Genomic DNA, 57,671 nt, shown 5'->3' with positions numbered 1-57,671 from the left:
GGGCGCAAGCTCCTCGAACGCAAGGAGCGCGCGCCCCGCGGAAAGTCCGGAGTCCAGCAGGTCGCCAAGCATTCGAAGCCCGAGCGCGAGGTCGCGCGGTGACAGCGGGGCCCGCCGTTGGGCGTGAATGCCGCGCGATTCGATCGACAACACGAGCAGGCCGCGCGACGCGATCACATCGCGGGCGTCCCGCAACGACTCGGCGGCGATCGTGCCGTGGTCGAGCGACCCGTCGCGCGCGACGGCGTCGAAAGCGAAGAACTGCTGCATGGGTGCCGAGGAGGTGCTGGCGGCTACTGATGAACCGGGCCGTTCCACGACGTGATGTCCGCGTCCTCGCCCTCGCCGCCCGGCTTTCCGTCCTTGCCGAGCGTGTAGAGATCGTACGAGTTCGGATTCGCGACTCCGGGCGCGGAGTAGGCGTACGGCCGCCCCCACGGATCCGTCGGTACGAGCTGGCGGAGATACGGTCCCTTCCAGTTCGCGGGCGGTGTTCCGGACGCGGGCAACGTTCGAAGCGCCTCGAGTCCCTGATCGGTCGTCGGAAACGCGTCGTTGTCGAGGCGGTAGGCGTCGAGCGCGAGCGAGAGGATCTGGATCTGGCTTCGCGCGCTGTTGCGACGAGCCTCGCCGACATTGCCGAAGAGCGCCGGCGCGACGATCGCGGCAAGCGTGGCGATGATCGCGATCGTGACGAGCAGCTCGATCAGGGTGAATCCGGCGCGCGCGCGCGTGCCGAGCGGCGTCGATCTATGCGTGAATGACACGGGCGACCTCTTCGACGGTGGTCACGCCGGCCAGGATCTTTTGCCAGGCGTCGGAGCGCAGTGACGTGAGGCCGGCGCGCGATGCGTGAGCGTGCAGCGACGAACGCGGTTCGCTCGCCGCGATTGCGTCGCGCAGCGCGGTGTCCACGCGCACCAGCTCGAAAACGCCGATACGCCCACGAAAGCCGGTGCCGCGACAACCGCGGCACCCCGCGCCGCGAGCGAACGCGGGCGGCGTGGTAGACGCGACGTCGCAGACGAGCGCCAAATGCTCCGCCGAGGGACGGTACGACACCCGGCAGTCGGGGCAGACGCGCCTCACGAGGCGCTGCGCGAGAACTCCCTCGAGCGTGGCGGCGATGAGATACTCGGGGATTCCGAGGTCGACGAGACGCGGGACGGCGCTGATCGCGTCGTTCGTATGGAGGGTGCTGAACACGAGATGGCCCGTCATGGCCGCCTGAACGGCGATCTCCGCCGTCTCTCGGTCCCGCATCTCTCCGATCATCACGACGTCGGGGTCCTGACGCAGGATTGCACGCAGCGCCGCGGCAAAACTGACGCCCGCCTGACGGTGTACCGGCATCTGTGTGACCCCCGAAACCTGATACTCGATGGGGTCTTCGACGGTGATGATCTTCTCGATGGAGGCGTCGCGCCGAGCGAGCGCCGCGTATAGGGTCGTGGTTTTGCCGCTGCCGGTTGGCCCGGTGACGAGCACCAGACCGTGCGGGGCCTCGGACAGTTCGGTCATGACGCGCCAGACATCCGGTGGCATGCCCAGCGAGTCCAGTCCGGCCGGTCGTCCGCCATGGTCGAGCAGGCGCAAGACGAGACTTTCGCCGTACATGGTGGGCACGGTCGACACGCGGAGGTCCAGCTCGCGCGACTCGAGGCGGACGCGAATCCGCCCGTCTTGCGGGCGCCGGCGCTCCGCGATGTCCAACTCGGCGAGCAGCTTGATGCGCGAGATGACGGCATGATGGAGGTGACTCGGCGGTTCCGGAGCGGGTGCCAGGACTCCGTCGACGCGGAAACGCGCCGAGAGTCCGCTGCGCGTCGCTTCGAGATGGATGTCGCTCGCGGCGGCGTCGTAGGCGTCGCGAACGAGGAGGTTCACGTAGCGGATGACGGGCGGCTGGTTCGCCAGATCGCGTACGTCGGTAGCCAGCGCGTCTCCCGACGCATCGCCCCCGGCGTCGACTCGAGCCAGTTCGACGTTGCGATCGGAGCGCGTCACCAAGCGCTCGATGAGAGCTTCGAGCTGCGGCCGCTGGGTCGTCTCGATGACGAAGCGCCGTCCGTACGCGAAGGCGATGTCGTGAGCCCCGTCGAGGAGCGAGCCGTCGGTCGCGGCAACGATCAGCGCTCCGTCGTCGGTCACGGCCTTGGGGCAGAGAGCGTGGTGCGCGAGAAAGTCGCGCGAGAGCTCAGGAGGCAGCTCGAGCAATCCCAGCAACGGGGCGTCGGCCGAGGAAACGTGGGCGGCGACGTTGCTCACGAGCACGTCCTCCCGTCTGTAGGCCGGGAACCGGGGTGTAACGTTTTGTTAGAGCGGATTGCCAGGCTCGGTCGCGGATTGCCGCGGTCCGGCACAGGGCCAAGATGGCCAACTCCTTCGCGCACCGTCATTCGAGAAGTGGTATGAGACTGGCCCTAGGATGGGGCCGTCTCCGCGCTCGCGCGTCATCCGAGCATTGCTTACGGTGTAGTAAAACCGCTATGTGGATAACGTCACATTTCGGCAGTGTCCATGACACAAAGGGACGATTGATCGAAGTCCCGGCCCCGCCGATATATGGCTAAGTGGGATGGGGGGACGGGCTTTCATCTCCGTTTGGACGAGGAAAGGGACATGAATTCGCTTGCTGCGCTTCGGCATCTCGCGTTCTTCGACGAGTTGTCGCGTCGGGACGAGTCGGACGACGCCTGGAAGGAGATCTCCGCCGGGCTCGTCGTTTTGCGCCTGGTGGACCGCTGGCTCGAGGAAGGCGCCAGCGTGGTCGCCGCCGACGCATGGGGGTACGCGTCGGTGATCGAAGCGGTGGACGCTATCCCGGTCGGACGCCCTGTGCGCGGGATGCTGCGCAGCGTCGTCGACGCGATGGCCATGACAGCCACGCCTAGCTTCCGCACCGTCGCGCCGCGGCTCATGGCCTACGCGCGCGCGCTCGACTTCGACGCCCGATGGACGCTCGCCGTGGACGTGTATCACACCGTGATCGCGTCCAGCGAGCCGCTGGAAAACGCGGACACCGTGATCGCGGCCCATCTGCGATTGGGCTATTGCCTGCGTCAGATCGGCGAGGTGGATCAGTCGGCGGCGGCATACGCCATGGCGGGCCGCATCGCCGAGCAGACGGGGGACATGGTCGGCGTGCTGCGGGCACGGATCGGTGACGCGAAAATCGCCATGCTCCGGGGGAATCTTCCCCGCGCTGAGCTGATTCTCGACGGAACCATCGACGACGCGGGCAAACAGGGTTTGCCCGGGCTCGAATCAATGGCGCTGCAAGACCGCGCCAGCGTCGCGGGTATGCGCGGAGACTACGAGCTCGCGGTGCGTCTGGCCTATCGCGCGCTTCCAGGCACCGAGAGCGAGCGAAACCGAGATCGTCTGCTCCACGACATTGCCATGGCGTTCGGCCGGCTTGGCGTGCGCACCGCGGCGCGCGACGCGTTCCTCGTCCTCGTGGCGACGAGCGCGGATCAATACGTCCGCTGGTCGGCGTCGATTCAGCTGATGGCGATCGCCGCCGGCGACGGTGTCGGCCCGATGTTCGAGAAATACCGTCAGGAGCTCGCCGGCCAAACGTTGCCGTCGGCGCTTCGCGCCGAATTCGAGATCGAGACGGGCCGCGGCTACTTGACGCTGCGACACTTCGAGGAAGCGACGACCTGGCTTACCGCGGCCGTGTCGACGGCAAACGCAAACGGGCTGTATCAGCTGGTGTTCGAAGCGGAGAGCGAGCTCGTTCAGGCAAAACAGGCACGCACGCTCGAAGAACGGAGCGCGCCGTTCCAGGAAATCGCGCCCGACGTCACCGAGGTCGCCGAGGCGATTCGAACGCTGCGCGAGACGACGCTAGCCGGCGATCGTTCGGGCGGCGGGGGCGGTTCTTACTAGAAAGAAAAGAGGCGAGGCCCGGGCGGGGTGCTCGGGCCTCGCAGAATGCGACGCTAGCTCGAATCAGTTCACGCAGCGACCGTCAGTACCGATCCATCCTGTGATACACGCATCGTTCTTAGACGTCGGTGCCGTAAGGCTGGTGCAGGCGCCGAGAACGAGGGAGGCAATGGCGAGAACAAGGAGGGCAATCGGGCGGCGGCGATGCATGGGCTTTCTCCGTCGAAGGCCAGCGAGGGGACTTTCTTGGCAGGGAGGACCTTCTGGCTGGCATTTTAGGGTCGCGGCGATGCGCGTAAACGCGCATTTTGTGTCACGAAGTTGCGGTTTCATGACACCGAGCCAGCTTCCCTCTCGTGGACGTCGCTGCGTTTCTTCCACGCCCGTTGCTCCCGCAGCTCAGAATCGCTCTCGGCTCGGAGCACACACTCATCTCGGTTTCGAGTTGGGGCGAGCTCCAATCGACCGTGCAACAGCGGATGATCGACGTCGTCGTCGCCGATCCGTGTGCGACGGGCGTCGCCGACGTCGAATCGCTCGAGCTGATTCGCCAGCACTACCCTTCGCTTCCCGTCGTTCTCTACACAGCGCTCAGCGCGAGCGGCTTCGCCGCGACGGTACGGCTGGCCAGATCGGGCATCGAGCACGTCGTGTTGAGCCGGTTCGACGACGAGCCGCGAAGATTTCTGGAGTTGCTCGAAAGCATCCCCGCCCACGAGCTGGGCGAGCGGATGTTGCGGGAGCTGGCGGAGCCGCTGTCGTGTCTGCCAGTGGTCGTGGTTCGGGGAATCGATCAGTTGTTCCGGTCTCCCGCGCGGTTTACTAGTGCAGGAGACCTCGCAGCGGCGGCGGGGATGAACCTCCGCACGTTGTATCGAAACCTCGAGCCGGCGGGGTTCTACTCAGCGAGGACGCTGGTGGTGTCGGCAAGGCTGGTGCGGGCATACGCGTATCTGCGGGATCCAGGACGGTCCATCAAGGACGTGGCCGCGAAAACGGGGTACACCTCGCCCTGGCAGCTCTCTCAGCACATGCGGGAGATGACGGGACGAACAGCCGAGCAAGTACGACGCGAAATGACACCGGATGAACTGATCGCGTGCATGGTTGAACAAGTGCAGCAGCGGAGGCAGGGCGAATGACGTGGCCAGTGGTCGCCGGCTCGCCAGGGGCGCCGCCCGTGGGAATGGGTGGAGGGCGGAATGCGAGCGCGCCAAAGGACACCAAGCGGGGGGACGTGCCGCGCGGCAGATCGGTGAAGGTGCTCATCGTCGACGACGAGCCTTCCATCTGCAAGGCGCTCGGCATGGCCCTAAGCCACGCGGGCTATGAGGTCATCACCGCGCGCAGCGGGGACGCGGCGTGTACGGTGGCCGACACGCAGCGCGTGGACATCATGCTCGTCGACCTGCGCATCCCGGACATGCGCGGCGACGCGATCTTCGAGTACGCCGCCGGCGTACAGCCGCATCTCCGCGACCACACGCTGTTCGTCACGGGCGACATCAGCGACCAGGCGGTCGAGTTGATCGGTCTCTGTCGATGCAACTACGTGCGCAAGCCGTTCGACCTGACCGTGATGCTCGACGCAGTCGCGGCGCTGTCACCATTGGACAAGGCGCGGAAGTCGACGGCGTAGAAAACGGTGGCCGGGTGGACCGGTGACCGGTCACCGGTCCACCCGGCCGCCGCCTCACAACTTCCACGTCCTCAGAGTCTTGAGCGTTTCCTCCAAGGCCAGTCGTTGCGCGGTGTGCGTCGACTCGGCGAGCAGTCCTTCGTAGGTATCGATCGCGAGCCTGAGGGCGACGGGATCTTCTTCGTCGTTGGCGAGGCTCGTGGCGTTGTCGGCGAGCGCGGCGCGCGCGAGCTGGTCGGCGGGAAAGCGGCGGCTCACCTCGTGCCAGCGGTCCACTCGCTTGCGGAGCGATGGCTCGGCGATTGCCCAGAGGTGCCACGCGCCGCGATTGGCGGGATCGATTTCCTTGGCACGCATCGCGAGCTTCGACACGACGTCGGGCCCGCGGCCGGCGAGCCAGTACGAGTTGGCCAGGACCACCAACGCTTGGGCGTCGTTCGGAGCAACCGTGGTCACGTGCTCGTAGAGCGGGATCACGACTTCGGGCATGTCGCGAAACGGCTCGGCCGCCGCCTTCGCGTCCGCGGGCGACAGACGGCTCGCGAACGATTTGAGATCATCGAGAAGCTGGCCGATGTCGCCCGAACGACGGTAGGCATCGACATGGGTCGCGATTTTTTGTTGGACGGACATGGCGAAAAGCTACTGGTGGGCGGGTGGACGGGCGCCGTCCCCCTGTCCACCCGCCCACCTTTGGCTCAATTGATGCCGACTACGGTCTTCGGGAACCTCGTGAGGCGAGGAGCCGGCCCCGTCTGCAATTTTTCGAGGGTTGCGCCGGGCCGGGTAAGTGGCGATACTCTTGGCGTCCGCCGGCACGACCGCGACGAACCCCGGAGTGAAGGTCGAGGGGTTGGGGTCGGAAGTTGCAGGGCCCGGGCCGCGCCGTTGCGCCAGCATCGCCGGGATCGCGTGAGGTTCCCCGCGCCCCGTCGGTACAGACAGACAGTACAGCCGCGTCGCGGCAAGTGTTTTCCCGTCACGCAATTCGCGTTTTTTTCGCTTGCCTGTAGCTCGGCGAGCAGTTTCGGCGAACGCCGAATCGGCATCACCTTTTTTATCGAACCATCAGCATGAGCGAAAGTCGACGCCCACCTCGTCGTGGCCGTGGCCGCCGTCCATCCAGCGCGGCCAACACCGAGACATCATCAGAGAATCCGTACCGCGACGAAGTCGAAGCGGGCAGCGCGACGCTGCCAGTTCCTGACGTCGAACCACCAGCGCGCGAGCGCGTGGAGTCGCCGCCGAAACCCGAACGCCCATCGCGACGACATGAGCGGCCGGCGGCCGAGTCGGAAGCGGCATCGCCGCCGGCTCCATCTACTCCTCCCACTCCTTCGGCGCCGACGCCGAGTGTGGAGCGTGAGCAGCCCGCCAACGACAATCCGCCGAGCTACTCGAACGGCGAGTCTTCTCCACCGAGCCTCTCAGCGCCGAACACCGGCGGCTATCAATCGGGTGGCGGTGGCGGTGGTGGCGGTGGCGGCGGCGGTTGGTCCGGGAGCTCGGACAACGCGCAGCGTGGAGGCGGCGGACAATACGACCAGCACGTGCGCCGCGACCGCAACGATCAAGGCGGCGGTGGAGGCGGCGGCGGCGGATTCCACGATCGCCGCAACGGAGGCGGAAGACGTCACCGGCGTGGCAGGGGCCGCGGTCAGCGCGGCGGCGGAAGTGGCGGCGGCAGAGAGCACCAACCGCAGCAACAGCAACACCAGCAGCAGCCGATTCAAGTCGTCGCGACTGGTGAGATGCGCGGGTGGTTCGAACCCGCGCGCGACGCAGGATTCGTCCGGCGCGCCGCCAACAGTTACCTCGCCGAAGCTGGCGACGCGTACGTTCCGCCCCACGTCGTTCGCCAATTCGCGCTTCGCAAAGCGGATCTCGTCGACGCGACGATCGGCCTCGATCAGCGCGGACGTCCGACGGTCGTCGAAGTCCGCACGATCAACGACATCGATCCCGCGCTCGCGTCCAAGCGCCCCGAGTTCAACTCGCTCACGGCGTCATACCCCGAGCGAAAGCTGTTCATGGAGACCGGACGTCCGGCGAAAGCGGGCGCGGAGCTCATTCGTCGAGCGATCGATCTCATCGCGCCGATCGGCTACGGCCAGCGCGCGTTGATCGTCGCGCCGGCGCGCGCCGGAAAAACGACGCTCCTTCACGGCATCACCGAGGGCGTCGCGGTCAACCATCCCAACGCGGTGCTGCTCATCCTCCTCGTCGATGAGCGCCCCGAGGAAGTGAGCGAAGCCATCTCGTGGGGCGTCGGTGAAGTCATCTCGTCGAGTTTCGACCAACCCGCGCAGCGGCACGTCGAAGTCACCGAGATGGTGCTCAATCGCGCACACCGCTTGGTGGAGAGCGGGAAGGACGTCGTGATCGTGCTCGATTCGCTCACGCGCATGGCGCGCGCGCACAACACGGCTGAACGGGGGACGGGCCGGACCCTGTCCGGAGGCCTCGATGCCACAGCCATGGCCAAGCCGAAAGCGTTCTTCGGATCGGCTCGCTCGATCCCCGACAGTTCCGGCGGCGGCTCGCTGACGATCATCGCCACGGCGCTCGTCGAGACGGGCTCGCGGATGGACGACGTGATCTTCGAGGAGTTCAAGGGCACGGGCAACTGCGAGATCAAGCTCGACCGCGGGCTGGCCGAGAAGCGCATCTATCCCGCGATCGACATAGGGACGAGCGGGACGCGGCGCGAGGAAAAGCTCTTCCGTCCGGACCAAATTGACAGCGTTTATACGCTGCGGCGCGGGTTGAGCCAGATGCCGCCGCAGTCGGCGATGGAGTGGCTGATCAAGCGGATCGCCGCGACGCCGAGTAACGACGCGCTGTTGGCCGGATTGTAGAGGGGCCGGGACGGGGCACCGGGCACCGGGCACCGGTAACCCACGCGAAAGCGCAGACCGGACACGGCCGTAAGCCGCGCCCGGTCTACGCTTTGCTTCTAAAAACGCCGTCATGCGCCGCCCTTCGCTCCCATACGGGCTGGCGTGTACGGCGGTGGCAACGGCGCTCGCGCTTTCACCACACACCGTCCGCGCGCAGGCCGCACCCACAGTCCCCCCTCCCGCAAAGCGCACCGCGCCGCGCGAGCCGCCGCCGGAAGTCAGGCGGCTGACGTTCACCGGTGTGGAACACGTCGACCTGGCCGACCTCCAACTGAGCATCGCGACACAGGCCACGAGCTGCGCGAGCGTGCTGCTCGCCCCCTTCTGCCTGATCAGCCACTCGCCGACGATCCAGAACCGATTCTACCTCGACGAGACCGAATTTCAGCGCGACGTGTTGCGCATCCGGCTGTACTACTGGCTGCGCGGCTACCGCGACGCCATGGTGGACACGAGCGTGGTAAAAATCGGACCTCGGCAGGTGCACGTGACGTTCGCGGTCCACGAGAACGCGCCGACGCTCATCCGGTCGCTCTCGATCACGGCCGACTCGAGCATCGTCGGGGGCCGGGCGCGGCGCCGCGTGTTCGGCATGCTGCGCGAGCACGACCCGCTCGACCTCGTGGAGCTCGACTCGTTACGGGCCGCGCTGCAACGCATGGCGTGGAACCAGGGACACGGCGACGCGGTCGTCGATACCAGCGTCGTCGTCGACGATTCGGCGCGCATCGCCGACGTCGCGGTCACGCTCGTGCCGAATCACGTGACCACGATCGGCAGGATCAGCGTCACGGGCACGCACCTCGTGCGCGAGACCGTGGTGCTGAATGCGCTGGCGTTCAGGCCCGGAGACCTGTACCGCCAGACGACGCTCCTCGAGAGCCAGCGGAATCTCTACGAGTCGGGCCTGTTCAAGCTGGCGCAGATCCAGGTGCCGCCCCAGCTCGACAGCGCCAAGAGCGTGAACGTGGACGTCAGCGAGGCGCCGCTCCACGAGGTGCGCGCCGGACCGGGCATCGACAATGTCGACTTCGCGCAGTTCACGGCGCAGTACACCAGCTACAACCTCTTCGGCGGGGCGCGGCGGCTGGACATCAGCGGCACCGCGGGCAACCTCCTGGCTCCGTCGCTGTCGGGACACGGGATCTTCCGCGACGTCGCCGCTTACGTGCCCGATAGCCAGAGCATCTCGCCCTTTCTCCAGCCGACGTTCAACGCGAGCATCGATCTCAAGCAGCCGTCCTTCCTTCGCCGGGCGAGCAACACGGCGTCGATCGGCGTGTTCACGCACCGCACGATCAACCCGGGCGTGTTCATCGACAAGGGATACGGCGGACAGGTGACGTTCACCAACGAAGTCGCCATCCGCGCGCCCGTGAGCCTCAACTATCGCTACGAGATCAACCGCGTCGAAGCGAGCGACGTGTACTTTTGCGTGAACTTCGGCGTGTGCGACCCCAACACGATCAACACGCTGCGCACGCACCAGTCGCTGTCGCCGCTCGTGCTCACCGGATACGTCGACCGCTCGAACGTGCCGCTCGCGCCGACGCGCGGCTATACGGCGCGCGTCGACTTCGAGAGCGCGTCGCAGTTCACCGGTTCCGACTATCGGTACAACCGCGCCTACCTCGACATCGCGGCGTACTCGGGCCGCCGCCGAACGCGGCACGTGCTGTCGGCCCATTTGCGGGCGGGTTGGGTGCAACCGATCCAAGGCGGCGACGTCACGGGCGTGATTCATCCGCGCAAGCGCATGTACGCCGGCGGCGCGAACTCGGTGCGCGGCTACGGCGAAAACGAGCTCGGACCGCGCATCCTCACGATCGACGCGTCGACGCTCGTCGACCACGCGAAGAGCATCGCCGGGGGCACCTGCGGGCGGACGCTCGAGACGATCCTGTTCTGCGATCCGAACTCCGCGGGCCTGTCGCGCGCGGACTTCATTCCCCAACCGCTCGGCGGCACGACGCTGTTCGAGGGAAGCGTCGAGTACCGTTTTCCGTTTCCGGGCGGCAATTGGGCGCAACAGTTCATCGGCGCCGTATTTCTCGACGGAGCCGTCGTCGGCCACGCGGACCTGGGCCCCAATCCTCCGCCGCTCGGGGATCGAGTGAACGGCACCGGCGCCGTGACGCCCGGCTTCGGCATTCGCTACATCTCGCCGATCGGACCCGTGCGGGTGGATCTCGGACTCAATCCGAACCGCGCGGAAGATCTGGTCGTGATGACGGCGGTGCCCGACGGCGCCGGACAGCAGCGCATCGTGCCGCTGCCGAGGACGCGCAACTTCAGCCAGGCGTCGAATTTTTGGGGGCGTTGGGTCTTCCACCTGTCGATCGGCGAGGCCTACTAGTGGGACGCCTCGCGAAGTGGCTCGGCATCCTCGTCGCCCTCGTCATCGCGGTGATCGTGTTGAACGCGGCGGCGCTCTGGATTCTGACGCACACCGACTGGGGGCGCACTCGAGTCAAGAACATCGCGCTCGGCGGAATGGAAAAGGTCGTGCACGGCAAGACGTCGATCCGGCGCGTGTCCGGCGGATTGCTGAGCAACATCACGCTCGAACACGTCGTGATCACCGACAGCAGCGGCGCGCCGTTCATCTCGGTCGATTCGATCACGACGGACTATTCGATCGGCGACCTGTTTCGCAAACGCATCCTGCTCGACCACTCGGTGTTCGTGCGTCCGAACGTCGTCCTCGACAAGAACGCCAACGGGGAATGGAACTACGCGCGCATTCTTCCCGGCCTGATCGACACGACGAAGAAGCCGCCCAACTTGCCGCCGCAGCCCGCGGGCTGGGGCGACTGGATCCGCGCGGCCGACGTACGGATCGTGGACGGCCGGCTGCTGATCGTCTCGCCGTGGGCGCCGGCGAAAAACCTGAGTCGTGCCGCCGCCGATAGCGCCGTCCGCGACGCGGTGAGCGGACGTTCACGCGCGTACGTCGAGCGAACCGCCACCGGCCTGCGACGCCGCATCGAGATCGACTCGATCAACGGACGCCTTCCGCTGGTTCGCATCTCGCAGCCGGGCCAGCCGTCGAGCGTGGCCGAGGTCGGGAACCTCGCGATGAACGCGTACTTCGTGCGTCCGCCGGGCGGGAGATTCCGCAACCTGACGGGCACGTTCGCGTTCAACACCGACTCGATCTGGTGGGCGAGCGCGTCCACGACCTTCCCCAGGGGCTCGAAAGCGGCCGGCAGCGGCAGCTTCGTGTTCGGGTCGGGCGACATGACGCTGACGCTGCGGAGCGACAACCTCGTCTTCGACGACGTGCGCTGGGCGTATTTGCCGCTCCCGCCAGAAGCGCGAGGCAAGATGAACTTCGCGCTCAAGTGGCGCGGGCTGACGCAGGATTACGTCGTGTCCAGTGCCGACGTCACGCTCCGCCAGGCGCGCGCGACGGGCAACTTCGGCATCACGCTCGACGACTCCGTCACGATTCACGACACCGACCTGCGCTTCTCGGGGATCGACACGAAGGTGCTCTCGGATCTCATCCCGGGAGTCACCATTCCGCGCACCGGCGTGTTCGCCGGACGCGCGACGGTGCGCGGCGGCCGCCGTGTGATGATCGTGAAAGGGAACCTCACCTTCGACGACCGCAGCGCCGGCAGAAACCGCTTCCTCGTCGAAGGGCAGATCGGTGTGCTCAACGGGAACGGCATCCGACTGCGCGATCTACGGGTGCAGATGTTCCCGCTGCAAGTGGCGATGCTTCGCACGTGGCGTCCGGGTCTGCCGATCGACGGCGTGATCAACGGAACGACGACCCTGAACGGCACGACGGCGACGCAGATCGCGATGAACTTCGAGGTCACGCACGACGATCGCGGCAATACGTCGGCGTTTTCGGGCTCCGCCGTGTTGCACACTCGCGGTCCGACGCACGTCGACGTGGACATCGTCGCATATCCGATTTCGCTGGCCGAAGTCGGGCGCTTCGCTCCGGCGGTCGGGCTTCGCGGCAAGGCGACAGGACCCATCCATCTGCATGGCCCGTTGTCCGCCCTGCGCATCGACACCGACCTGCGCACGCCGGACGGCGGCCGCGTGGCGACGAAGGGCACGGTCGACATGCAGTCGCAAGCGATCGGATACGACCTCGCCTCGACGCTCACCGCGTTCAATCTGAGCGCGGTTCAGAGCAAGGCGCCGGTCACGTCGCTCACCGGCACGGTGACCGCCGTGGGACGCGGGACCGATCTCCCGACGCTGACGTCGAAAGTCGCCGCCGACCTCTCGGGTTCGCACGTGATCCAAGGCGCGGATTCGATCGGCATCGATTCGCTGTCGCTGCGAGCGACGGCGGCCAACGGCGATGCGAAGATCCAGCGCCTCGTTGCGACCGCCGAGCAAACACGGGCGACCGCGTCCGGCGGCATCGGTCTCGTCTCGAACAAGATCGACTCGCTCCGCTACACCGTCATCGTCGACTCGCTCGGCGCGTTGAACCGCTGGTTTCCGAAATCGAATGATTCGACGCCGGTGACGCCGCGCCCGGCGGTCGTCGCACGGATCATGGCCGAGGCGCGCGCGGACTCGGCGCGGATCGCGAAACGGACCGAGATGGAGCGCATGGTTCACGGGCGGCCGCCGCCGCGTCTCGTCGTGAACAAGCCGCGGCCCATACCGCGCGACACGATGGTCGGACGACTCTACCTCGCGGGGACGCTCCGCGGGAATCTCGACAACTTCGAGCTGCGCGGGCGAGCGGAAGGCGACACGATCATCGCTCGCGGAAACACCGTGCATCACGTGACGAGCACATATGCGTGGAAGGGCGGACGAAAAGTCCCTTCCACGCTTTCGATATCCGCCGACGCCGTGCAGTTGAGCGCGATGGGGTTCGGGTTCGATACGGCAACCGCGCGCTTCACGTACGCGTCGGGTGCGCCGGAAGATCCCGCCGTCGGAGGACGCGGCCACGTCGAGGTGGCCTTGGTGCAGCGCGACACCGCCGGCAACCGGCACTACACGGCGAAGGGCGACTACGCCCTCTTCCCCGACCGGCGCGAGCTGCGGGTCGCCCAATTGTCGCTGCAGCTCGACTCGACAACGTGGGCGTCACCGCATCCCGATACCGTGCAGTGGGGCAAGGCGGGCATTCGGGTCGGCAATTTCCAGCTCACCAACGGCGTGGGCGGACGCGTCCGCGTGAACGGACTCGTGCCGACGACAGGTGTCGCCAATCTCTCGGTCGACGTGGACAGCTTCCCCGTCGGCAACGTGGTCGATTTGCTCCAGTCCGACGTGACGGCGACCGGCTTCTTCGCGCTCCACGGCAACGTGCAAGGAACGTCGAGCGCTCCGACGTTTGGCGGGCGCTTCTATCTCAGCAACGCCGAGTACAACGCCGCTCCGTTCCCCGATCTCGTGGGACGCGTTTCGTACGCCGACGAGCGGTTCGTCACGCACATCGACGTGAATCATCTCGGCTTCGCGCCGCTGATGACCGTCGACGCGCGCCTGCCGCTGAACCTCGCGTTCACCGACGTGAAGGGCAGTCGCATCCTGCCCGGACCACTCTCGATCGACGTAACCGGCGACAGCCTACCGGTGGATCTCATCCCGGATCTCACTGACTTGGTCACCGACGTGCACGGCCGAGCCGCCGGGCATTTCGCCGTGCGCGGGACGTTCAAGAATCCGGAGCTGTCGGGACTGGTCCTCGTGCAGCATGGCACGACGACGATCGCCTCCGCGGGCTCGACGATCGGGAACATCGGCGGCACGATCCGCATGGCAGGCGACAGTATTTATCTCGACCAGTTCTCCGGCGACGCCGGCGGCGCGGTGCGGCTCAGCGGGGCGCTGAGCTTCACCAATTGGCGCGAGCCGTCATTCAACCTCGCGCTGGTCTCCGAGGGCGCGCGGCTCATCAACAACGATTACGCGGACCTCAACGTCGACACGCACCTGACGCTCAAGGGTCCGTTCAAGAAGGCGACCGTCGGCGGCGACGTCACGGTCACCCGCGGCATCATCTACATCCCCGAGTCGAGCCAGCGCTCGCTCGTCGGCCCGGGCGATCCGGGTCTGTTCAACGTCGTCGACACGACGAGCGAGCTGGCGCACCGGCTCTTCCCGGCGCAGTCGCCGCTCCTGGCAAACCTCTCGTTCAACGTGGCGGTGCGAATCAACCAGAACACCTGGGTCCGCAATCGCGAAGCGAACATCGAGATTTACACGTCGGATCCGCTCATCATCACCGACTCGAGCCAGGCGTTGACCATTCGCGGGGTGATCACGACCGAGCGCGGCGATTACACGCTCCTCACCAAGCGGTTCCAGATCCGGCGGGGCACCGCGACGTTCGTGGGCGCACCGGGGTTGAATCCCTCGCTTCAAGTCACCGGCGAGTACCAGGTGAACCAGGCGACGCGCGGCGCGGTGAACATCCGTGTGCTCATCGGCGGCACGCTCGACCAGCCGAACCTCTCACTCGAGAGCGACGCGCAGCCGCCCAGATCGCAGTCGGAATTGCTGACGCTGATCGCATTCGGCCAGTCGACGTCGTCGCTGATCGCGTCGAACTCCTCGAGCGTCGCGTCCGCCGGCACGACGACCGACGTCGTCGGCGCCGGTGCGCAATTCGTCGCCCGCCGTCTGGCGACGGTCGCCGTCGGCGTGATGACCGAGCAGGCCCAGATCCAAGCGGGACGGGCGCTCAGGGCCGACGTATTCACGATCACCCCCGCCGACGCGCCGCTCGAGGCCGGGACGGGTGGAATTCCCGGTTTCATAACGCAAACGAAGTTCGAGGCGGGCAAATACATCACCCCCCAGACTTTCGTCAGCCTTCAAACCCAAGCCCGCAACCTCGGCGCCGCGGTCGAACGACGCACCCAGGACGGCTGGCGGATCACCGTGACGGTCGAGCCCCAAGTCGTACTACTCGAGCCGCAACTGAATTCTCAGCCGAGGCGGACGCTCACGTCGGCGGGAATCTTCGTGATTCGAGATTGGCGGTTCTAGGCGGCCCTCATTCGGTGGCTGGCCGGCGCCTCTGTAAGCCGTTTTGCTGAACTGCTCACCGCAGAGACGCAGAGGACGCAGAGGGACGCAGAGGGACGCAGAGGACGCAGAGGACAACCGGCCGCGCGCCCCTACCGCAACGAGCTGATTTGTTTTGGGACTAACGCTCGGGAGCCACCTATCGCAGGTATCTCAACGTCGGCACTCGCAGCAGATCCAGCGGCTTTCACAAAAAAATCGGCTCGTTGTGCGAGGGACTGAGCCGTTCTCGGGCCTCCTCTGCGTCCCTCTGCGTCCGCTGCGTCTCTGCGGTGAGCAGTTGCTGTTGCAGTTGCCGTTGCAGTTGCCGTTGCAGTTGGCTGTTGCCGTTGCTGTTGCCGTTGCCGTTGCAGTTGGCTGTTGCCGTTGCAGTTGGCTGTTGCCGTTGCAGTTGGCTGTTGCCGTTGCCGTTGCAGTTGGCTGTTGCCGTTGCAGTTGGCTGTTGCCGTTGCAGTTGGCTGTTGCCGTTGCCGTTGCGCTGCGTTGCCGCCGCTCGCTCCGCCTACCGGCCGAGCTCCTCCCAGAGGGCCGCCATCGCCCGCATGCCGCGATAGAAATTGTCTTCGCTGAGCCACTCGTTCGGCGCGTGAGCGTTCTCTCCTGGCAAACCGAATCCGACGAGCAGCACGGGGGCATTCAGGATTCGCTGAAAATCGCCGACGACGGGAATTGAACCGCCTTCCCCGGTGATCACGGGCTCGCGGTCGAACGCGGTCGCGAGGGCGCGGCGGGCGGCGTCGAAGAGGGGACCGCCGAGGTCGGCCCGCCATGGGTTGCCGCCGTGCAATGGGCGGACGGTCGCTTCGATGCCGGGAGGGCAGACGCGCTGGACGTGCGCGCGCATGAGTTGTTCGATCTTCTCGGGCCGCTGGTCGGGCACGAGACGGCAGCTGACCTTCGCCATCGCCACCGCGGGCAGCACGGTCTTCGCGCCTTCGCCCGTGTACCCGCTGAGCAGTCCGTTCACCTCGCAGGTCGGCCGCATCCACAGTCGCTCGAGCGTCGTGTATCCCTTCTCGCCGAACAGCGCGGGCGACCCCGTCTCCTCGCGGAAAGCCTTCTCGTCGAACGGGAGTTGCTTCATTTGGCGGCGCGCGACATCACCCCAGTCGCGCACGTCGTCGTAGAAGCCCTCGATGCCGATGTGACCGTCGGCGTCGTGCATCGTGGCGAGGATGCGGGCGAGCGCCATCGCCGGATTCATCACGCCGCCACCGTAGCTGCCGGAGTGCAAATCGGTCGCCGGGCCGCGCACGTCGATCTGGAAGTACGCGAGTCCGCGCAGCGACGACAGAATCGACGGTAATCCGGGCGCGAACATCGCCGAGTCGGAGATCACGACGGCGTCGCAGGCGAGCTCTTTCGCGTGCGCCTCGATGAAATCCGCGAGGTTGTCGCTCCCGACTTCCTCTTCGCCCTCGGCGAGCACGATGATGTTGACGGGAAGCTTGCCGCGCGACGCGAGATGCGCCTCGAGCGCTTTCACGTGCAGGAAGAGCTGCCCTTTGTCGTCGACCGAGCCACGCGCGAAGATCTTCCGGTCGCGGATCGTCGGCTCGAAAGGCGGACTGTCCCACAACTCGATCGGCTCGGCCGGCTGCACGTCGTAGTGGCCGTAGATGAGCACCGTCTGCGCGTCCGCCGCGCCGCGCCACTCACCGACGACGATCGGGTGACCCTTCGTCGCGTGGACGTTCGCCGTGAGTCCGACCTTGCGCAGCGAATCCGCCACCCACTCGGCGGCGCGCGCCGTGTCGGCGTTGTGCTCGGAGCGCGCACTGACGCTCGGAATGCGAAGCAGGTCGAACAGCTCGTCGCGGGCGCGGGATTGATTCTTGTCGAAGAACGTCGTGAGGTCGTTGGCGAGTGGCATTGTCGGGATGTTGTTACGGCTCGCTGTGGCAGGATGGTTTCGAGCGCCACACAAGCATCAACAATTGTGACACGGAAACAAACGGATGTCACGGAAACAAGCAGAGAAAGCTCGGATCACCTAGGCCTCGTCGATCTTCGTCGCCTGCCCGGGTGTTAGCCAGCACAGCCGATCCGAGAGATTGCCGGCCGCGAAGACGCGTTCGATCTCGGCGCGCCCTTCCGAGAAATGCGCCCATCCCTCGTAGTGGAGCGGGACGATCACCGCATCCGGCATCGCGCGCGCGGCGAGGACGCCCTCGTCGGCCGTCATGGTGAGGTGCGCCGGACCGACCTCGCGCACGCGAGCGGCGCCCATGAACAGGAACGCGACGCGAACGTCGGCGCGTTGCGCGACTTCTTCGACGCCCTCGTACCAGACGGTGTCGCCGGATACGTAGATCGAGCGCGGGCGCGCGTCGTTCGAGCTCGCGTCCGAGAGCAAGAAGCCGACGACCGGCCCGCGGTCGCCCCCCACGGGACCATGTCGCGCCGGCGCGGCGGTGATCCGCACGATCGGACCGGTGGGCGATTCGAGCGTCACGGTCTGCCAGGGCGCGAGACCCGTGGCGCCCGCACCGAGCCGCTCGGCCCCGACGAGCGGAACGAAAACACGACGCGCGCGAGCGAGCAGCGCTCGGCCGGCGCGATCGAGGTTGTCGAAGTGGTGATCGTGGCTCAGCAGCACGGCATCGATGTCGCCGAGTAAGTCGGTTCCGACAGCAGGAGCGCCGCCCTTGCGGAGCGTGTACGCGGGCGTTTCGTAGCTCGTGCCCGCGGGATCGAAGGTCGGATCGGTGATGAAGCGAAGTCCGGCGACATCGAGAATCGCGGTCGGGCCGCCGACGTACGTCGCGGTGAGTTCCAAGTGTGTCATGCGGCGAAATCTGCGCGGCGAAGGCAACCCCGGACGCGCCGCGAGCGATGTCCGCTCGCCGCGGCGGGCTGCGTATCTACATCGAGGATCTCCCCGGCTAATAGGCCTCCCATGGCAGCGTCATCAGTAGTCTCAAACTCATTTCACGACCTCGCCAAGGAATTCGACGGCGAGGTGATTCTTCCCGGCGCTCCGGACTACGATGCTCGGCGCGCCGTGTGGAACGGCATGATCGACCGCCGTCCCGCGTGCATCGCGACCTGCAAGAGCGTCGCCGACGTTCAGCGCGCCGTGAAGTTCGCGCGCGCGAACGACCTCACGCTCGCCGTGCGCGGCGGCGGTCACAACGCGGCCGGGCTCTCGAGCGTCGACGGTGGACTCGTAATCGACCTTCGCGGCATGCGCGACGTCGTCGTCGACCCGGTGCGCAAGATCGCGCGCGCCGGCGGCGGCGCGACGTGGGGCGACTTCGATCAGGCGACCACCGAGCACGGACTCGCCGCCACCGGCGGCGCGGTATCCACCACCGGCATCGCGGGACTCACGCTCGGAGGAGGTCTCGGTTGGTTGATGCGGAGCTATGGACTCGCTTGTGACAACATCGTGGGCGCGGAGGTCGTCACGGCCGACGGACGTGTGTTGCGCGCGAGCGCGAGCGAAAACCCGGAGCTCTTCTGGGCGCTGCGCGGCGGCGGCGGCAACTTCGGCGTCGTCACGACGTTCGAGTTCCAGCTGCACGAAGTGTCCACCGTGCTCGGTGGGATGCTGATCTATCCCGTCTCACGCGCGCGCGACGTACTGCGTCTCTATCGGGACGTGACGCGCACCGCGCCCGACGAGCTCACCGTGTTCGCGGCCATGATGCACACGCCGGACGGCATGCCGGTCGTCGCCCTGGCCATGTGCTACAACGGTCCGATGAAGGACGGCGAGAAAGCGATCGCCGCGATTCGATCGTTCGGTTCGCCAATCGCGGGTGAGGTGGGGCCGATCCCCTACACCGCCCTGCAGTCGATGCTCGACGCCGGATTCCCGTCGGGACTGCAAGTGCACTGGCGCTCCGAGTTCGCCGCCCAGCTCCCCGACGAGTTGATCGACTCGCTCGTCGCGGCGTTCAAGAACGTGAAGTCACCGCTCAGCGCGCTGCTCATCGAGCAGTTCGGCGGCGCGGTGAAGCGCGTTCCCGTCGACGCCACCGCGTTCGACCAGCGTGACGCGGCCTACAACATGGTGATCGTGTCGCGATGGGTGACGCCGCTCGACGCCGAACCGAACGTACAGTGGGCGCGCGCGACGTCGGATGCGGTAAAGCCGTTCGGCACGGGGACGGTGTACGTGAACTACATCGGTGCCGGCGAAAGTCCGGATCGCGTGCGCGCGTCGTTCAGCCCGACGAAGTTCGCGCGGCTCGCCGAGATCAAGCGCAAGTACGATCCGACGAACCTGTTCCGAACCAACCAGAATATTCCGCCGGGGTAGTGTGCCGGGGGCGGAGGCGGCGTGCGGAGACCTGGAACACTCAAAGGGACGAGTGCGGAGGCGAGGTGCCCCGCACTCGTCCCACTTAAATGGCCAGTCCCCTCAACTCTCGTGACCGCGTCCGACTGGCTAGAATCTTCGCTCCGTCGCGCATGACGACTTCATAGCGCATTCCCTCGGCCGGCGACAACGACGCGACGTGGTCGAGGTTCACGATGTGCGAACGATGGATGCGGCGAAAGCGGTCGGGGTCGAGGCGCGCCTCGAACTCGTTCATGCCGAGGTAGACGAGATAGCGCCGCCCCCGGCTGTGCACGGCGACGTAGTCGTCGTCGGCCTCGAGCCGCTCGATGTCGGCGGCGGCGATCGGCACCAGGCGGCCGCGGTCGCGCACGAAGATTCGCGTGAGCCAGCGGTCGCGCTGCTCGATCGCCTCGTGCGCACGATGCGTGACCGGCACGTCGCCGTCGCCTCGTACCGCGCGCTTCACGCGATCCAGCGCGGCGTACAGGCGATCTCGACCGAACGGCTTCAATAAATAGTCGATCGCCTCCAGCTCGAACGCGGCGACGGCGAACTTGTCGTACGCCGTCGTGAACACGACCGCCGGATCGCACGTGATGCGGCGCAGCACGCCCAGTCCGTCGAGCTCCGGCATCTCGATGTCGAGAAAGACGAGATCGGGGCGAGTCGACTCGATGACCGAGACGGCGGTGAGGCCGTCGGCCGCCTCGCCGACGCAGTGAATCCAGTCCACGTCGCTCACCAGATCCCGCAGCTGCGCCCGCGCGATCGGCTCGTCTTCGACGATGACGGCGCGCGTCTTCATGCGGGAATGGTCGTCCCTTCGCGTGGCGGCGCGAGGCTCGGCGCGGGCATCAGAACCGTGCCGACGTGCGCGGGGATCGACACACGCACGGCGAAGCCTTCGCGCGGCGCGGTCGTGATCGAGAACGACGCGTCGATGCCGTAACGCGTCTCGAGCCGCTGGCGCACGGCGCGCAATCCCATTCCGACCGCCGCGTCGACGTCGGGCTTGTTCGCTCCCGGGCCGTCGTCGCGCACTTCGAGCATGAGCGAATCGTCGTCGAGCGCCGCGGCCAGCTCGATCGTTCCACCCTGCACGCGCGGTGCGACGGCGTGCTTGATCGCGTTTTCGACCAACGGCTGCAACGTGAGCGACGGAATCACGCAGTCGAGGGCGTCGGGATCGATCCGCTCCACGACTCGCAACCGGTCACCCAGCCGCAGCTGCTCGAGCGAGAGATAGTCGCGCACGAATCGCAGCTCCTCGGCCAACGTGACGTCCTCACGCGCGGCGCGCTTGACGTCCAACACGTAGCGGAGCATGTCGCCGAAGCGCTCGAGCGCGTGCTCGGCGGTGTTCGGCTCGCGCGAGACGAGCGCGGTGAGCGTGTGCAGGGTGTTGAAGAGAAAATGCGGGTTGAGCTGGCCGCGCAGGGCCGCCAACTCGGCGCGCATACGAAGCGCGTCGGCGCGAGCGGCGCGGGCCTGCTCTTCGCGAAGACTCCGGGCGAAGCGGATCGCGTGCGAGCCCGCGGCGAGCACGCAGTAGACGAAGAAGCCGTCGAGCACCTGGAAGCCGGCGAACGCCTGCGCGGCCGCCCACGCGCCCGAGAAGCCGGTCTGTGCGGCGATTTGTGCGACTTCGATGCCGAGCCACGCGAACGCGATTGTGGCGCCGACGACCACGTGCACGAGGACGATCGTCAGGGCGTTTGCCCGCCGCCGCTCGAGGAGACCGGACAACCACCAGACGCCGATTCCGAACAGCGCGATCGGAACGACGTAGAAGAATCCGGCGATGAGCGCGCGCTCCGGCGGCAACGTTTTCGTCGTCGTCAGTGCCAGGGCATAGAAGCCGGCGAACGGAACCCACGCCGCGGCGTAGATCCACCACGCGTAGCCGCCGAGCGCGCGACGAGAAGAGTTGGATTTCTCCATTGTGTTCGTCCGGATTGTCGTTATTTGAGCGCGGACGCGAGCCACTGCGCCCATCGATAGTTCGGGCTGATTTCGACCGCCTTCTTGTACATGTCGGCTGCCGTCGCCTTGTCGCCCTTCTTCTCGTAGACCTGACCGAGCCACACGTAGGCCTCGGCTTTCCCCCACGCCGGCTCGCCCGGTTTCGGCGAATCGGACGCGAACAACTCGACCGCGCGTTTCAGGTATTCCTCGGCGACGTCCAATCCGCCGCCGTACTCCGCGGGAGTGAACATCGCCCCCTGTCCGCGGACTAGCCAGACGCGCGGGTTCGCCGGTCCGCTGCGCAGCGCCGAGGTCGTCGACGCCTGTGATTGCATGCCGAGCTCCATGGCGCGCGACGGATTTCGTGCGATGAGCTGCCCGTCGACAGCCGACAACAGAATGTGGGTTTCGGGCAGGATTCTCGCGTTCAACGACTTCGTGAGAATGTCACGCGCGCGCTCGAAGGTGGGCGACGCGTCTTGATGTTGTTGCTGCATCAGTGCCTGTCGATAGAGCGCATAGCCCTGGTAGTGGAGAATGAGACCGTCGTTCGGGTAGGCGATGGCGACGCGCGACGCAAGCGCCACTGCCGCGGAGAGCGCCGCGGTGTCGCCGGCGATCTGCGCCTTCTCGATTTCCGCGGCGATCGTGTCGGCCCACTTGGCGGGTGCGCTGCCCTGCGCGGCGAGCGGAGGTACGTAGAGCGCGGCGAGAGCGGACGAAAGCATCAGTCGGCGAATCATGGTCAGCCTCGGATGTGGGTGAGGGAGGCGCCGAAGTAGAGCGAGCGGTTGAACAGGCTCCGGACTGGAATGCGACGCGAATAGTCGCTGGTGTAGGTGTACTCGTAGAGATTCGTGCGGTCGAACACGTTGTCGAGCGAGACGAAGTAGACGAGCTGGTTGTTGCCGGGAACCCGCGTCACGCGCGACATCGCGACGTCGAACTTCTTTTCTGGTGGGAGACGGCCGCTCTGCGGTGCCGCGTATTGCGGGAGGTACACGTGCGTCGTGGGATCGAACGTCGCGCCGGTGATTGGCGTGAACGGCTTGCCCGTCGCGTAGCGCCACGCGAAGCTCACGCTCCATCCTTTCGGCAGCGACTGGTCGAACACGAGTGTCAGCGAATTGGTGATGTCGAACGGCGCCGGCGCTTGGACGCCCGTGCCGGCATCCGTGCGCCACGAGTGTACGTAGCTGTAGCTCATGCGCGCGGTGAAAAACGGCCAGATCCGATGCTTCACGAAGACGTCGGCACCACGCGCGACTCCGGTTCCGCCGCCGACGGCCGTGCGATTGTCGCGCGTCAGTCCGATCAGGTCCTCATACCGCTTGTCGTACAGTTCGACGCGCGCGACCTCGTTGCCGCTTCCGATCTGCGTTCCCAACACCGACTGGAGCGCGCGCTCCGGCGGCGCGCCGGGAAGCCCCACCGTCGGCGACATGTACAGGGGATCAGGCACTTGGTGATAGACCCCGAGGGCCGCGGTGATCGTCGCGGCGCCGAGCTCGTAGGCGGCGGAGACTCGTGGGTCGACCGTGCGGACCTTCGTGAGCGACGCGTAGTCGCTGCGTGTACCGGCGATGAGCCGCAGATTCTCGAGCGCGCGCCAATCTGCCTCGGCGAACACACCGCTGTGGATGCCGTCTATGGGGGCGTCGAACAAGGTTCGACGCGCCCCCGGCGCGACGTCGGTGAACGAGAGCGGGATGGAGCCGCTGAAGCGCGAGTTGCGCCAGTCGGCGTCGCCGCCGACGCGGAAGCCGATCTCGCCGCGCGGGCTCCACGTCGTCTGCGTGAAGACTTGCGTCCAGCGTTCCTCGGTGCCGAGGTCGAACACGCCGTACTGCTCGCTGCGGCGGGCGGTGGAGTACGACACGCTCACCGTCGGCGCGAAGGAACCGAACAGGTCGGTCCACCCTGCCGTGAACATCCGGCTCTTCACGTCCGCGAAGTAGCCGCCCGCGTACGACGGATCCGAGACCTCGATGCCCAATGCATTCGAGCGATCGATGGCGAACGTCTTGATCTGCCCCGTCGGCGAATAGTCGTAGATGACGCTGCCGCTGAAGTCGTTGCCGTTTGGAACTGGTGAATAGCTGCGCGTCGATCCGTTGACGTCGAATAGGTATCGGAGATCGCTGTGCCCCGCCGTCGCGTGCACGGTGAGTCCGTGCGAGAGCGCGAGGTCGGCCCCGGACGAGACGCTCGCCAAGCCGGCGACGACCGTTTCGCTGCTCTGCACCGGCCGCCCTGCCGTGCGCAAGTCCGCCACACCAGACAGAATGTTTCCGTACCGCGCGCCGAACCCACCCGACGAGAAGAAGATGCCGTCGAGCAAGAACGGATTCACCGTGACCGTGTAGTTGCCGGTCGGTGTTTGATAGTTGTACGGCGACAGCATCACGGTGTTGTTGAGCAGGACCTTCGTCTCGCTCACGTCGCCGCCGCGCACGAACAGTCCCGTGCCTTCGTCGACGTTCTGGACGCCCGGGAGCGTCTGTATCGCGCGCGCGATGTCGGCGGTGGCGCCGGGCGTGGTCACCACCTCGAGCGCCGTGAGCGTCGCGCCACGCTCGTTTCCCGCCGTGTAGGCACCCGCCTGCACCGTGATCGGCATGAGGATCGCCGTTTCAGGACTCAGCGCGAGCGCCACCGCATCGGTCGTATCGACCGGGACGACGAGATTCGCCGGCGCGAAGCCGATTCGTCGCACGACGACGGTGACCGAGCCGGCCGCCCTGGTGCGTATTGAAAAGTGTCCCGCAGTGTCGGTCGTCGCGCCGTCGAGCGACTCGAGGAGAAAGACGTCGGCACCGCGCACGGGGGCGCCGGAAGCCGTCACCGTGCCGCGCAGCACGTGCGCCGCGGCTGGCGAGGAGGGCTGCTGGGCGGGAGCGAAGGTCGGCGAGATGGCCCCGACGGCCACAATCAGGGGGAGAGTTGCGTAGGTCTTCATGCCGATTACCCTACGGCCGCGGTCCGCGCACGTCGCCAACTTTTCGGTGAACCGCGCAAACGGCTCGGTAAGCGGTCGAAACTCGCTTTTAGACCTCGCGCCTCCCCTGTCAACGCTCTATCATCCGCTACGGCGCAACTGACGAGGGGAGGGCCGGACGTGGCAGCGAGCGATCAGGACGGAGCGGGCGTGGCGGCAGAATCAGACGAAGACGCGCACGGCCTTCAGGCGGAGATCGCCCAGCGTCGGCCCTTCCATTCGATCAAGGCGGAAGTCACCGTCGGCATTCTGCGCACTGCGGCCCTCATCGAGCGGCATTTCGCGCAGGTCGTCGCACGGACGGGCGTGACGGTGCAGCAGTACAACGTGCTGCGCATCCTCCGCGGCGCGGGAGTGGACGGTCTCCCGACCCTCGTCATCCGCGACCGGATGATCCACGCGGCACCCGGCATCACCCGCCTTCTCGACAAGCTCGAAAAGGCCGGGCTCGCTCGGCGCGAGCGCGCGTCACCGGACCGGCGACAGGTTTTCTGCTATATCACGCCGAAGGGACTCGAGGTGCTCGCGCAGCTCGACGAGGAAATGCGGCGTGCCGACGACGTCGCCGTCGGCACCCTCGACGAAGCGCAGCAGCGACAGCTCATCAAGTTGCTCGAGGGAGTCCGCGCGGTACACCGCGCCGGAAACGCGCCGATCGACAGCGCCTTAGTGGGCCGCGGTGACAACGGGCCAGCCTCCGCGCCAACCGACTAGTGTCCACAGTCGCCGGCGACCGATTTCGCCTGAGCCTCGCCGCAATACAACTACGGCATCCCGATCTATAGAAGTGAAGTACGGCGCGAGCCGAGCGACGGCCGCGTGGGTCTCCTCGGATTCGTCAACGACCAGCACCAGCGCGTCACCTGGCCGCGCGACATCCGGAAAGCGTGGCCACAGGTCGTACTGATTCGCGCGCCCCGAGAGATTCGTCGCGAACGTCGTCGCATGCGCCCGCCCCGGTGAGTTGAGCGAGAGCTCGGCCGCCTCCTGATATCGATCGGCGCCGACCCACACCGTCGCGTTGTTCGCGGCGCGCAGTGCGGTGCGCGTGCTGTCGGCAGCTCGCGCGAGCTCCGACCAGCCGAACGCCCGCGCGATTGGATCCCGCGATGGAGCAATCGGGAGAATGGGTGTCAGCCCCTGCGCGTAGATCGCGAGCGACATCAAGCCCCCCAGCGCGACGCCCGCGCGGATCCACACTTCACGACGGCGGGTTCGAAGCCGGCGCGCGAGCAGCACGATTGCCGGCACGTACGCCGTCGCCGGCCAGTTCGGCTCGACGCGCTGGCGAAACGCGCTGACGACGAAGAACGCGAAGCACACGAGAGCGACGACGCCGAGCACGCGCTCGGAGTCGGTCGCGGTTTGATCGAACGATCGCCAGACGACGATTCCCATCAGCACGAAGAGAATCGGCGAAACGAGAGCGGCCTGCCCGCCGAACAGATCGCCCTCGTGCTTCCATGCCGCCACGAGCACCGATCCCTGCGGCGTCGAAAGCCCGTGCCGCAACTGAAACGCGAACGACACCCACTCGTGCCTCGCGTTCCACAGGACGACGGGCAGAAAGATCAGCGCCGCGACCAAACACGCGACATACGGCCCGTAGTCCTTGAGCCGCCAACGCAACGTCGGACGCGTCGTGAACGCGATCAGCACCCCCAAAGGCACGAGCACGGCCGTGTACTTCGAGAGAAACGCGACGCCGAGTGAAATGCCGGCCGCGGTCCACCACGCCAGCGAGCGTCGTAGATCGTTCCCTGCCTCGACGGCACGCAGCACGAAGTAGAGCGTCGCCGCCGTCGCCATCAGCAACGGTGCGTCGGGCGTAGCGAGCACGAGTCCCGCGGCGGCGAGTGGGAGAACGCTCATGATGATCGCGGCTCGAACCGCGACCATCGCATCACCACCGGCGATTCGACGCGCCATCCCGATCGTGAACAGCGACGCGATCCACCCGGCGAGGATCGAACCGAAACGAATTCCGATCGGCGTCGGGCCGAGCATCGACGTCCCGAGCCTGATGAGCAGCGCCACCATCGGCGGATGATCGAAATACCCGGGCGCGAGGCGCCGCGACCATTCCCAGTAGTACGCCTCGTCGGGAAAGACCGGGAGCACCGCGGCAAACACGAGCCGAATCACCGCGGCCGCGCTCACGATCGAGACCGCGGTCCCCCAGCGGGGTGGGGCGCTGCGCCGCGCGGCCGGCGCGATCGTCACGCCCCGGCTGGCGCGGGAGGAGGATGCGGGGTGGCGGCGCGCTTCCGCCGGCGCCGGCGCACCGCCGCGGCGATCAACACGATGGCCCACGTCCATGCGATCCACATCACGCGCTCGTCCGCCGAGAGCGTCGTGAGCATGCGCCACGCGACGGCCGGACCGGCGAGCGCGATCGAGGTCGGCGTCGTCGACCCGGCGATACGCCGCTCGGCAACGCGCGTCGCATCCTTGCGTCCGTTGCGCAGCACTTCTTCGATGCGTCGCGAGAGCGAGTCGCCCGGCATCCCGCGCCAACCGGGAATTCGCAGCAGCGTCCACGCGGGGGCGGCGCGGCCGTAACCGTGGTTGTCGGATCCGGAGACCGGCGCGAGGTTCTGCTTGTCGATGAGCGAGTCGATGCGCTCGCGGTCGCGACGGCCCTCTGTGAGCCCGCGCGGCGAGCCGTCCACGACCTCGATCGCCTGCACACCGCCGCCGCCGCCCAGCTCGGGACTCGCCGCGGGAACCTTGTCCAGATTTCCGGGAATCGTCTCGATCAAAACCGGCGTCGTGGGCGGAATGATGCTCGCCAGCTGCAACGCCTGCTCGTCGACGTCGCCCATGTCCGCGGTGAGAATTCCTTTGTAGCGGCGGCCCGCGTTGAGAATGACCACATGCTCGCCGCGGAACACGGCTTCGATGCCCTGGAGGATCAGCGTTCCCTGTCCCGCGACCGCCGGATTCGACGCTATGCCGCGCTCGGCGCCGGTGAACGAGCGGTGGTCGGTGATGTACGCGACGTCGTAGCCCGCGTCGCGGTGCCAGGCGCGAACGTCGTCGTCTGTCCACCCTTTGCGCCCGTCGTGCGACGCCTCGGTGTGCGAATGGAAATCGACGGCGAGCACGGTCTCGTCCGAGACCGTCAGCGAAGCCATCGGCCTCGGCAGGTACGCGGCAGCCGCGTACGTCAGGACGATTGCGCCGAGCAAGATTGCCGCGCCGTTTATCTCGCGCCGCGGGTCCGGTTTGGTGCTGGAGGCCAGCAGGCGCCACACGACGTACACGCCGATGACCCACAGCAGCACGGCGATGTGCTGCGGAATCGTGAGCAGCGTGACCGTGTCGAGAATGGCAGAGAGCGGCGCCAGGAGGATATAGCCCGGCGACACCTCGAGCCGCGCTTCGCCGACCGCCGCGCCTGACACGGCGTCGCGGATGGGATCGGCGGCGAACGCGGCCGACACGATCACGGCCAGCGTGATCGCGACGGCCCACCACGAAATGCGGCGGTGCCATGGCAGCCGTGGCGAAGGCGATTCGTGGTGCGCGTGAGCCGGTGCGGCGCGCGGTGTCTTGCGACTCGCTTTGGCCATCGCGGATTACCTTCTCAGGAACGCGTCGCGCATCGTGTCGCAAAACTGACGAGCCTAGCCGCATCTCACAATGCCCAACCGCCTGGCGACCGAGACCAGTCCGTACCTGTTGCAGCACGCCGGGAATCCGGTGGATTGGTACCCCTGGTCGCCCGAAGCTCTCGAGCGGGCGAAGGCGGAGAACAAGCCGATCCTGCTGAGCATCGGCTACGCGGCCTGCCATTGGTGCCACGTGATGGCGCACGAGTCGTTCGAGGACGACACGACCGCCGCGTTGATGAACGAGCGCTTCGTGAACATAAAGGTCGACCGCGAGGAGCGTCCCGACCTCGACTCGATCTACATGCAGGCCGTGCAGGCGATGACGGGGCACGGCGGCTGGCCGATGACGGTGTTCCTCACTCCGGACGGCGCGCCGTTCTATGGCGGTACGTATTATCCGCGCGAGGATAGGCACGGCATCCCGTCGTTCAAGCGAATCCTCACGGCGGTGTCGGAGGCATATCGCGCGAAGCCGGCGGAAGTCGCCGCCACGGTCGACGCGCTGCGCGATCTCTACGTCGCCACGCAGCCGGTCGCCGGCGAGCCCATCTCGGCTGCACTGCTCGACGGAGCCTATCACTTCATGAGCCGAGCGTACGACGAAGCGTATGGCGGCTTCGGGAGCGCGCCGAAGTTTCCGCAGACGATGTCGCTCGAGTTCCTGCTCACGCATTGGGCTCGGCGCGGCATCGAGAACGCGCTGTCGATGGCCGAGCAGTCGTTTCTGCGAATGGCGCGCGGCGGAATCTACGACCAAGTCGGCGGCGGTTTCGCGCGGTACGCCGTCGATCGCGTCTGGCTCGTGCCCCATTTCGAGAAGATGCTGTACGACAACGCGCTGCTCATCCGGCTCGGTACGCGCCTCTGGCAAGCGACGAAGAACGCGGAGGTGAAGCGCATCGTCGCCGAGACGATTCGTTGGGCCGCGCGCGAGATGCGGTCGCCTGAGGGCGGATTTTACTCGAGCCTCGACGCGGATAGCGAAGGCCACGAAGGCAAGTTCTATGTCTGGGATGCGGCCGAGCTGGATTCGATCCTCGGCGGCGACGCGGCGATCATGCGCGCGTATTGGGGCGCGACGGAGGGCGGCAACTTCGAGGGAAAGAACATTCTTTCGGTCGCGAGCGCCGATCCCCGCGCCCTGGCCCGCCAATTCTCGATCGACGTGGCACAACTGGAGCCAATCGTCGAGCGCGCGAAGGCGAAGCTGTACGAGGTTCGGTCGAAGCGTGTGTGGCCCGGACGCGACGACAAGATTCTCGCGTCGTGGAACGGCCTCGCGGTTCGCGCGCTCGCCGAAGCAGCACGCGCTTTCGGCGACGACGAGTTCACGGCGCTCGCGTTGAACGGCGCGACGTTTTTGTTCGATCGGCTCGTGGTCGACGGACGCGTGCTTCGGTCGTACTCGGGCGGTCGCGCGCGCATCGCCGGCTATCTCGAGGATCACGCCGCCGCCGGCCTCGCCGCGCTCGCCGTCTACGAGCTCACGTTCGACGATCGCTGGCTCGCGCGCGCACGCGAGCTCGGCGCCTCGATGACGCGATGGTTCTGGAACGAGGCTGAGGGCACGTTCTTCGACACGGCGGCGGATCACGAAGCGCTCATCACCCGTCCGCGCGACGTCTACGACAACGCGACGCCATCCGGAACGTCGCTGGCCGTGGAGCTGCTGCTGCGTCTCGCGGAGTTGTTCGACGAACGAGGCGCGTACGATCGCGCGGCGAAGGTCGCGAACTCGATCGCCCCCGCAGTCGCGCGGTATCCGTTGGCGTTCGGACAGATGCTTTGCAACGCGGACATGCTCGTGAACGGTGCGGTCGAGTTGGCGATCGTCGGCGATCCGACGAGGCCCGATTTTCAGGCCATGGCGGAGGCGGCAGCGACGAGGTACGTGCCCTCGTTCATCGTCGCAGGCGGGCCCGAATCCGGCGCGAACGCCGGCGTTGCCTTGCTGGCGGATCGGACGACGATCGACGGAAAGGCGACCGCGTACTTGTGCCGAAACCGCGTCTGCGAGCTGCCGGCGACCGGCGTCGAGCAACTACAGAACGGATTCGACCGGCTCGCCATGCCGGTTCCGACCTGACGCGAGAGCCTCTTGACCGGCCCCGGCCCGAACCATAGGTTGCCGATACCTCGGCATCCGATGGGTCTATGGCCAGATCGGTCGACCTTCTGCAAGGCACGCTCGACCTGCTCGTCCTCAAGACGCTGAGCTGGGGACCGGCCCACGGCTACGCGATCGCGCGCTGGATCGAGCAGCTCACCGGCGAGGTGCTGCGGATCGGTGAGGGGTCGCTCTACCCCGCTCTGCACCGCCTCGAGGAACGAAGCCTCGTCGCATCCGACTGGCAGCGCTCGTCGACGAATCGCCGCGCGAAGGTGTACCGGCTGACGCCGGCCGGACGAACGCAGCTGCGCGCCGAATCGGGGGAGTGGAGCGACTTCGTCGCCGCCGTCGCCAAGGTGCTGCGCGCCGCGGAGGCGCCGTCGTCATGACGGAATCCAAAGAACGTTGGTTCCGCGCGTTGACTCTCGTTCGGCGAAGCGCCGGCCGCGACGTCGACGACGAATTGCGATTCCATGTCGAGAGCCGCGTCGCCGATCTCGTCGCGAGCGGCGTCGACCCCGCGACCGCACGCGCGCGTGCGGAAGCGGAATTCGGCGATCAGCGCACCATCCGCGAACAAACCGTGCGGATCGACGAGCGCATCCGCCGGCGACGGCGGCTGGGCGACTGGTTGAATGAGATCTGGCGAGACGTCGTCGTCGGGCTTCGGTCGCTGCGTCGAACACCGGGAGTCGCGATCAGCGCGCTCCTTTGCAGCGCGCTTGGCATCGGTGCCACGGGCGCGATCACGTCCGCCGCCTACGCGATTCTCGTACGCGCGCTCCCGTACGCCGACGCCGACCATCTCGTCGCGGTGTACAGCGAAAACCCGGGACGCGCGTATCATCGAGTCAACGTGTCGTGGCCGGACTACGAAACGTGGCGTGACGGCACCCGCGCATTTTCGGCACTCGGCATGTGGACGTGGACGACGCTCACCTTCTCCGGAGAAGGCGGCGAGGCGGAGCGTATCGAAGGTGCCGAGATGACGCCGAATCTCGTGACGATCCTCGGCGTCGCGCCCGAGCTGGGCCACGGGTTCGTCCCGACCGACACCATGCCCGGCGCACCGCCGGTGGCGCTCATCAGCCATGGACTCTGGCAGCGCCGGTATGGAGGCGACTCGACCATCGTCGGGCGACGCGTCGAGATCGGCAGCCAGATGACCACGATCGTCGGCGTCATGCCGCCGCGGTTCAACTTCCCTGACCGCGGTGACGCGTGGATTCCGTTCAAGCCACGCCCCGGTGCCGAGGCGCACGGCAACCGCGGCTACGCGGGTGCCATTGGGCGCTTGCGGCCGAACGTCACGATCGACCAAGCGCGATCGGACATGTACAGAATCGACGCCGCGATGGTGCGCGATTTCCCGAACGAGAACGAGGGCTGGCGCTCGGAGATCCTGCCGCTGCGCGACGATCTGGTCGGAGACCTGAAGCGTCCGGTGCAGATCTTCCTCGCCGCCGTCATGATGGTCCTGCTCATCGTCTGCGCCAACGTCGCGAACCTTTTGCTCGCGCGCGGCGCCGCGCGGTCCGGTGAGATCGCCGTGCGCACGGCGCTCGGCGCGTCGCGCCAACGACTCGCGCGTCAGTTGATGACGGAGAGTTTCGCGTTGGCGATCGTAGCCGGCGCCTTCGGCGTGATGATCGCCTGGTGGGGCGTGAGGTTGCTGCGGTACGCGTTTCCGGGACAAACGCCTCCGTCGTACATCTCTCTCACGGTCGACGGGGCCTCGCTCGCGTTCATCGCCGGCATCACGCTGCTCACAGGCGTGCTGTTCGGAATTCTTCCCGCCGTCCGTGGTACGCGAGTCGATCTTGGCACGGTGCTGCGCGGAGTGGGGCGAGGCTCGGACGGTCATCAGTCACGCGTGCGCGGCTCGTTGGTCGTGCTCGAGATCGCGCTGACGGTCGTGCTGACCGTCGGAGCGATGCTGCTGTTGCGCAGCTACAAGAACTTCGAGGGCACGGCGCTCGGCTTCGACGAGCAAGGTATTCTTTCGGCGCGGATCGCCCTCGCGAAACCGGATTATCCGACGAGCGCGCAGCGGATCGAGTTCTACGATCGTCTGCTCGCGCGTCTGCGTGCGTTGCCCGGCGTGACGTTCGCCGCCTCGGCGCAGGGAATTCCGTTCAGCGGCTGGAATCTGCAAGCGTGGGCACGGATCGAGGGAATGCCCCCGCGAAAGCGCGGTGAGGAACTGGACGCACACTATCAATACGTATCTTCGGACTACTTCAAGGCGATCGGCGTTGGACTCGTTCGCGGCCGCTGGCTCACGCCGCAAGATAGGGATTCGCTCCATCCGCCGGTGCTGGTGAACGAGCAGATGGTCAAGGTCGGTTTTGGCGGCGCGGACCCGATCGGTAAACATGTTCTTATTGGCGGCGACCGCGATCCCGTGGCCACGGTCGTCGGCGTCGTGCGTGACTTTCGGCATTATCGATTGCCGGAGCCGATGGGACCGGCTGTGTACTACGCGTACGCGGCATATCCGACGCTCGGACAGACCATCGTCCTTCGCACTGGAAGCCGCGACCCACACGCGCTCATTCCGGAGCTGCGCCGAGTGGTTCGCGAGCTCGATCCACGCGTCGCCCTTTCCGAGGTTCAGACGTTCGACGAGGTCGTCGGGCGTTCGCTCTGGCGTCAAAGACTCCACGGCGCGGTCTTGAGCATCTTCGCCGTGCTCTCGCTGGTGTTGGCCTGCATCGGTTTGTACGGCGTTCTCTCGTATGCCGTGACGCAGCGAACACGTGAGCTCGGCGTGCGCATCGCGCTCGGCGCGAACACCGGGGACGTGGTGCGGCTCGTCTTGCGGCAGAGCGGCGCCCTCGTGGTGGGCGGCGTGGCGGTCGGGTTGATCGGAGCGTTGTTCGCGAGCCGGCTGCTCGAGACGCTGCTCTACGGCGTCGGACCGGCCGATCTGTTGACCTTCACGACGGTGCCGCTCGGTCTCGCGGCCGTCGCGCTGTTGGCGTCGGCGATCCCCGCTCGCCGCGCCGCCGAGGTGGACCCGATCGCCGCGATTCGCGCGGAGTAGGCGAAACCTCACTCGCCATCGATCCGTCGTTTGGTGGTCCACCTTTCGACGGATCGATGGCTTTTTTCAGTTCGTATCTGATTCCAGCGCTGTGGGTCGCGTGGCTGGCGGGGTGGTGGCTTGCCGCCCGAAACACCAAACAGACCGCGCGCCGCGAGTCGCTCGGGTCGCGACTCAGCTACACGGTGCCTCTCGGGATCGGAGTGTGGCTGCTCATCAGCCGCCGAATCCCCTGGCCGGCGCTCAACGCGCGCTTCGTTCCGCTCGCGACGTGGCCGTACGTCGTTGGTGTCGCGCTCGTCGTTGTCGGACTGGCGTTCGCCACCTGGGCTCGCGTGTACCTCGGCCGCAATTGGTCAGCGTCGGTCACGCTCAAGCGAGATCATGAGCTGGTGCGATCGGGGCCATACCGGTGGGTGCGAAATCCGATCTACACCGGGATCCTCGTCGCGCTTGCCGGCAGCGCGCTCGCGCGGGGGCAGTGGTCCGGCGTGCTGGCGGTCGTGATCGCGTTTGGGTCGTTCTGGTACAAGGCGAGGCTCGAGGAGCGGGTGATGCACGCGGCGTTCGGCGAGAGCTACGATGCGTACCGGCGCGAGGTGAAGTCACTGATACCCTTCGTCCTCTGAGTTCTGAGCTGAGCTACGAATTGACGTTCAGAATCGCGGCAGCCGGTCGGCATCGCGACTGGACACCCGAGCCTAGCCTCGAGCAGCAGCGACGAGCAGGAGCCTTGAGCAGCTGCTAACGACATCTTCGCAGTCTGCGCTCAAAGCTGCTGCTGAAGGCTGTCGCTCACGGCTTGGCCCGTCCCCTCTTCCGGGATCCTGGCGCCGGCGGGAAGAAACCGGACGGAGCGGCCCTTACGGCAACGCTGGAGTAATGGCAGCGCTCTTGTACACATACCCATTCTTCATCACGAATACCGGCTTCTCCATGACGTGAATGTCCTGGAGCGGATCGCCGGGGACGGCGACGACGTCGGCCCATTTTCCCGGCGCGAGCGATCCGATCTGTTTGTCCCAGCCGAGAAGCTTGGCGCCGTTCATCGTGCCAGCGACAATGGATTGCATTGGCGTCATGCCGCCCCATTCGACCATCAACGTGAACTCGTGGCCGTTGGTGCCGTGCGCGCCCACGCCGGCGTCGGTGCCGAGCGCGATCGGGACGCCGTCTTTGACGGCGATCTTGACCCCGTTCTTCATGGCCGTGGCCGCGGCCCGTGCCTTTTGCGCGCGCAGTCCTTTGAGCACGCCCGCGTCGGCCGCCTTGAGCACCGCCTCGCCCGCGCTCAGCGTCGGCACGAGGTAGGTGCCATGCTGCTTCATGAGCTGCGCGCCTTCTTCGTCGAGAAACGAACCGTGCTCGATCGACGCGACGCCCGCGCGCACCGCGGTCTTGATGCCTTCGGCGCCGTGCGCGTGCGCGGCGACCTTGCGCTCGAGCTTCGTCGCCTCGTCCACCAGCGCCTTCATCTCTTCGTAGGTGTACTGCTGCACGCCGACGGCGTCGCCCTCGGAGAGCACGCCGCCGGTCGCGCACATCTTGATGACGTCGGCGCCGTATTTCGCCTGATAGCGCACGGCGGCGCGGATCTGATCCGCGCCATCGGCCACGCCGAGCATCGGGTTGCCGTCCATCAAGCCCGGACGAAAGCCGTTTTCGTCGCAGTGGCCGCCGGTGATGCCGATGGCGTGTCCGGCGTTCTGCATGCGCGGCCCGATGACGTTTCCTTCGTTCACCGCTTTGCGCAGCGCCATGTCGTCGAAGTCCGGCGCGCCGACGTTGCGAATCGTCGTGAACCCGCCGAGCAGCGTCTTCTGCGCGTTGGCGACTCCGATGATCGCGCCGGTCGCCTGGTAGTCCCTGACCGCGGCGTCGTTGGCCTGCGGATCCGCGAGCTCACGCCCGATGATGTGCGTGTGCGCGTCGACGAAGCCGGGGAGCAGCGTGACGTCGCCGAGGTCGACGAGCGTCGCGCCGGCCGGGATGTTGACCGACCCCTGCTTGCCGACGGCGACGATCTTGTCGTCGGTGACGACCACGACGCCGTTGGTGATCGCGGCCGCGCCCGTGCCGTCGATCAGCCGAGCGGCGCGAAGGGCGACGGTACCGGAGCCCTTGAGCTCCTGCGCGTGAACGACGGCGGGGACAGGAGCGAGAAGAAGGGCGGCGGCTGGGATGATTCTGAATCGCATCGGTTTTCGAGGAGGAGGGAGACCACGAAAACCTTTCGGCGGAAACGGCGGGGCACAAGGCCGCGGACCGGAAAGGGAGCCGTTACGGCGTGCGGAGAACTGGGACGAGGACGGCGACGCCGCTCCTCACTTCCGATGTACGCCGCCCCTCACCCCACGAGGTGTTCACGGGCGCCGCCACGCTTTCGTCGAGCGTCTGTGCTAGGCGCTCGACGTCATAGCCATCATTTCGGACACGAAGGTCGAAATAGAGTACGCCGCTCGTAGCGCCGGTGACGGGCAGCGCCAAGATGAGGACCCACTGGAACAGGAGCTCCTGGACCCGTTCGCCCAAGCCAATGAGCCCAGCAATGAGTCCGGTGCCAAACGCACCGGCGATGACCAGCACGAAGACGATGAGCCACGACATCGCCAGCGAACCGAGAATGTGCCAGAACTGGCCTCGAGCGAGCTGCTTTGAACGGCTGATCGCTTCCGACGTGCCGCTGACGCGCTCGACGACGACGGTCATCGGTGCGGCGAACGTCCAGCACCACACGATGACTCCCGGTATGATCAGCAGGAGGGCGCCGAGGAATGTGAGAATGCCCTGTGCGAACGAGACGACGAGGAGGGTTCCCGATCGACCCGAGGTTTGACCGAAGGCGCTCGCCAGACTGACTGCACGGTCGTGCATCGCGTCGGAGACGACGGCGACCGTGGCGCCGACGGCAAGCGGCATCGCGAATCCGGAGGCGTTCGAAATTAGCTCGCCGAAGGGCCCGCCGATGAGGAACCCCACGATGGCGAACGGACCGAGCAACACGATCCAAATCGCAGCAAGCGTCGCGAAGTGCGCTCGATAGATCGAGAAACCCGCGTCGACGATCTCTCGCCGATCTCGGGCGAAACATCGGTTCGCTCATGCCGATCCTCGAATTGGAGAGGCTGCCTGACCTTCAAGATGTACAAAGAGCGTTCTGACACCGCAAGCCTTAGACGAGTAACGGCGTACGACGCCACCGATCACTCCCGCTCCTTCGGACCGCCCGTTCGGCTTCTGCCTGGCAACTCAGCAGCACATACCGTTTGCGCGAACACAGCTCCGACCGTCGGCTGTGAGCAGGAGCCATGAGCAAAAAAACCGGGCGACCGGCATCTGTCGCCGATCGCCCGCCGCCCGTCAAGCTCGGACCTCCTGCTCCAGGCTGACGCTCGAGGCTAGGCTCGCTCCATTTTCCGAGATGCCGGCCTAGCCAACCGAGCCACCAACCGATCTGAATTCTCAGATCTCAAAACTCACGCCTCGAGCCTGTATCCCGCTTTCCAGACTGTAAGGATGTGCCTCGGCTGCGACGGATCGTCTTCGATCTTCCGCCGCAGTTCCGCGATGTGGATGTCCACCGTTCGCGTCATCACTTCGACCCGGTGCCCCCACACCTCACGGAGCAGCTCGACGCGAGACGCGACGGCGCCGCGGCGGCGGACGAGGGCCAGGAGAAGGTCGAACTCCTTGGGGCTGAGCCCCACCGGCGCGCCGTTCTTCGTCACGGTGCGTGAGGCGGGATTGATCTCCACGCCGCCGAACTTCTCGATTGCCTCGGTCGTGTGTGACCGCTGGTCGGCGAACCGCGACCGTCGCAGTAGCGCGCCCACGCGAGCGAGCAGCTCGAGCACGCCGCACGGTTTCGTCACGTAATCGTCGGCGCCGAGCCGGAAGCCGAGCACCTTGTCGGCTTCTTCGCCGCGCGCGGTGAGAATCAGCACCGGCACGTCGGAACCGTTCTCGCGCAGCGTCTTCAGCACGCGGTAGCCGTCCATGCCCGGCAGCATCAGGTCGAGCATGACGAGATCCGGTCCCCACGACCGCGCGCGCTCGAGCCCCGTTTCACCGTTCTCGGCGACCTGCACGTCGTACCCCTCGATCTCCAGACCTGTGCGAAGACCGTAGGCGAGGTTGACGTTGTCCTCGACGATGAGAATTCGAGCCATTTGGGTCGGGAGCTGGGCCGTGATGCTGTCCGTCGTCGACGGCCGTTTCTCTGCCACGGTAGCATACGTCATGGGACCACCTGAAGTTGCGAGTTTGGAGGAGGGGGAGGCTGCGATTGATCGGATGACGACGGAGATGTGGGGGATGCGGAGTCTGACGGTTCCGATTGGGTGAGCGGCAGCTCGATGACGACGCGCGCGCCGCCGCCGGGCGCCGACTCCACACGCGTGCGGCCGCCGTGTAGCAGCACGAGCTCACGGACCACCGACAACCCGATGCCGCTGCCGCCCGTCGACGATTCCGCGTCGCGGTTGAGACGGACGTACGGCTCCCAGACGCGGACACGATCGTCGCGCGGAATGCCCGGTCCTTCGTCCTCGACCCAGATGCGCGCACGGTCGCCGACCACCTGCGAGCCGACGGTGATCGTCTGTCCCGACGGACCATACTTCGCCGCGTTGTCGAGCAGATTGAGCAGAATCTGACGCAACGCGTTGCGGTCCACGCTCATCAACGCATTGATCCCCAGCGCCGCGTTGATCGTCATGCCGCGCGAACGCGCGAGGGGCGCGAACAGATCGAGCGATTCCTGAATCTCGCGGTCGACCTCCGCCGGCTCCGGCGACACGCGGTTCGTTCCTTTTTCCGCGCGCGAGAAATTCAGCACGTTCTCGACGAGATACGTCAAGCGCCGCGCTTCTTGATCGATGATCCCGGCCGACCGCTCGCGCTCGTCGTCCGTGCGGAGCCGGCCGAGGTGGAGCAGCTCGGCGAACCAACGAATCTGGGCGAGCGGCGTGCGAAGCTCGTGCGACACACCCGAGACGAACTCCGTACGGAGGCGCGCGAGTTGTTGCTGGCGCCGCAGCTGGACGACCGCGACGGTGAGCAACCCCGCGGCGAGCACGAACAGCGCGACGAGAATCGGTAGTCGCGAATCCGGCAGACCGCCCACGACGAGCTGCGGCGCGAAGGCCTTGTTCAGGCTCACGCGCATCTTGAGCCGTCCGAAGCTCGGATCGACAGTGGATGCGGCGCTGTAGGTCGTCGCGATCCATCCGGGCGAGTGGTACACCTCCGTCCCCTTCGCCGTCGTCACCGAGATCGACAGGATCGAATCGATCGGAAGATCGTGAATGAGAGCTTCCGGCAGCAGCGAGCTCGCGTTTCCGCGCTTGCCGCGAATCTCCTCGAACACGGGATCCAGGAACGGCTTTGGTTCGGTGACGTAGCCGTACAGCTCCACGGGGCGACGGCGCCGGACGTCGCGCGCGACGACGAAGACGACGAGCTGCAAATGCTTGTTGTGCTCGTCGAACAACATGACGTACGAATCGTTCGTGAGCATGACACCCGGCATCGCGCGTCCGTTCGGTGTCACGAAATTGAGGACGCCGCGATCGGACGGCAGCGGCGGCATGTCGCTCACGTACGCGACCATCGTGTCGCGCACGCGCGCGAGGTCAGAGTCCGACACGTCCGTCTCGGTCGTCCGGAAGGTCGAGTCCTTCCAGTCGTACCGAAAGAAATAACGAACGCTGTCGAGGCAGTTGCACCAGCCCATCATCATGTCGTGGGCGATGGCGCCGACGTCGGCCGGACTGTATAGCGTGCGCTCGAGCGAGTCCGGCTGGAGCCGCATCGCTTGCTGAATGAGCGAGGCGACGACCTGCTTGAGGAGTGCGTTTTTCGCCTGCTGCGTCAACTGCCAGTCGGCGATCTTGGCGTAGTCCTGCAGAGTCCGCTCCGCCATCGCGCGCTGCGAACGCGCCGCGTCCCACGCTTGGTACGTGAGCGCCGCGCATACGACGAGCGCGAGGACCAAAAGGGCGACCGTGCCGACCAGTCGGGGAGAGCGGCGCATACGTCTATACATACGATATGATAGGGCCGGGGCCAGTGGCGGATCGGGGCTTTACTGATTCCTTTCAGCGGACCGGGCGACGCCGCCAGGTTTGACACCTTTCATTGCTCCAATGTCGACCATCTACGACGTCTCGCTGCCGATCCTGAGCGGGGGGCTCGTGTACCCCGGCAACCCCGAGATCGCGATCTCCCCCCAACAGGAAATTTCCAAGGGAGCCAGTTCGAACGTTTCGTTGCTGTCGTTCGGCTCGCACACGGGAACGCACGTCGACGCGCAGAAACACATCTTCGACGGCGGGCTCGCCGTCGACGCGGTCCATCTGGACGTGTTGATGGGTCCCGCGATCCTGATCGCCGCGCCCGACGACGCGCCCGCCGTGACCGAGAGCCTTCTTCGCGCTCACGATCTTACCGGCCAGGAGCGCGTTTTGATCCGGACGCGCAACTCTGGTTTTATCAGACAGCGCGACTTCGTCCGCGACTATACATACCTGGCGCCTGATGGCGCCGAATATCTGGTTTCAATCGGCGTGAAGCTCGTCGGCATCGATTACATGTCGATCGAGCAGTTCCATTCCGGGCACCACATGACGCACCGCACGCTGCTCGGCCGCGGCGTCGTCATCGTGGAAGGACTCGACCTCTCCGTGCCGCCGCCGGGCAGATACGACCTGCGCGTCCTGCCGCTCAGACTGGCCGGGTTGGACGGAGCGCCGGCTCGCGCGGTGCTCGTCGGATGAGCGACGCGATCCTCCGGCGACAACGCGAGCCGGTCGAGTTGGTGCTCTTCGACGTCGGCGGAGTGCTTGGCACCAATGGGTGGGATCGCGAGCAGCGCGACGAAGCGGTCAGGAAATTCGGTCTCGACCGCGACGACTTTCAGTACCGCCACGAAGAGATGGTCGGCGCGCTGGAGTCGGGCGAGGTTTCGCTCGACGAGTATCTCGCCATTACGGTGTTCTGCGCGCCGAGAGACTTTTCGGTGGACGAGTTCAAGACGTTCATGTTCGCGCAGAGCGTCGCGTGGCCCGACTCGATCGCCGTGGCGCGCGATATTGCCGCATTGGGGACGGTTCGGCTGGCGACGCTCAACAACGAGAGCGAAGAGCTGAACCACTACCGGATCGAGCAGTTCGGGCTGCGCGAGATCTTCCCGACCTTCTTCACGTCGTGTTGGCTCGGCGTGCGCAAGCCGACGCGTCGCATCTATGAGCGGGTGCTCGGGATGACGCAGGCGGATCCGAGGCGCACCTTGTTCGTCGATGACAGGCTTCAGAATTTGGCACCGGCGGACTCGCTCGGGCTGCGGACGTTGCAGTTCACGACGGCCGCGCGGTTACGAGAGGATCTGAAGGGGATGGGGTTGATCTAGACGGGACGAGAGCGGTGTCGGGGTGTGGAGACCCCACGCCGCCCCGGCACTCGTTCCTTGTACCCGGCGCACCCCGCCTCCGCACGCGTCCCTCTCGAACCCTACGTCCCGTGCGCCACGATGTAGTCCTTCGTGATCCGCTTCACGTTCACCGTCCCCATCTGCCGCATCGTCATCTCGGTCTCTTTGCGCAGAATGGCGAGCACCGTCTCCACGCCTTCTTGCCCGAACGACCCCAAGCCCCAGATGTACGGCCGCCCGATGCCGGTCGCCGTCGCGCCGAGTGCGAGGCCCTTGAAGATGTCGGTGCCGCGGCGGATCCCGCCGTCGAGAATCACGGGCGCGCGTCCCCGCACACCGGCAACGACTTCCGGGAGCGTCAGCACCGTCGCGCGTGTGCTGTTCTCGGCGCGTCCGCCGTGATTCGAGACGAAGACGCCGTTGATGCCCTGGTTCATCGCGATCTCGGCGTCCTCGCGCGTGACGATGCCCTTGATGAACACCTTCATCGACGTCGAGTCCTGAAGCCGCTTCACCCAGTCCCACGTCGGCGTCCCCACCTCGGGGCTCGGCGTGTCCGGCTTGAGATCGGCGATCGCCGGCTTGCGCCGATTGTCGCGTAGCTCGTTCACTCGACCGGTCGCGCCGGGGGTCGGCGCGCCACCGAGGTGGCAGTTCGTGCACGTGCGCGTGTCGGCCGCGCGGGCTCGAATCATCGTCTCGCGGTTGCTGCCGCCGATGAGATCCACCGTGAACACGACGACCGGCGCGCCCGCGTGCTCGGCGCGCTTCACCATTTGCTTCGTCTGATTCCAGTCTTCTTGATGGTAGAGCTGGAACCACACCGACGCGCCGCGCGCCGCGATGCAGTCCTCGATGCTCGTCGTCGCCACGGTGGACAACACCTGAAGGTGATTCTTTGCCTTCGCCGCGCGCGCGACGGCGAGCTCGCCCTCGGCATGAAACGCCCGCTGGCTGCCGACGGGATTGATCACGATCGGCGTCGGCCATTTGACGCCGAGGATCTCGACGGACGGATCGACTTTGCGCACGTCCACGAGCCGGCGCGCGCGCAGATCCCAGTGAGCGTACCCGTCGCGGTTGGCACGGATCGTCGCGTCGTCGTCGGTGCCGGTCATGAGATAACCCCAATGGGCCGGCGGGATTTTCTTCTTCGCGACCGGCTCGAAGTCGAACACGTCGAGCGCGTCGGCGGCCGACGCGATCAGCTCGGGCTCCTGCGTCGCCTGCTGCAAGAGCGCGAGGCCCTTCGCCCGATCACGAGACGAGCCGTCGAACAGCTTCGACAACCACGCGACATCGACGCCCGCGACCGCCAGAAGCGGACTGCCCGCCGCAAACCGCAAAAATCGCCGTCGCGATACGTCCTCGCTCGATCGGTGCGACATCTGGGACCTGGTCCGCGTTGGAGTCGAAGCAGTCTGGAGCGTGTGGACGACGGCTGCAAGAGCCTCGAGCCGCTACTGGCCGGTCATTCTCAGTCTTCGAGACACGCCGAGACTCGACCGTCGAGAACACCGCGTCATCCTGGTTGTCGCGAGATCGCAGCGATACCGATCGTTCGCCGAGCTGTCGCCGTGTTGCAGGTCCAACGCTGTGCGAGCGGGTTGCGCGCGTCCCGCCGCAGGTAGTTCGCCGCCCACGACCGCACGAGAAAATCCGCGAGGCTGATGTACCCCGGCCCGCGCCGCGGCTCGCGTGTGTACCAGATCCCGGGCGAAGGTCAATCGGAAACGCCGTCACTAGGCCGGACCGGCCTCGGCAGGCGGCGTGCCGTGCACGAAACCTGTATATGGCAGAGCCTCGACAGGGCTGACTTACCCGAGGAGCTTTTCTATCGAGCACCCCGGCGAACGTAGCACCCTCACACTCCTCAACATGCAACTCGCAATGGTCGGGCTGGGCCGCATGGGCGGCAACATGGTCGAGCGCCTCATGCGACACGGCCACAAGCTGGTCGTCTTCGATCGCAGCGCGGAGACGGTCGCCAAATACAAGGGACTGGGCGCGACGCCGGCCGCCGATCTCACGGCCGTCGTCGCCGCGCTCCCAAAGCCACGCGTCATCTGGATCATGGTTCCGGCGGGCGACCCGGTGGACCAGACGATCGCCACGCTCAAACCGCTGCTCTCAGCCGGCGACATCATCATCGACGGCGGCAACTCGAACTTCCACGACTCGATTCGCCGCGGCGCCGAGTTGGCGAAATCGAAGGTCGAATTCATCGATGCGGGAACGAGCGGCGGAATCTGGGGGCTCGAGAACGGCTACTGCCTGATGGTGGGCGGAAGCGACGACGCCGTGAAGACCTGCGAGCCGATTTTCACCGCGCTCGCCCCGACGGACGGCTTCGCGCACGTCGGCCCCACGGGCGCCGGCCACTATGTGAAGATGGTGCACAACGGCGTCGAGTATGGGATGCTCCAGGCGTACGCCGAAGGCTACGAGATTCTGCACGCGTCCAAGACGTTTCCGAAGCTCGATCTCGAGCAGATCGCAAACGTCTGGCAGCACGGAAGCGTGGTGCGTTCGTGGCTCAACGAGCTCGCCGCCACCGCGTTCTCGCGCGACGCGTCGCTCTCGAAGCTCAAGGGGTGGGTCGCCGACTCCGGCGAAGGCCGGTGGACGGTGCAGGAAGCGATCGACGTCGACGTTCCGGCGCCGGTGATCACGCTGTCGCTGCTCATGCGCCTGCGCTCGCGACAAGAAGACTCGTTCAGCGCCAAGGTCATCGCGGCGCTGCGCAACGAGTTCGGCGGCCACGCCGTGGAGCGCGCATGACGACCACCGCCGCGCAGCCAGCGATCATTCCCGGGCGGCCTGCCTCCCAGCCGCATCCGCACGAGCAACCTCGCGCGCACGCCGACCCGTGCACGATGGTCATTCTCGGTGCGCTCGGCGATCTGAGTCGCCGAAAGCTGCTCCCGGCGATTTACCAACTGCTCAACGAGCACCTCGTCGATACCGATTTCCAGGTGCTCGGCGTCGGCCGCGACAAATCCCAAACGGACGACACGTTCCGCGAGCAAATGGGCAAGGCGCTCTCGGAATCGGACGAGGTCGGGAAGTTCAACGAGGCCGTGTGGCAGGACGTGTGCAAACGCCTTCACTTCGTGTCCGCCGACCTTGCTAATGCCTCGGACTACGAGACCATCGGGAAACGTCTCGCCGAGCTGGAGAAAGGGCGCGCGCCGGGCGAATGCAACCGGTTGTTCTACTGCGCCGTTCCGCCGAGCGTCTTCGAGCCCATCGTACGAAATCTTTCAACGAGCGGACTCGCGCCGCGTACTCGCACGCCTGAAGACCGGCCGTGGACGCGCATCGTGATCGAGAAGCCGTTCGGCCACGACCTCGAGAGCGCGCTCCGACTGAACAATCTGGTCCTCGGCCTCTTCGCCGAACACCAGACGTACCGCATCGATCACTACTTGGGAAAGGAGACGGTGCAGAACGTGTTGGTTCTGCGCTTCGCCAACTCGATCTTCGAGCCGATTTGGAATCGGCAGTGGATCGACCACGTGCAGATCACGGCGGCCGAGACGGTCGGCGTCGAAGACCGCGGCGCGTACTACGAGGAAGCCGGTATCGTGCGCGACATGTTCCAGAACCACCTGCTGCAGCTGCTGGCGCTGACCGCCATGGAGCCGCCGGCGCAGATGACGGCCAACTCGGTGCGGGATGAGAAGGTGAAGGTGCTCAAGTCGATGCGCATGTTCGATCCGGAGACGATCTCGAACAACGCCGTGCGCGCCCAGTACACCGCCGGGACGATCGGGGAGAAATCGGTACCCGGCTACCGCCAAGAGCCGAACGTCTCACGGACGTCGCTCGTGCCGACGTTCGCCGCAGTGCGTTTTTACGTCGACAATTGGCGATGGAACGGTGTGCCGTTCTATCTGCGCTCCGGTAAGCGCATGGCGCGCCGAGTGTCGGAGATCGCCGTGCAATTTCGGACGCCGCCGCATCTGATGTTCGGCGAGGCCAGTCAGCTGATGCGGCCGAACACGCTCGTCCTGCGCGTGCAGCCGAATGAAGGCGTTTCGCTCGACTTCGAGGTGAAGGTCCCGGGCGCGGCCGTGGCGCTGACGTCGGCCATCGAGATCGCGCCGGTCGACATGACGTTCAACTACGCCGAGGCATTCGGCGAAGTGACCGCACCCGCCTACGAAACGCTGTTGCTCGACGTGATGATCGGCGAGGCGACGCTCTTCACGCGCAGCGACGAAGTCGAGGCGGCGTGGCGCGTCGTAGATCCGCTCATTCAGTACTGGGAGTCGCACCCGCCGAAGCGAATGCCGACGTACGCCGCGGGAAGTTGGGGGCCGAGAGAGGGGGATGAACTGATCGAAGAAGATGGGGCAGCGTGGAGAGAACCGACGGGCACATAGCGCCCCGGCCCCGACCGGCGCAGCGCCGATCCGCGACGTTTGAGTATGAACTGGCAGGGCGTGAATCGCGCGGATTGGTGCGAGCCTGGCCTCGAGCGCCAGCTTTCAGCATGAACCGTGAGCTAACACGCCGAAAGGCAGTAGCCGTAGCTCGTAGCTCCTGCTTATAGCTGCAGCTCTGGGCTGGGCTCGCTTCCAGATCGAGATGCCCGCCACACGCCTGAGACGCCGAGTGTTTAGAACTCAGATCTCAGGTCTCAGTCCTTCCCCTCGAAATCGATAAACCCTTTGTAGGGATCCGCGGCCACGAGCTTGACCTTCACCTTGTCGCCCACGTCGAACTTCTCGCCGTTCCGAACAACCATCCCTTCCGCCGGCGGGTGCAACGTGCGGACGAACGTGCCCTTGGGATTTGCCCCCGTCACGATCGCGTCGAACGTCGTGCCGATCTTGTCGTGCAGCAGTAGCGCCGCGACGGTCTTACGGACGGTGCGCTCGACTTTGTTCTCGGCGTCCTCGCGCTCGGTGCAGCGGGCGGCGATGTCGGTGAGCTCGTCGTTGGTGTAGGGCGCGGGCGCGCCGGCGATGGCGGCTTTCACCAGCCGCTGCGTGACGACGTCGGCGTAGCGGCGGTTGGGCGCGGTGGCGTGCGTGTAGTCGTGCGTCGCCAGTCCGAAATGTCCGCCGGGATCCTTGCCGGGAAGGTCGAGCGCGTAGATGCCCGGGCCCATGAGCTTCACGACCGACAGCGAGAGATCCGGGAAGCGCTCCGGATCGGCTTTGTGCCGGTCCGCCAAGAAGTGCGCGAGCGAGAGCGAGTCGGGCTGATTCGGCAGCGTCGTTCCATACTGCTTCGCCAGCTCGACGATGCGCGACCAGCGCTCGGGCTCACGAACGACGCGACGGATTCCCGAGCGTCCGCGGGCCTCGAGGAACTTCGCGATCGCGACGTTGCTCGCGATCATGAAGTCCTCGATCAGGTTTCGCGCTTCGTTCTTGGCGATGACCTTGAGGTCGACGACTCTACCGTCCTGCGTGATGGGCGTCGCCTCGATCGTCTCGAACTCCAGTGCGCCGTTGCGCAGCCGTTCGGCCTTGAGCCGCGTCGACGCCTCGTGCTGCAGCTTCAGCTGACCGATGAGCGTCTTGTCGTTGGCGATTTTGTCCGGCGGCGGCCCGCCGGTGAGCCACGCCCCGACCGGCTCGTACGCCAGCTGCGCCTTGTTGCGGACCATCGCGCGGTAGACGTCGGCCGACACGACGTTCCCGTCGGCATTGACCACGGTCTCGACCGCGATCGCGAGTCGGTCTTCGTCTTCGTTGAGCGACGTGAGCCCGGTCGACAGCTTGACGGGCAGCATCGGGAAGACGTCGACGCCGGTGTAGACAGACGTGCAGTTGGCGTACGCGTGTTCGTCGAGGGGCGACCCCTTCGGCACGAGCGAGTCGACATCCGCCACGCCGACGACGAGGCGGATGCACCCGTCGTCCATTTGCTCGGCGATCTCGATCTGGTCGAGATCCTTCGATTCCTTGTTGTCGATCGACGACCAGGGGCGGTCGCGCATGTCGCGCACCCCGGCCGGCGCGGACGCGGGCGCCGTCAGCGCGTCGAGCTGTTTCTTGGCCTGGGCGTCGTAGTCGGGCTCGAAGCCGTTCGCGACCAGAATCCGCCGGGCGGCCGCGTGGAGGTCGAACCCTCCGTTGTGGCCGTGTTTACCGAGCTGCGTGGAGTCTTTTTGTATTTGACCGCTCGCCATGAGATCGCGGGTTGAAAGTACCGGATCCGAAATGTGGCGAGGCAGACCCGGCGGCGTGAGGCGCCACAGGAAACCCTTGTGGGCGGCGCGGCGTAGAACATCATTGGAAGCATGCGCCCGTCCCCAAACGCGGAACCGCCTGTTTCCTCCAGCGCCACCGAATCGCCCCTTCGCGAGGAGACCCACGACGCGACGACTGCCGCATCGTGCGACTACTGCGGGTCGGCCCGGCTCGAGTGGCGGAAGTGCAAGCTGATTTGCGAAGACTGCAAACAGATCAACAAGAGCTGCGCGGATCTCTGAGGACGGCGACCACTTGCTGAGAGATTTCTTCGGACGGCGACCCATGCACGCTCAAGGGTACAACTTCACAGAAGACGTGCGGAACGCGCTCGCCCGCGCGCGCAGCGAATCGGCGCGGCTCCGCCACGAGTACGTCGGAACCGAGCACATGCTGCTCGGGCTACTGCGCGACGACAACATCGCCGTTCAGGTGATTCAGTCGTTCGGCGTAAAACCGCAGACGCTCGCCGATGCGGTGGACGGCGTCGTGAAGCGGGGCGCGAGCGGTCATCCGACCGGCCCTGACCTGCCCTACACGTCGCGCGCGAAGAAGGTGCTCGAGCTGACGATGACCGAAGCGCGTGACCTGAACCACAGCTACTGCGGCACCGAACACATGCTTCTCGGGTTGCTGCGCGAGGAGAAAGGAATCGCCGCACAGATGCTCGTCGACGCCGGGATCACGATCGATGCCGCCCGCGAGCGAGTCCTTCGGGTCATTGGCGCGCCGCCGCAACCGCGTCCACGCATCGCGCGCGCGTCCTCGATCGCCGCGATGAGGGTATCGACCGTCAAGCCGGGATCTCAATCGGCGACCTCCGCCTCGGCTCACATGGCCGCGTCGATCATCGAGCTGCTCGCCCAGGATTCGGACGTGGGCGCGGTATTCGCGGCGCAGGGCATCGATATCGCAAGACTCACGGAGGCGCTGCGCGCGCTGGCGAAGTCGCCGCCCCCCGGTGATCGCTCGGAACCGCCGCCGCCCGAACCGCCCGCGGACTCGCCGCCGGCGCCGTGAGCACCAGCGCGCATCCGAGAGGGACGCCTTCATGAACGGCTACAACTTCACCGAGCGTGTTCGAAAGGTCCTCGCCATGGCCCGCGAGGAAGCCGCGCGTCTGCACCACGAGTATGTGGGCACCGAGCACATTCTGCTCGGGTTGATTCGCGAAGGTGAAGGAGTCGCCGCCACCGTGCTCCAGAACCTCGGCGTCGAGCTGGACGACATCCAGCAGAAGATTGACGAGAAGGTCAAGAACGGAAGAGCCGGGCAAACCACCGGTCCCGACCTTCCCTATACGTCGCGCGCCAAGAAGGTCCTCGAGTTGGCGATGGCTGAAGCACGCGGCCTCAATCACGCATACGTCGGCACCGAGCACCTTCTACTAGGGCTGATACGTGAAGCGCAGGGTATCGCCGCGCAGGTGCTCGCCAGCTTTGGCATCACCATCGACTCGGCGCGCGCAGGCGTCCTCGAGATCCTCGGAACCGAAAGCCAGGACTATCAGGCGTTCAAGCGCCAGCGAGCGTTCGGCGGCGGTATCGAGATGGAGAGAACGCCGACGCCCACACGGATGGTCGGGTACCTGCCCACAGAGGGCCCGACGTCGATGGCGGCGTCGATCATCCAAGCGCTGCTGCGTGATCCCGTCGTCGCCGAGGCGTTCGCGGCACAAGGAATCGACGCCCACAGGTTGATCGCGGCGCTTCACGCCGCGGCATTCCGAACGCCGCTCGACAACGCGCCCGGCAGTTCCGCCGGCGACTCGCCCTCCGGGTCGCCGCCCGCCGCCTAGCTACTCGAAGTCCAGAGCGAGGTTCATCGACGGCGCGGAGTGCGTGATGCCGCCGATCGAAATCCAGTTGACGCCCGTCTCGGCGATGCGTCGCACGGTCGACAGCGTCACGCCGCCGGAGGCCTCGAGGATCGCGGCGCCCGCAACCACGCGCACGCACTCGGCCATGACCTCGACCGGCATGTTGTCGAGGAGCACGATGTCGGCGCCCGCGGCGACCGCACGCTCGACCTGATCCAGCCGGTCGCACTCGACCTCGATCTTCACACCTTTCGGCGACAGCTCACGCGCGCGCTTCACCGCCTTGCCGACGTCACCGTCGAGCGCGGCCAGGTGGTTGTCCTTGATCAGCACGCCAGTGGAGAGATCCATCCGGTGGTTGGTGCCGCCGCCGGCGCGCACCGCGTACTTCTCGAGCGTCCGCCAACCGGGGAGCGTCTTGCGGGTGTCGAGAATCTTGGCGCCCGTGCCCTTCACCTCGTCGACGTAACGCGCGGTAATCGTCGCGATGCCGGACAGGTGTTGCATGTAGTTCAGAGCGACGCGCTCGGCCGAGAGGAGGGCGCGCGCGTGGCCGGTCACGAAGAGGATGGGATCGCCGCTTCGGACTTGCATGCCATCTTCGTTCTCGACGCGGATCGAGACCTTCTGATCGAGCAGACGAAACGCCTCGAGGCCGAGCGGGATGCCGCAGACGACTCCGCTCTGTCGCGCAACCAGCCGGGCGCGCGAACGTCGGTGCGAGACGACGGTGGCGATCGTCGTGATGTCGTTGAAGGCACCGTCCTCGACGAGTGCCGAACGGACGAGCGCGTCCAGCGCGTCGCGGGTGAGTGGGAAGCGCAGCGTCGCCGCGCTATCCACGGCCGGCACGGACAGAGGCGTGATGGTGCGTGGGACCGCCCTGCGTTCGCGCTGGGGAAGCTCGGGAGTTTCCATCGGCACACCTCCGCCCTTGTCGCTTACTCGCCTGGATCTACTCCATTTGGTACTGGAGACAAGGGCTGCGTCGCGCCGCCTCCGATAGATACCATGCGTTCGATCGCCAGTCGCGCCCGGCCAGCCACGTCCGAGTCGACGGTTATTCGATGCTGCAAGAATGCTAGTGAATCGCGGACCTTGGGAAGGGTCGTGACCTTCATGTAGGCGCACGAGGCCCGCTCGTTGGCCGCAAAGAAGCGCTTGCTTGGGTTCTCGCGACGTAACCGATGCAAGATCCCGACCTCGGTCGCCACGATGAACTCATCGGCATGGGATTTCGCCGGACGCTTGATCATTCCCTCCGTCGAGAGGATCTGGACGCCGTGCGGGTCTACGTCTCCCGCCGACATCGCCTCCAGCACGCTCGTCGAGCAGCCGCACTCCGGGTGGATCAGGAACTCGGCTTCGGGGTGCAGGCGCCGTTGGAGACGGATGTTCTCCGGGTCGATGCCGGCGTGCACATGACACTCGCCCATCCAGACATGCATGTTCTCGCGCCCGGTCATCCGGCGGACATGCGCGCCGAGAAACATGTCCGGGAGGAAGAGGATTTCGCGGTCGGCGGGGATCGAGTTCACGACCTCGACCGCGTTGCCCGACGTGCAGCAGTAGTCGCTCTCGGCTTTGACCTCGGCCGATGTGTTCACGTACGCCACGACGACGGCGCCGGGGTGCTCGGCTTTCCAGTTTCTGAGCGCCGGCGCGTCGATGGTCGAGGCGAGCGAGCATCCCGCCGCCAGATCCGGCAGAAGGACGGTCTTCTTCGGCGAGAGGATGGCCGCGGTCTCCGCCATGAAATGGACGCCGCAAAAGACGATGACGTCGGCGTCGGTCTTGGCCGCCTCGCGCGACAAACCGAGCGAGTCGCCGACGAAATCGGCGATGTCCTGCACCTCGGCCCGCTCGTAGTTGTGGGCCAAAATGACGGCGTTGCGGTCGCGGGCGAGGCGCTTGATCTCGGACGGCAGGGCAACGTCAGGCATGCCGTAAGATAGAGGCACAGGTCCCGGGAGCGTGGACCGACGGCGATCGCTTTAGGCCTCAGCGTTCGCGAGTCCAGAGCAGTAGAACGCCGCAGTCGTTGTTGGTGGGGCTGATCCACGCCGGGTACGTCTCCGCACCGGCGTAGAACTCGACGGCCGCGTAGTCGTCGACGAGGATTTTGCTGAAATCCATCGACCCGATCATCGCGCGTCTGATACCGTTCTCGTAAACAGCGACGTCGCCTGTGCCGCGAGCGGAATGCGACTGCCGCGCGGCCCCGACGGTTCCGTTTCGCGTCGAGACGAAACGGCCATCCTCGAGCGTGGCGCCATGGAAGCGGCGAAGGACGTTCGACATCGTGTCGCCCTCCATCCGCCGGAGAGTCGCCTCGTCCACGAACTGCCCGCCGAGTCCGGCGCGCCTACGCTCCTCGAAACCGTGCAGGCCGGGAGAGAGGTAGCGAGGCGCTGAATCGCGCGAGACCGCCGTCGGGAGATCGCGTACGCTCCGCTTCATCACGACCGTCATCGGCGTCGTGTCTCTCGGCGAGATCCCGACGGTGAGCGTGAGAGTCGCATATCCGGCTTTCCGCAGTCGAACGAGGGAGCCGCCGTCAGGCAGAAACGCGAGCGACACCGTACCGGTTTGCGTCGTGAACGCGGTCGTGCCCGACATCACGTCCATGACCTCGACCCCTTCGATCGGGCTACCAGTCATCTCGGCATACACGCCGAGAACCCGATGGCGATAGCGCGGCAGAGTCGGTGCTCGCGGTCTCGCGCGCAACCAGCTCTGTGCACTCACGGCTGTCACGGCCAGCACGGCGTAGACGGCGATTCTGCCCAGCATCCACGCCGTACCGGCGTGATCCATATCCATCTCCACGCGCGGATGCTCTCGCGCGTGCCTCCAATGTCAGCACTCTACAACTCGATGTGGCGTCCTCGCCAGCTCGTCTTTGCGCGCGGATAGTCGACACGGTAGTGCCCGCCGCGCGACTCTCGGCGTCGGATCGCCGCCTCGGCGACGAGATGCGCTGTTTGCAACATGTTTGCCTCCTCGGTCGCACCGACCGGCAAACGCGCGCCGATTTCGTCGAGACGGTCGATCGCTTCGCGCAGGCCTCGCGCCGTGCGCACGATGCCGGCGAAGTACCACATCACCATGCGAATCGAGTCGGCGCCGACCTGCGCGGCGCCGCGGTCGGTGAGTCGCGGTACGTTCCACGTCTTTTTCGGCGGCAGCGTCGTGAGGCGCGGATTCTCGGAGAGATCGCGCGCGACCCGTTCGGCGAACACGAGACCCTCGAGCAGCGAGTTCGACGCCAGGCGATTCGCGCCGTGCACTCCGGTGCGCGCGACTTCGCCGACAGCGTACAGGCGCTTCGCGCTCGACTGCCCGCGCAGATCCGTGACGATACCGCCCATCATGTAGTGGGCGGCCGGCGTGACGGGGATGAGATCTTTTCGCGGATCGATGCCGCGAGCGGCACAGAGGGCGAAGATTCCGGGGAACCGCTTGGCGAAACGCGCGCCGAGCTTGCGAGCATCGAGCGACACCTCGCCGTGCCGCTGCTCGCGGAAGATCGCGCGGGCGACGACATCGCGCGGCGCGAGCTCGGCGAGCGGATGCACGCCTCGCATGAAGCGCTGCCCGCGCGCGTTGACCAGCACCGCGCCTTCGCCGCGCACCGCTTCCGAGATGAGAGCCAATGGGTTCTCCGGCGTGGCGAGTGCGGTAGGATGGAACTGCACGAACTCCATATCGGCGAGCGTGACGCCGGCGCGGTGCGCGATCGCGTAGCCGTCGCCGGTGGCGACCACCGGATTCGTCGTGTAGCGGTACACCTGGCCGCAGCCGCCCGTCGCGAGCACCGTCGCGTCGGCGATGATGTCGGTCGCTCTGCCCTTCACGCTCGCGCGCACGCCGACGCACGCGCCGCGCCACATGATCAGCTCCAACACACGCGTCTTCTCGAGGACGCGGATTTGCTTCGTGGCGCGCACACGCGCGATGAGCGTGCGCGCGACTTCGGCGCCGGTCTGGTCGCCGTGCGCATGGACGATGCGGTTCTTCGAGTGCGCGGCCTCTCGTCCCAGCGAGAGCCGCCCGCGCGGGTCGAGGTCGAAGTGCGCGCCGGCCGTTTGTAGCTCGCGCACGCGCGCCGGCCCTTCCTCCACGAGCACCTCGACCGCCGCCGCGTCGCAGAGCGCCGCGCCGGCCGCAAGCGTGTCCTGGCGGTGCAGCGCCGGCGAGTCCCCGGCGCCCAGCGCCGCGGCGATGCCGCCCTGCGCATAGGCGGTCGCGCTGTCGAAGAGCGACTGCTTCGTCACCAACACGACGTCCCCACGCTCGGACGCGCGCCACGCGGTGTGCAACCCCGCAACGCCGCTGCCGATGACGAGAAAACGAGTGCGGATTCGTTCGGTCATGAGGCGTGAAAGCTATCAGCAAACGACTGATAGTTCCTCGCTTCGGCGCTTCGCACCTCCGCTCGGAATTCCAGACCCTTGTACCTTGCCGCGCCCGCTCCCCAGAGGACAGCTTTGCGCCATGCGAAAGCTGATGATTCTCGTGGGCGCGCTGCTCGGTGCCCACGTGGTGCTGCTATTCGTGCGCCCCGCTGTCGCGGGCCGCCTCCCGTCCAACGACGCCGTCAAGGTCGGCATCGTGCTCGACGTCGGCGGGTTGGGCGACAAGTCGTTCAACGACGGCGCGTACCGCGGGGCGCAACTCGCCGAACAAAAGCTCGGCGCGACCATTCGCCTCGTCGAGCCGGGCGAAGCGACCGACCGCGAAGCCGGCCTCCGCGTGCTCGCGGCGGAGCACATGGACCTCGTGATCGGCGTCGGGTTCATCTTCACCGACGACATCACGCAGCTGGCCAAGGAATACCCGAACGTCCATTTCGCCGACGTCGACTACGCGCTCTCGAACGACAACCGCGGTCGGATCATTCCACCGCCGCCCAACGTCGCCGCGCTCAAATTCAAGGAAGAGGAGGGCTCTTTTCTCGTCGGCGCGATCGCGGCGATGGTCGGCAACTCGAAGAAGGTCGGCTTCGTCGGCGGCATGGACGTTCCGCTCATCCAGAAATTCGAGGCGGGCTACAAGGCGGGCGTCAAGAGCGTGTGCGCGGACTGCGAGGTCATCGTCCAGTACGCCGGCGTAACACCGGAAGCCTTCCGCAATCCGGGAAAAGGCAAAGAACTCGCGCTCAACCAGTATCAGCAAGGTGTCAACGTCATCTACCACGCGTCCGGATCGACCGGTTTGGGCGTGTTCGAGGCGGCGCGGCAGACTGGAAAGTACGCGATTGGCGTGGACGCGGATCAGTACAGCGAAGCGCCGGGGCGGATCGTTACCTCCATGGTCAAAGGCATCGACGTGGCGGTCTTCGACATGATCAATCGCGTCAAGCAAGGGACGTTCAAGGGCGGCGTGTACACGTACGGGCTCCCCGAGAACGGCGTGGGCTACGTGTACGACGACCACAATCGCGCGCTCATCCCCGACAGCGTGCGCGCGAAGGTCGAACGGCTCAAGGGCGAGATCATCGCCGGGCGCATCGTCGTGCCGAGCACGAGATGAGCATGGCGGAGCAGACGACGCAGTCCGCACCCCTCGCCATCAAGCTCACCGACATCCACAAGTACTTCGGTCCCGTGCGCGCAAACCGCGGGGCTTCGCTGGAGGTCGCGCGCGGCGAGATCCATGCGCTCGTCGGCGAGAACGGCGCGGGCAAGTCGACACTCATGCGCGTGCTGAGCGGCATGTATGCGCCGGACGGCGGCCGCATGGAAGTGAACGGCCGCGACGTCACGGACTGGTCCACCGCCGACGCGATCGCCGCGGGGCTCGGCATGGTGCACCAGCACTTCATGCTCGTCCCGACCCTCACCGTCGCCGAGAACATGATGCTCGGCCGAGAGCGGACGCGCGGCGCGAGACTCGACCTCGCGCGCGCGGAGCGGGAGACCGCGGAACTGAGCGCGAAGACGGGCCTCACCGTGCGGCCGCAAGCCGTCGTGGCCGATCTATCCGTGGGCGAAGCGCAGCGCGTCGAGATTCTCAAGACGCTCTATCGAGGCGCCAAGATCCTCGTGCTCGACGAACCGACCGCTGTGCTCTCGCCGCCGGAGATCGACGAGTTGTGGACGGTGCTGCGCGGGATGCGCGCGCGCGGCGAGACGATCGTTCTCATCACGCACAAGCTCGACGAAGTGATGGCGATCTCCGACTCGATCACCGTGATGCGTCATGGCCGCACGGTCGATCAGCTGCGCACCGGCGCGACGAATCCCGCCGAGATCGCGAAAGCGATGGTCGGGCGCGACGTGCGGCTCGCCATGGAATTCGTCGTCGGCGAACAGGGTGGCGGTCCGCAAGACGTCGTCCATCGCGCGTCGCGGCTGCCGGCGACTCCACTCCTCGAGATCCGCGATCTCACGGTCGAGGACGCACGCCGCCTCACCGCGGTTCACGGTGTGAGCTTTTCGGTCGAGCCGGGGGAAATCCTCGGCATCGCCGGAGTCGAAGGAAACGGACAAACGGAGCTGATCGAGGCGATCGCCGGCCTGCGCGACGTGCGCGGCGGAACGATCGCCGTCGCCGGACGCGACGTCACGCGGGCGTCGGTGAAAGCGCGCGGCGACGCCGGTCTCTCACACATTCCGGAAGACCGCCACGCGCGCGGGCTCGTTCTCGACTACAGCGTCGCCGAGAATCTCATTCTCGGCCAACAACACCGGTTCACGCGCGGCGCGCGTCTGGATCAGGACGCGATCCGCGCGAACGCCGCGCGGCAAATCGCGGCCTTCGACATCCGCCCCGCCGAGCCGGCGCGCGCGGTTCGCGCGCTCTCGGGCGGAAACCAACAGAAGGTCGTCATCGCGCGCGAGATGCATCGCGCATTTCAGGTGCTGCTCGCCGCACAACCGACGCGCGGCGTCGACGTCGGCGCGATCGAGTTGATTCACGAACGCTTGCGCGAGGCGCGCGGGGCCGGCAAAGCGGTCCTGCTCGTGTCCGCCGACCTCGCCGAGATTCTCGCGCTCTCCGATCGCGTCGCGGTGATGTACGGCGGCCGTTTGGCGGCGATTCTGCCGCGCGCCGAAGCAACCGTCGAAATTCTCGGCCGGCACATGACCGGCGCCGCGGTGAAAGGAGCCCACGCCGCGTGACGTCGCTCAAAGGGGTGGGGTCGTGGCGGACGAGTGTCGAAGAGGCGGTCTTGCCCGCCGTCGTCGCGCTGCTCGTCGCCGCCGTCGTCGGTGACGTGCTGATCCTCACGTTCGGACAGAACCCCGGCGCCGTTTATCGGCTGTTGTTCGAAGGTACGTGGGGGAACGCGTACGGCATCGGGCAGGTGCTCTACAAGACGACGACGCTCACGTTCACCGGGCTCGCCGTCGCGATGGGCCTGCGCGCCGGACTGTTCAACATCGGCGCGGAAAGCCAACTCGCGGCGGGTGGATTCGCCGCGGCGTTGGTGGGGCTCATTCTGCCCGCCGGCCTTCCCGCCCTGGCGACGCTCCCCGTGTACATCTTGGCCGCGGCGCTCGGCGGCGGCGCGGTCGGCGCACTTCCCGGCGCGCTCAAAGCGAAGTTCGGCGCACACGAAGTGATCACGACGATCATGCTGAACTTCATCGTGCTCGCGCTGCTGAATTATCTGACGGTGTCGTATTTGAAGATCGAAGGCACGCTACATACCGCGGAGATTCACGCCGGCGCGCTGCCGCGGCTCTCGGACTTCATCGCGGCATTTCACGGGTCGGCGGCGAACGTCGTGCTTTTCCTCGCGGTCGCCACCGCGCTCGTCGCGTGGTGGTTTCTCTTCCGGACGCGCGTCGGGTTCGAGCTTCGCGCAACCGGCCTTCAACCGTTGGCGGCCGAATACGGCGCCGTGAAGGTGACGAGCGTCTGGTGGCGCGCGATGGCGTTGTCCGGCGCCATCGCCGGAATCGGCGGACTCAATTTCGTGCTCGGCTACAAACACTACTATGAGGAGTCGTTCGCGTCGGGCGCCGGCTTCCTCGGCATCGCGGTCGCGATCGTGGGACGTAACAATCCCATCGGCGTCGTGCTGGCCGCGCTCGTCTTCGCCACGATTTCGCAGGGCGGGCTCGCGGTGAACGCCGTCGTCCCGAAACAAATCGTCGACGTGCTGCAAGCGGTTGTGATCATCGCCGTCGCGGCATCTGTGCCCGGAGTTCGTGCGGCGCTGCGCAAGGCGCGCGCTTCGACGGCTTCTTCATCGGTCGCCGCCCACACCCATTCGACCGAGGAAGCGACGGCGTGATTCTGCTCGCCTTCCTCGTCCAGACGCTGCGCATCGCGATTCCGTATTTGTTCGCGGCCAGCGGCGGCGTCATCTCCGAGCGCGCCGGTCTGATCGGACTCGGCCTCGAGGGCTACATGCTCGGCGGCGCCTTCTGCGGAGCGCTCGCCAGCTACTACAGCGGCAGTCCATGGATCGGACTCATTGGAGCGGGGACCGGGGGCGCCGCGTTGGCGCTGCTCTACGCCTTGACGGCGATCAAGTACCGCGCCGATCAGGTCGTCGTGGGCATCGCGGTGAACCTGCTCGTCATCGGCGCGACGCGATTCTTCCTGCGACTGGCGTTTCACAGCTCGGCGAACTCACCGCGCGTTCCGGGCTTTGGCAGCGAGCAGTCCGGTACGGGGGTGCTGTCGCTCGTCGCGAACCCGCTCGTGTGGCTCGGCGTGATCGCCGTCGCCGGAACGGCCTGGCTTCTCTATCGCACGCCCTTCGGACTGC

General features: G+C 66.4%; 44 protein-coding genes (2 of these 44 running past the window's edge). 22 read left to right on the top strand and 22 right to left on the bottom strand.

Annotated features, from left to right (window positions below; genetic code table 11):
* The 3 genes in view from VGQ44_04920 to VGQ44_04910 are tightly spaced (at most 23 nt apart) and all read right to left on the bottom strand, a layout consistent with a single transcriptional unit that may run on beyond the window.
* Positions 1-270 carry the beginning of a type II secretion system F family protein gene (locus VGQ44_04920; protein ID HEV8446134.1) on the bottom strand. 918 nt of this gene lie to the left of the window's left edge, so only the first 270 of its 1,188 coding nucleotides appear in the window; the start codon lies at positions 268-270; its stop codon lies off the left edge, out of view.
* Between the two features lie 23 nt (positions 271-293).
* Positions 294-767 (bottom strand): type II secretion system major pseudopilin GspG, encoded by a 474-nt coding sequence (gene gspG / locus VGQ44_04915; GenBank protein ID HEV8446133.1) that lies wholly within the window; start codon positions 765-767, stop codon positions 294-296.
* Entirely contained in the window at positions 751-2,268 is a 1,518-nt protein-coding gene (locus VGQ44_04910) for a GspE/PulE family protein (protein HEV8446132.1), read from the bottom strand. Before VGQ44_04910 ends, gspG begins: the two co-directional genes overlap by 17 nt.
* A 354-nt stretch (positions 2,269-2,622) precedes the next feature.
* Between VGQ44_04910 and VGQ44_04905 the strand changes: the two genes are divergently transcribed.
* The 3 genes from VGQ44_04905 (at position 2,623) to VGQ44_04895 (ending at position 5,533) form a co-directional block, all read left to right on the top strand.
* Positions 2,623-3,894 carry a hypothetical protein gene (locus VGQ44_04905; GenBank protein ID HEV8446131.1) on the top strand — a complete coding sequence of 424 codons (1,272 nt, stop codon included), beginning with the start codon at positions 2,623-2,625 and terminating at the stop codon, positions 3,892-3,894.
* A 356-nt stretch (positions 3,895-4,250) separates the two neighbouring features.
* Complete coding sequence (locus tag VGQ44_04900; GenBank protein HEV8446130.1) at positions 4,251-5,036, top strand: helix-turn-helix domain-containing protein; 786 nt, start codon at positions 4,251-4,253, stop codon at positions 5,034-5,036.
* Complete coding sequence (locus VGQ44_04895; GenBank protein ID HEV8446129.1) at positions 5,033-5,533, top strand: response regulator; 501 nt, start codon at positions 5,033-5,035, stop codon at positions 5,531-5,533. The genes VGQ44_04900 and VGQ44_04895 overlap by 4 nt, the downstream gene beginning before the upstream one ends.
* Positions 5,534-5,587: 54 nt before the next feature.
* On the opposite strand, the gene VGQ44_04890 is transcribed toward VGQ44_04895, so the two are convergent.
* Positions 5,588-6,166, bottom strand: coding sequence for a hypothetical protein (locus VGQ44_04890; GenBank protein ID HEV8446128.1), 579 nt, complete (start codon positions 6,164-6,166; stop codon positions 5,588-5,590).
* A 722-nt stretch (positions 6,167-6,888) separates the two neighbouring features.
* Here VGQ44_04890 and rho point away from each other — a divergent pair.
* The 3 genes from rho (at position 6,889) to VGQ44_04875 (ending at position 15,420) form a co-directional block, all read left to right on the top strand.
* On the top strand, positions 6,889-8,391 hold the full coding sequence (rho, locus tag VGQ44_04885; protein HEV8446127.1) for a transcription termination factor Rho: 1,503 nt from the start codon (positions 6,889-6,891) through the stop codon (positions 8,389-8,391).
* A 112-nt stretch (positions 8,392-8,503) separates the two neighbouring features.
* On the top strand, positions 8,504-10,789 hold the full coding sequence (locus VGQ44_04880) for a BamA/TamA family outer membrane protein (protein ID HEV8446126.1): 2,286 nt from the start codon (positions 8,504-8,506) through the stop codon (positions 10,787-10,789).
* Positions 10,789-15,420 carry a translocation/assembly module TamB domain-containing protein gene (locus VGQ44_04875; protein HEV8446125.1) on the top strand — a complete coding sequence of 1,544 codons (4,632 nt, stop codon included), beginning with the start codon at positions 10,789-10,791 and terminating at the stop codon, positions 15,418-15,420. The genes VGQ44_04880 and VGQ44_04875 overlap by 1 nt, the downstream gene beginning before the upstream one ends.
* Before the next feature lie 541 nt (positions 15,421-15,961).
* On the opposite strand, the gene VGQ44_04870 is transcribed toward VGQ44_04875, so the two are convergent.
* Positions 15,962-17,332: a dipeptidase gene (locus VGQ44_04870; GenBank protein HEV8446124.1), complete on the bottom strand. Its 1,371-nt coding sequence runs from the start codon at positions 17,330-17,332 to the stop codon at positions 15,962-15,964.
* A gap of 120 nt (positions 17,333-17,452) precedes the next feature.
* Complete coding sequence (locus VGQ44_04865) at positions 17,453-18,247, bottom strand: MBL fold metallo-hydrolase (GenBank protein HEV8446123.1); 795 nt, start codon at positions 18,245-18,247, stop codon at positions 17,453-17,455.
* 111 nt (positions 18,248-18,358) lie between these two features.
* On the opposite strand from VGQ44_04865, the gene VGQ44_04860 reads away from it, so the two are divergent.
* Positions 18,359-19,726 carry an FAD-binding oxidoreductase gene (locus VGQ44_04860; protein HEV8446122.1) on the top strand — a complete coding sequence of 456 codons (1,368 nt, stop codon included), beginning with the start codon at positions 18,359-18,361 and terminating at the stop codon, positions 19,724-19,726.
* Between the two features lie 85 nt (positions 19,727-19,811).
* On the opposite strand, the gene VGQ44_04855 is transcribed toward VGQ44_04860, so the two are convergent.
* The 4 genes from VGQ44_04855 to VGQ44_04840 are packed head-to-tail and all read right to left on the bottom strand — an operon-like array spanning position 19,812 to position 24,674.
* Positions 19,812-20,555: a LytTR family DNA-binding domain-containing protein gene (locus VGQ44_04855; protein HEV8446121.1), complete on the bottom strand. Its 744-nt coding sequence runs from the start codon at positions 20,553-20,555 to the stop codon at positions 19,812-19,814.
* Entirely contained in the window at positions 20,552-21,691 is a 1,140-nt protein-coding gene (locus VGQ44_04850) for a histidine kinase (protein HEV8446120.1), read from the bottom strand. The genes VGQ44_04855 and VGQ44_04850 overlap by 4 nt, the downstream gene beginning before the upstream one ends.
* 20 nt (positions 21,692-21,711) lie before the next feature.
* Positions 21,712-22,458: a tetratricopeptide repeat protein gene (locus tag VGQ44_04845; protein ID HEV8446119.1), complete on the bottom strand. Its 747-nt coding sequence runs from the start codon at positions 22,456-22,458 to the stop codon at positions 21,712-21,714.
* A gap of 2 nt (positions 22,459-22,460) precedes the next feature.
* Positions 22,461-24,674, bottom strand: a complete 2,214-nt coding sequence (locus tag VGQ44_04840) for a TonB-dependent receptor (protein ID HEV8446118.1) — start codon at positions 24,672-24,674, stop codon at positions 22,461-22,463.
* A 189-nt stretch (positions 24,675-24,863) separates the two neighbouring features.
* Between VGQ44_04840 and VGQ44_04835 the strand changes: the two genes are divergently transcribed.
* Positions 24,864-25,427, top strand: a complete 564-nt coding sequence (locus VGQ44_04835; GenBank protein ID HEV8446117.1) for a MarR family transcriptional regulator — start codon at positions 24,864-24,866, stop codon at positions 25,425-25,427.
* Here VGQ44_04835 and VGQ44_04830 read toward each other — a convergent pair.
* Together VGQ44_04830 and VGQ44_04825 are read right to left on the bottom strand one after the other, a co-directional pair.
* Positions 25,380-26,936 (bottom strand): glycosyltransferase family 39 protein, encoded by a 1,557-nt coding sequence (locus VGQ44_04830; protein ID HEV8446116.1) that lies wholly within the window; start codon positions 26,934-26,936, stop codon positions 25,380-25,382. The genes VGQ44_04835 and VGQ44_04830 overlap by 48 nt on opposite strands.
* Positions 26,933-28,288, bottom strand: a complete 1,356-nt coding sequence (locus VGQ44_04825) for a hypothetical protein (GenBank protein ID HEV8446115.1) — start codon at positions 28,286-28,288, stop codon at positions 26,933-26,935. Before VGQ44_04825 ends, VGQ44_04830 begins: the two co-directional genes overlap by 4 nt.
* A gap of 70 nt (positions 28,289-28,358) precedes the next feature.
* Between VGQ44_04825 and VGQ44_04820 the strand changes: the two genes are divergently transcribed.
* The 4 genes from VGQ44_04820 (at position 28,359) to VGQ44_04805 (ending at position 34,115) form a co-directional block, all read left to right on the top strand.
* Positions 28,359-30,416, top strand: coding sequence for a thioredoxin domain-containing protein (locus tag VGQ44_04820; GenBank protein HEV8446114.1), 2,058 nt, complete (start codon positions 28,359-28,361; stop codon positions 30,414-30,416).
* A gap of 68 nt (positions 30,417-30,484) precedes the next feature.
* Positions 30,485-30,829 carry a PadR family transcriptional regulator gene (locus tag VGQ44_04815; protein HEV8446113.1) on the top strand — a complete coding sequence of 115 codons (345 nt, stop codon included), beginning with the start codon at positions 30,485-30,487 and terminating at the stop codon, positions 30,827-30,829.
* On the top strand, positions 30,826-33,486 hold the full coding sequence (locus tag VGQ44_04810; protein ID HEV8446112.1) for an ABC transporter permease: 2,661 nt from the start codon (positions 30,826-30,828) through the stop codon (positions 33,484-33,486). Before VGQ44_04815 ends, VGQ44_04810 begins: the two co-directional genes overlap by 4 nt.
* Positions 33,487-33,542: 56 nt before the next feature.
* Positions 33,543-34,115, top strand: a complete 573-nt coding sequence (locus tag VGQ44_04805; GenBank protein ID HEV8446111.1) for an isoprenylcysteine carboxylmethyltransferase family protein — start codon at positions 33,543-33,545, stop codon at positions 34,113-34,115.
* Between the two features lie 234 nt (positions 34,116-34,349).
* Here the strand turns inward: VGQ44_04805 and VGQ44_04800 are convergent, their stop codons facing one another.
* The 4 genes from VGQ44_04800 to VGQ44_04785 form a co-directional block, all read right to left on the bottom strand.
* Entirely contained in the window at positions 34,350-35,684 is a 1,335-nt protein-coding gene (locus VGQ44_04800) for an amidohydrolase family protein (protein ID HEV8446110.1), read from the bottom strand.
* Positions 35,685-35,766: 82 nt separating this feature from the next.
* Positions 35,767-36,489, bottom strand: coding sequence for a hypothetical protein (locus VGQ44_04795; GenBank protein ID HEV8446109.1), 723 nt, complete (start codon positions 36,487-36,489; stop codon positions 35,767-35,769).
* Positions 36,490-36,962: 473 nt separating this feature from the next.
* Positions 36,963-37,712 carry a response regulator transcription factor gene (locus VGQ44_04790; GenBank protein ID HEV8446108.1) on the bottom strand — a complete coding sequence of 250 codons (750 nt, stop codon included), beginning with the start codon at positions 37,710-37,712 and terminating at the stop codon, positions 36,963-36,965.
* Between the two features lie 11 nt (positions 37,713-37,723).
* Positions 37,724-39,520 carry a HAMP domain-containing sensor histidine kinase gene (locus VGQ44_04785; GenBank protein ID HEV8446107.1) on the bottom strand — a complete coding sequence of 599 codons (1,797 nt, stop codon included), beginning with the start codon at positions 39,518-39,520 and terminating at the stop codon, positions 37,724-37,726.
* A gap of 112 nt (positions 39,521-39,632) precedes the next feature.
* Between VGQ44_04785 and VGQ44_04780 the strand changes: the two genes are divergently transcribed.
* On the top strand, positions 39,633-40,262 hold the full coding sequence (locus tag VGQ44_04780; GenBank protein HEV8446106.1) for a cyclase family protein: 630 nt from the start codon (positions 39,633-39,635) through the stop codon (positions 40,260-40,262).
* The gene (locus VGQ44_04775) at positions 40,259-40,894 is read left to right on the top strand and encodes an HAD-IA family hydrolase (protein HEV8446105.1); all 636 of its coding nucleotides are present in this window, start codon (positions 40,259-40,261) and stop codon (positions 40,892-40,894) included. The genes VGQ44_04780 and VGQ44_04775 overlap by 4 nt, the downstream gene beginning before the upstream one ends.
* Positions 40,895-40,995: 101 nt before the next feature.
* Here VGQ44_04775 and VGQ44_04770 read toward each other — a convergent pair whose 3' ends face one another.
* Complete coding sequence (locus tag VGQ44_04770) at positions 40,996-42,303, bottom strand: alpha-hydroxy acid oxidase (GenBank protein HEV8446104.1); 1,308 nt, start codon at positions 42,301-42,303, stop codon at positions 40,996-40,998.
* 490 nt (positions 42,304-42,793) lie between these two features.
* Here VGQ44_04770 and gnd point away from each other — a divergent pair, with 490 nt between their 5' ends.
* Positions 42,794-43,696, top strand: coding sequence for a decarboxylating 6-phosphogluconate dehydrogenase (gene gnd, locus VGQ44_04765; protein HEV8446103.1), 903 nt, complete (start codon positions 42,794-42,796; stop codon positions 43,694-43,696).
* A complete protein-coding gene (gene zwf, locus VGQ44_04760) occupies positions 43,693-45,303 on the top strand; it encodes a glucose-6-phosphate dehydrogenase (protein ID HEV8446102.1) in 1,611 nt (536 codons plus the stop codon). The genes gnd and zwf overlap by 4 nt, the downstream gene beginning before the upstream one ends.
* Before the next feature lie 257 nt (positions 45,304-45,560).
* On the opposite strand, the gene VGQ44_04755 is transcribed toward zwf, so the two are convergent.
* On the bottom strand, positions 45,561-47,063 hold the full coding sequence (locus VGQ44_04755; GenBank protein ID HEV8446101.1) for an RNB domain-containing ribonuclease: 1,503 nt from the start codon (positions 47,061-47,063) through the stop codon (positions 45,561-45,563).
* A gap of 346 nt (positions 47,064-47,409) precedes the next feature.
* On the opposite strand from VGQ44_04755, the gene VGQ44_04750 reads away from it, so the two are divergent.
* Positions 47,410-48,144, top strand: coding sequence for a Clp protease N-terminal domain-containing protein (locus VGQ44_04750; GenBank protein ID HEV8446100.1), 735 nt, complete (start codon positions 47,410-47,412; stop codon positions 48,142-48,144).
* A gap of 31 nt (positions 48,145-48,175) precedes the next feature.
* The gene (locus VGQ44_04745) at positions 48,176-48,922 is read left to right on the top strand and encodes a Clp protease N-terminal domain-containing protein (protein HEV8446099.1); all 747 of its coding nucleotides are present in this window, start codon (positions 48,176-48,178) and stop codon (positions 48,920-48,922) included.
* Here VGQ44_04745 and nadC read toward each other — a convergent pair whose 3' ends face one another.
* The 4 genes from nadC to VGQ44_04725 are packed head-to-tail and all read right to left on the bottom strand — an operon-like array spanning position 48,923 to position 53,319.
* Positions 48,923-49,861, bottom strand: coding sequence for a carboxylating nicotinate-nucleotide diphosphorylase (gene nadC, locus VGQ44_04740; GenBank protein ID HEV8446098.1), 939 nt, complete (start codon positions 49,859-49,861; stop codon positions 48,923-48,925).
* Positions 49,862-49,884: 23 nt separating this feature from the next.
* Positions 49,885-50,886, bottom strand: coding sequence for a quinolinate synthase NadA (nadA, locus tag VGQ44_04735; protein ID HEV8446097.1), 1,002 nt, complete (start codon positions 50,884-50,886; stop codon positions 49,885-49,887).
* 58 nt (positions 50,887-50,944) lie between these two features.
* Positions 50,945-51,760, bottom strand: a complete 816-nt coding sequence (locus VGQ44_04730) for a hypothetical protein (protein ID HEV8446096.1) — start codon at positions 51,758-51,760, stop codon at positions 50,945-50,947.
* Positions 51,761-51,810: 50 nt separating this feature from the next.
* Positions 51,811-53,319, bottom strand: coding sequence for an L-aspartate oxidase (locus VGQ44_04725; protein HEV8446095.1), 1,509 nt, complete (start codon positions 53,317-53,319; stop codon positions 51,811-51,813).
* A gap of 121 nt (positions 53,320-53,440) precedes the next feature.
* Between VGQ44_04725 and VGQ44_04720 the strand changes: the two genes are divergently transcribed.
* The 4 genes in view from VGQ44_04720 to VGQ44_04705 are tightly spaced (at most 2 nt apart) and all read left to right on the top strand, a layout consistent with a single transcriptional unit that may run on beyond the window.
* The gene (locus VGQ44_04720) at positions 53,441-54,478 is read left to right on the top strand and encodes a BMP family ABC transporter substrate-binding protein (protein ID HEV8446094.1); all 1,038 of its coding nucleotides are present in this window, start codon (positions 53,441-53,443) and stop codon (positions 54,476-54,478) included.
* Positions 54,479-54,480: 2 nt separating this feature from the next.
* Entirely contained in the window at positions 54,481-56,070 is a 1,590-nt protein-coding gene (locus VGQ44_04715) for an ABC transporter ATP-binding protein (protein ID HEV8446093.1), read from the top strand.
* Entirely contained in the window at positions 56,067-57,191 is a 1,125-nt protein-coding gene (locus VGQ44_04710; GenBank protein ID HEV8446092.1) for an ABC transporter permease, read from the top strand. The genes VGQ44_04715 and VGQ44_04710 overlap by 4 nt, the downstream gene beginning before the upstream one ends.
* Positions 57,188-57,671, top strand: the 5' portion of a protein-coding gene (locus VGQ44_04705) for an ABC transporter permease (GenBank protein HEV8446091.1). It continues 398 nt past the right edge of the window; only the first 484 of its 882 coding nucleotides appear in the window; the start codon lies at positions 57,188-57,190; the stop codon falls past the right edge of the window. The genes VGQ44_04710 and VGQ44_04705 overlap by 4 nt, the downstream gene beginning before the upstream one ends.

The sequence above is a fragment of the Gemmatimonadaceae bacterium genome (assembly GCA_036003045.1).
GTDB lineage: Bacteria > Gemmatimonadota > Gemmatimonadetes > Gemmatimonadales > Gemmatimonadaceae > JAQBQB01.
Note: the sequence above shows the minus strand (reverse complement) of the source record. Positions and strands in the feature narration are given on the sequence as shown.

Bases quoted from the DNA above. Each gene is read 5' to 3' on its own strand.
- VGQ44_04905 (HEV8446131.1), top strand. From the start codon at position 2,623: ATGAATTCGCTTGCTGCGCTTCGGCATCTCGCGTTCTTCGACGAGTTG.
- VGQ44_04895 (HEV8446129.1), top strand. From the start codon at position 5,033: ATGACGTGGCCAGTGGTCGCCGGCTCGCCAGGGGCGCCGCCCGTGGGA.
- VGQ44_04890 (HEV8446128.1), bottom strand. From the start codon at position 6,166: ATGTCCGTCCAACAAAAAATCGCGACCCATGTCGATGCCTACCGTCGT.
- VGQ44_04880 (HEV8446126.1), top strand. From the start codon at position 8,504: ATGCGCCGCCCTTCGCTCCCATACGGGCTGGCGTGTACGGCGGTGGCA.
- VGQ44_04870 (HEV8446124.1), bottom strand. From the start codon at position 17,332: ATGCCACTCGCCAACGACCTCACGACGTTCTTCGACAAGAATCAATCC.
- VGQ44_04865 (HEV8446123.1), bottom strand. From the start codon at position 18,247: ATGACACACTTGGAACTCACCGCGACGTACGTCGGCGGCCCGACCGCG.
- VGQ44_04860 (HEV8446122.1), top strand. From the start codon at position 18,359: ATGGCAGCGTCATCAGTAGTCTCAAACTCATTTCACGACCTCGCCAAG.
- VGQ44_04855 (HEV8446121.1), bottom strand. From the start codon at position 20,555: ATGAAGACGCGCGCCGTCATCGTCGAAGACGAGCCGATCGCGCGGGCG.
- VGQ44_04850 (HEV8446120.1), bottom strand. From the start codon at position 21,691: ATGGAGAAATCCAACTCTTCTCGTCGCGCGCTCGGCGGCTACGCGTGG.
- VGQ44_04845 (HEV8446119.1), bottom strand. From the start codon at position 22,458: ATGATTCGCCGACTGATGCTTTCGTCCGCTCTCGCCGCGCTCTACGTA.
- VGQ44_04840 (HEV8446118.1), bottom strand. From the start codon at position 24,674: ATGAAGACCTACGCAACTCTCCCCCTGATTGTGGCCGTCGGGGCCATC.
- VGQ44_04825 (HEV8446115.1), bottom strand. From the start codon at position 28,288: ATGGCCAAAGCGAGTCGCAAGACACCGCGCGCCGCACCGGCTCACGCG.
- VGQ44_04820 (HEV8446114.1), top strand. From the start codon at position 28,359: ATGCCCAACCGCCTGGCGACCGAGACCAGTCCGTACCTGTTGCAGCAC.
- VGQ44_04815 (HEV8446113.1), top strand. From the start codon at position 30,485: ATGGCCAGATCGGTCGACCTTCTGCAAGGCACGCTCGACCTGCTCGTC.
- VGQ44_04810 (HEV8446112.1), top strand. From the start codon at position 30,826: ATGACGGAATCCAAAGAACGTTGGTTCCGCGCGTTGACTCTCGTTCGG.
- VGQ44_04805 (HEV8446111.1), top strand. From the start codon at position 33,543: ATGGCTTTTTTCAGTTCGTATCTGATTCCAGCGCTGTGGGTCGCGTGG.
- VGQ44_04800 (HEV8446110.1), bottom strand. From the start codon at position 35,684: ATGCGATTCAGAATCATCCCAGCCGCCGCCCTTCTTCTCGCTCCTGTC.
- VGQ44_04785 (HEV8446107.1), bottom strand. From the start codon at position 39,520: ATGCGCCGCTCTCCCCGACTGGTCGGCACGGTCGCCCTTTTGGTCCTC.
- VGQ44_04780 (HEV8446106.1), top strand. From the start codon at position 39,633: ATGTCGACCATCTACGACGTCTCGCTGCCGATCCTGAGCGGGGGGCTC.
- VGQ44_04775 (HEV8446105.1), top strand. From the start codon at position 40,259: ATGAGCGACGCGATCCTCCGGCGACAACGCGAGCCGGTCGAGTTGGTG.
- VGQ44_04770 (HEV8446104.1), bottom strand. From the start codon at position 42,303: ATGTCGCACCGATCGAGCGAGGACGTATCGCGACGGCGATTTTTGCGG.
- gnd (HEV8446103.1), top strand. From the start codon at position 42,794: ATGCAACTCGCAATGGTCGGGCTGGGCCGCATGGGCGGCAACATGGTC.
- zwf (HEV8446102.1), top strand. From the start codon at position 43,693: ATGACGACCACCGCCGCGCAGCCAGCGATCATTCCCGGGCGGCCTGCC.
- VGQ44_04755 (HEV8446101.1), bottom strand. From the start codon at position 47,063: ATGGCGAGCGGTCAAATACAAAAAGACTCCACGCAGCTCGGTAAACAC.
- VGQ44_04750 (HEV8446100.1), top strand. From the start codon at position 47,410: ATGCACGCTCAAGGGTACAACTTCACAGAAGACGTGCGGAACGCGCTC.
- VGQ44_04745 (HEV8446099.1), top strand. From the start codon at position 48,176: ATGAACGGCTACAACTTCACCGAGCGTGTTCGAAAGGTCCTCGCCATG.
- nadC (HEV8446098.1), bottom strand. From the start codon at position 49,861: ATGGAAACTCCCGAGCTTCCCCAGCGCGAACGCAGGGCGGTCCCACGC.
- nadA (HEV8446097.1), bottom strand. From the start codon at position 50,886: ATGCCTGACGTTGCCCTGCCGTCCGAGATCAAGCGCCTCGCCCGCGAC.
- VGQ44_04730 (HEV8446096.1), bottom strand. From the start codon at position 51,760: ATGGATCACGCCGGTACGGCGTGGATGCTGGGCAGAATCGCCGTCTAC.
- VGQ44_04725 (HEV8446095.1), bottom strand. From the start codon at position 53,319: ATGACCGAACGAATCCGCACTCGTTTTCTCGTCATCGGCAGCGGCGTT.
- VGQ44_04720 (HEV8446094.1), top strand. From the start codon at position 53,441: ATGCGAAAGCTGATGATTCTCGTGGGCGCGCTGCTCGGTGCCCACGTG.
- VGQ44_04715 (HEV8446093.1), top strand. From the start codon at position 54,481: ATGGCGGAGCAGACGACGCAGTCCGCACCCCTCGCCATCAAGCTCACC.